Genomic DNA, 57,671 nt, shown 5'->3' with positions numbered 1-57,671 from the left:
CGGCGTGCCGCGCATCAGCTCGATGAAAACGATCGCCAGCGTGCGCAGGCCGCCCATCCGGGAGCGCCGCGCAAGCGCCAGCAGGATCGCCAGCGGCGTCGCCAGGCCGAAGCAGACCGACCAGACGAACAGCGTCACCGCCAGCCCGCCCCACTGGTTCGATGGCACCGCCGGAGGCGTCAGTGTTCCGGACATCAGCATCCAGCTGGCGGCGATGACGACAAGCCAGGCGAGGAGCAATCTCTTGCGCCAGAATCGCGGCTGCGCGGTGATGACGAGCAGTGCCAGCAAGATAAACATGACCAGCAAAGGACGCCATTGCAGCGCCGGCGGGTAGAAGGCGAACAGGATGAAGCGGAATTTTGCACCCACGAACGCCCAGCATGCGCCGGGGGCCGCGGCGCAATCGGCCGACGTTCCCGTCCATGTCGCGTCGAGGATGCCCCAGCGCAGCAGCGGCGGTATGATCCAGGCGAGCAGTGCCACCGTGGCCACGGTGATGGCCGAATTGAGCGGCGTGCTGAAAAGCCCGATCTTCAGCGTCCGCAGCGTTGCCGACGATCGCCATGTCCGCACGTCAAGAGCCTCGGCAATGGTCATATCCGGGCAGTTCCCCTGAGCGCAACGCGCCGGTTGTAGAGGTTCATGGCCGCCGAGACCGACAGGTTGATCGCCAGATAGATGGCTATCAGCAGCGTCAGCGCTTCCAGCGATTGTCCGGTCGTGTTGGCCGTGGTGTTGATGATGCTGACAAGGTCGGGATAACCAATGGCGACGGCAAGGCTGGAATCCTTGGTCAGGTCCAGATAGCTGGAGGTCGTCAGTGGCGTGATGACGCGCAACGCCTGCGGCAACACGACGAGGCGCATGATCTGGCCGTTATGCAGGCCGAGCGCCCGCGATGCCTCCCACTGACCGCGATCGACCGACTGAATGCCGGCCCGCACGATCTCGGCGATTGCCGCCGAGAACTTGACCACCAGTCCAGTCAGGAGGGCGGCGAATTCCGGCGTCAGATTGTAGCCGCCACGGATGTTGAAGCCGGCCAGCACCGGTATCTCCCATGTCGCGCCGGCACCGGTCAGCGGAAAGGCAAGCACAGCGCCGCCAAGCAGGACGACGGTTGCCAGGCCCAGCCGCCTGGCAGGCAAGCCGCCATGGCGCCGCGCCCAGACAAGGAAAGCCAGATAGGCAATGGCGAGGCCGCCAAGCAGCCAGAGTGTCGGCGCCGACACATTGTGGAAGCCGAGTCCCGGAACGAACACGCCCCGGTTGGTGAGGAAGAAACTGTCGAAGGCCGAGAGCGCCTGCCGTGGCGACGGAAAGGATTTCGCCAGCGAGATCCAGAAGAACAGCTGCAGCAGAAGCGGCGTGTTACGAACGATCTCGACATACCAGCGCACCAGCCCCGCCAGCAGCAGATTGCCGGAGAGGCTGGCAACGCCAAGCGCGACGCCGAGGATAGTGGCCAGCACGCAGCCAAGTGCTGCCGCCTTCAGCGTATTCAGCAGACCTGCGAGAATGGCAAGCGCATAGGGATCCCCCGCCTTGAAGGCGATCGGCGCCTCGCCGATCTCGAAATTCGCGGGACGGCCGAGGAAGTCGAAGCCCGGCGTGATGCCGATGCGCGCCATCGTCTCGGCCGTGTTGTGGCCGAGCAGCCAGAACAGCGCGATGACCGCCGCGATCACGGCGACCTGCGTCAGCGCCCAACCGCCCCACCACTGGGCGATTTTGCCGAACATGCCGGGTCCGCCTGGACCCGGCATGGCTTCAACCGTCGAGGACATCGGTTCTCAGCGGAACGGCGGCGAGTAGAGCAGACCGCCATTCGTCCACAAATTGTTGTAGCCGCGCTCCCAGCCGAGCGGCTTCAAGTTGCGGTCGTAGATCTCACCGTAATTGCCCACCGTCTTGATGATGTTGTAGGCGAATTTCGGATCGAGGCCGATGGCTTGGCCAAGCGAAGGGTCGACGCCGAGAAAGCGCTGGATGGCCGGGTCTGGCGACTTGAGGAACTCGTCGACATTCTTGCTGGTGATGCCCCATTCCTCGGCCTGGATGGTTGCGTTGACCGTCCAGTTGACGATTTCCAGCCAGCGGTCGTCGCCGCCGGCGATCGCCGGTGCGAGCGGTTCCTTCGACAGCCGCTCGGGCAGGATGATGTAGTCGTCGGGCTTCTTCAGCTGGGTGCGCTTGCCGACGAGATCGGACGAATCCTGCGTGATAGCATCGACGCGCGACGTTTCCAGCGCGTTGGTGAATTCGCCGGTGTCCTCGATCGTGACCGGGGTGAATTTCTTGCCGGTCTTGCGGAAGAAGTCGGCGATGTTCAATTCGCCGGTGGTGCCGCTTTGAACGCCGATCGTGGCGCCGTCGAGGTCGGCCGCCTTGGTCACGCCGAGATCCTTGCGCACCAGGATGCCCTGCCCGTCATAGAAAACCGTTGGGCCGAAATGGAAGCCGAGCTGGAAGGCGCGCGTGATCGTCACCGTCACGCCCGACAGCAGCACGTCGAATTCGCCGGCCTGGAGCGCGGGCAGGCGCTGCTGCGGCGAGGAATTGGTGAACTCGACCTTGTCCGGATCGCCGAAGACGGTGATCGACAGCGCGCGACCGTAGTCGACGAAGAAACCCTGCCAGCGACCGTTGCTGTCCGGCGCGAAGAAGCCTGGGGTCGTGCCGACGCCGACCTTGATGGAGCCGCGCTGCTTGATCTTATCGAGCGTCGGGCCGGCCTGGGTCGCGGTCGTAAACAATCCAGCCGCCACCACCAGCGTTGTCGCCAGCGCCGCCTTCCAGCGGGCCGCGGGCCGCGTTGTTGTCGTCATGTCAGTCACTCCTGGGATTGGTTGTTGTCAGCCGAGTTGCAGCAGGTCCCCCGCCTTGTTCGACTGCCTCGAAGTTAACTCTATAATTTTTGTAGACTAAGGAACGGCAATCCAATTTTCAGCCAGGACTGAAAGCGGATTGCCTCGAAAACGAGCATCGTTGGAGAATGTGGACCGCCCTGTCTCACGGACTGGTTGGCCCGGGCGCGGCGCGAAAGGCGACGGGTAAAAAAATGGCCGGGCTCGAATGCGGCCCGGCCAAAAGAAGGTTCAAACCTTCAGAGGGGAACACCGTCCGGTGGAATGGGAGGAGACCACCGAACGATTTTACCTTTGTGAGCTCATTTGCGCGCTTTGGCGACGAATTCCATTCCAAAGATCGGCCAAGATGGCGAAATTCATGCTCAGCTTTGTCGCAATGCGCTCAGGAGCCCACCGCTCCGGCCTCCAGCAGGTCCGCATAGTGGCGGCGCGCCACGTCGGGATGTGAACGCAGGCGGCTCTTGAGAACGTTGGTCCCGACGTCGCGGAACAACGGATTGTCCGGATCGCTTGCCGGTCCGCGTGCCTCGGCCGCCAATTCCTCAGGCAGGTTCAGTAGCGGGATGGTCGCGTCCAGCCGCGCGCTGAAGAAGAAGGGAACGGAAATCCGCTCGACGCCGGCGGGCGGCGTCACAACGCGATGAACGGTGGCGCGCAGATAGCCGTTCGAGGCCAGTTCGAGCAGTTCGCCGATGTTGACGACCAACGTTCCGGGGATCGGGTCGACGCTCACCCAGCTGCCGTCATATTCGACCTGCAGCCCCTTGTTGTCGTCCTGCAGCAGGAGCGTGAGGAAACCACCGTCCTTGTGCGCGCCGACGCCCTGATCGCCGCCCGTCGCGTCACGGCCGGGATAGCGCACGATCTTCATGCGATGGTTGGGCGAGTCGCGGTAGATCGTGTCGAATGCATCCTCGGGCTGGTCGAGCGACAGCGCGAAGGCTTTCAGCAGACGGATCGCCACCGCCGTCGCCTTGGCCTGCCATGCGAGCAGCGCCGGCTTGAGGTCCGGCAATGCCGCCGGCCACTGGTTCGGCCCTTGCAGCCGTGTCCACGGCGCCACGCCCGGCCCTTGCGGTATGGGCTGGCGCTCGACGCCGATGTCGAGCTGCTCGCGCCAGTCAGCCGCGCCCTTGGTCAGTTCGCCACCGGCACGGGTGTAGCCGCGAAACTGCTGGGATCTGACCATTTCGATCGCCAGCTTGTCGGCCTCCGGCAAGGCGAAGAAGCGACGCGAGGCATCGAGGACTTCGGCGATCTCCGAGGCGGATATTCCGTGGCCGCTGAGGTAGAAGAAGCCGACGTCCCGGGCCGCCGTGCGCAGGTCCAGCAGAAAGGTGCGATGCTCGGAGGCACCTTGTTCGAGACGGCTGAGGTCGAGCACCGGCACAATTCTGGGCATGGTCAGGTTCCTTCTTTTCTCTGCCTCGGATTTTGCATGAAGCTTCCCAGGAGAAACGCAAGACTGGAGACAATTGCGCCCGTCCACAACAGTTCCGGCGAATAGCGCTTGATGCCGAGGAAATGCCAGTTCTTGCACAGCGACATGGCGAGCGAGCAGCGGTCGGAGGTGTTGAGCAGGCAAGGCAAAGTGCGCTCGATTGGAAATCCGGTATTCGACATGACCTGTGCGTAGACGATCGCCCACCAGACGAGGGCGACGAGTGTCAGTGCAATCCCCATCGCTTCCAGCCAGCGCAGAGAAAGCAGTTTTCGCACTGTGGTGCGCGCGGTCATGCTGCGAACCCAAGAATTTCGAGGATGTGCTGGCGCTGGGCGACGATGCGCGGATCGTCGCGCCGTCGTGGGCACGGCAGGTCGACCACAACCTCCGCCTTGATGCGCGCCGGGCGCTCGCTGAGCACGATGATACGCTCGGACAGGAGCAGGGCTTCCTCGACATCGTGCGTGACGAGAATGACCGTGTATCCGGCCTGCCGCCACAGCGACAGGAGTTCTTCCTGCATGGTCAGCCGCGTCAGCGAGTCCAGCCGTCCCAGCGGCTCGTCGAGCAGCAGCAGGCGCGGGTCGTTGACCAGCGCGCGTGCAAGCGCCGCACGCTGCGCCATGCCGCCGGACAATTGGTGCGGAAAGGCGGAGGCGAACGCGTCGAGCTTGACCAGGCGAAGCGCATCGTCGATCCGCTTCTGGCTGCTGGCCAGCACGCCACGTGCCTCCGGCCCGATGGCGACATTGTCGCGAACGCTACGCCAAGGAAAAAGCGTCGGATCCTGGAACACCAGCACGCGCGACGGATCCGGCTTGGCGACGATTGCTCCGTCCGCCAGCACATCGCCGCTGGTCGGCTGTTCCAACCCTGCGGCCAGCCGCAACAAGGTCGACTTGCCGCAGCCGGAGGGCCCGAGCAGCGCCACGAACTCACCTGGCGCCACGGTCAGATCGATCTGCCGCAAGACCGCCAAGGGTTGGCCGTCGAGATCGTACTGATGCGAGACGCCCTGGAAATCGATGGCAAGGCCGGTGGTGTTTGCGGATGCGACGCGAACGGCGGCAGCGGCTACCATTGCACGACCCCCTTCTGCCAGCCGAGCAAACGGTCGCGCACGACGAACAGCAGCTTGACCAGACCCGAGCAGAGCAGAGCCATGATGATCAGCATGGCGTAGACATTGGCGTAAGCCGAATAGGCGGTCTGGAACTGCAGGTACCAGCCAAGGCCGTATTTGGCGCCGAGCATTTCGGCGACCACCAGGACGGCGAACGAATAGTATAGCCCCATGAACAGGCCGACGAAGACATGCGGCAAAGCGGCGGGTATCGCCACGCGCAGAACCAGATACCGGCTGTTGGCGCCAAGCGTGCGCGCCACGTCGTAGAAGGAGCGGTTGACCGAGTTGACGCCCGACGCGGTGAGGATCGCAACGGGGATGCCCGACGCCAGCGCGACCAGAAACAGGCTCGCCTCGAACGTCGTCGGGAACAGGAAGAACGTCGCCGGAATCCAGGCGCTCGCCGGCACCGGGCCGATCAGCTTCAGAATGGGCATGCCCCAATAAGCGAAGGTCTTCGACCAGCCGAGCGCCACGCCGCCGATGAAGCCGACGATGATGCCGCTGAAGAAGCCGATCGTCCAAAGCCGCGCCGTGTAGGCGATGCAGATGAGGATGCGCTGCCAGTCGACGATGTAGACATGCAGCAGGCCGTGCGGTGGCGAGAAGAACGGTTTCGGCATCCAGCCGAGTTTGGCCGTGATCAACTCCCACAGGGCGAACCAGAGACCAAGCGCGATCAGCCAGGGACCGTAGTGGATGACACCGCGACCCAAGCCGCCAAGTTTTTCGATGCTGAAGGCTAGGCCCGCGAGTGCCACCGCGCCGATGACCAGCAATCCGACAAAGACATCGCGGCTGCCCCACGGCACGACATCGGGAAACGCCACCGTCACGATGGCAGCGAGCAACCAGGCGGCGGCCGCGTAAAGCCCGTGCTTCCACACGGGACCGGCAAAAGCAGTGGAAATACTTTTGCCGGCTGTCTCCTTGTCGACCGCTGCACTCATGACCCAGGTCCCGTCAGGCGAGAATGTCGACTGTCACGCGGCTTGCGAGCTCCGCTGGATCGGTTGTGGGATCGAGCACCTTGATCAGCGACAGATCGGCGGCGGCATGCTTGACCTGATCCTGCAGGTCCTTGCCGACCGGATGGTTGTGCAGCACCCATGAGGAAATCTGGTCGCGAATATCCTCGAAGGGGAAGCCGGGATTGAGATTGTCGACGAACCACTTGGCAACCTCATCGGGATGCGCCGATGCGTATTCGTGAATCTCGATATCGGCTTCGGCCAGCCGCCGGATGGCGTCCTTGTTGGCGTCGAGGAAGGCGGAATTGACTCCAAGCACACAACAGACCGCACCCTCGAAGGAGCCGGTTTGCGTGTTCGCGACCTCCACCAGGTCGAACTTCTTCTTGTGCGCGTAGGCCCATGGATCGAGATGCGCCAGCGCATCGGCCTGGCCCTTGCCAACCGTCTCGCCCACGAGATCGAAAGGCACGTTGGTCCAGTTGACGTCGTTGTTGGGATCGAGGCCGGCCTTGGCCAGCGCGACCTGGAAGGAGTGCTTGGGCGGACTGGCGACATCGTAGGAGACGATGGTCTTGCCCTTCAGGCCCTCGAGCGTGGTGACGCCGGAGGCCTTGGATGCCAAGAGCCGCGTGCAGCCGCCATGCGAGCCGACGAACAGCTTGACGTCCAGCCCCTGCTCGAGCGGCTTGACCCAGTCGTACAGGAGGCCCGCACCGGCATCCGTCTTGTTGGTGGCGATCGACTGGATCAGTGTCTGGCCACTGGCGCCCTGGTAGTAGAGATCGATATCGAGGTCATGCTTGGCATAGATGCCCTTCGAAAGCGCGAAGGCGATCGGCGAATGGCAGGCCGCGAATTCGGTCCACGACAGCCGCACCTTGGTGGCGTTGCCGGCGATCGCGTAGCTGGTCGGCCTGGCGAGCAAGCCGGCCGCCGCGGCGCCCACGCCGAGTGCGCCGGCGGCGCGCAGCACACCGCGCCGCGAGATCTTCGATAGTGCATTGGTCTTGTTGCTTGAAGTCATAATCCCCTCCAGTGATCGGACGATGTGAACCAGCAATTCTGTTTGCCGGCAAAATTCCTACGCGGCCTTCAACTCGCGGTCGCCGGCGACCTGATCGAGCGCCTGTTCGAGATCGCGGATGATGTCGTCGGGATGCTCGATGCCGATGGAGAGCCTGACGTAACCGGGCGTGACCCCGGTCGCGAGCTGCTCTTCAGGCGACAGCTGCGAATGCGTCGTGGTTGACGGATGGATGGCCAGTGAGCGCGCGTCGCCGATGTTGGCGACGTGGTAGAGCAGTTTCAGTCCGTTGATGAAGGAACGCCCCGCCTCGCGGCCATCCTTCAGTTCGAAGCCGACGAGCGCGCCATAGCTGCCCGACCGGAAATAAGCTTCAGCCCGGCGCTTGCTCTCGCCGGTCTGGTAGCGCGGGAAGATGACATTGCCGATCTTGGGATGATCGCGCAGATACTCCGCCACCTTGATCGCATTCTCGCTGTGCTGGCGGATGCGCAATGGCAGCGTCTCCAGGCCCTGCAGCAACTGGAAGGCATTGAACGGGCTGATCGCCGCGCCGACATCGCGCAGAAGCACGGTCCGGATGCGCAGTACATAGGCCACGGGACCAAGCGGCTTGGCAGCCTCGACCCAGACCTTACCGTGATAGCTTGGATCGGGCTGGTTCAGTGTCGGGAAACGCCCGGCATGGTCTTCCCATGGAAAATTGCCGCCATCGATGACGATGCCGCCGATCGATGTGCCGTGGCCGCCGATGTATTTCGTCGCCGAATAGACCACCACCGCGGCGCCGTGGTCGAACGGCCTGATGATCAGCGGCGCCGCGGTGTTGTCGATGATCAGCGGCACGCCGAGTGAACGGCCGATGTCGGCGACTTCCTTGATCGGGAACACCTGCAGCTTCGGATTGGGCAGCGATTCCGCATAGTATGCGCGTGTCCGCTCGTCGGTGGCGCGGCGAAAGTTCTCGGGATCGGACGGATCGACGAACCGCACTTCCACGCCCAGATGCTTGAGCGTGGCGGCAAACAACGCCCAGGTGCCTCCATAGAGATCGGTGGCGGAGACGATGTTGTCGCCGGCACCGGCAAGGTTCAGCACCGAATAGGCTGAAGCCGCCTGGCCGGAGGAGAGAAGAAGGGCAGCCGCGCCCCCTTCCAGCGCCGCTATGCGGGTCTCCAGCGCGTCCTGCGTCGGGTTCGACACGCGCGTGTAGATATGGCCGATCTCATCCAACGCGAACAGCCGGTCGGCATGGGCGGTGTCCTGGAACTGGTAGGACGTGGTCTGGTAGATCGGCACGGCAACCGCACCGTTGCTGGGATCGGCGCGCCAGGAGCCGCCGTGCAGGGCCAGGGTCTCGGGCGACAGGTTTTCGAGGGTCATCGGTTGTTCCTTCCTGAAGGGTTGCAGCGGTCAGGCAACGGGTACGGCTTCGGTTCTGGCCTGGGTGGCCAGCAGATCGACGTGATGGCGACGCGCGACATCGGGATGCGAGCGCAGGCGGCTCTTGAGCGCGTTCTGCCCGGAGTTGCGGTAGAGCGGATTTTGGGGATCGCGGGTGACGCCATTCGCCTGCGCTTTCAGGTGCGGCGCCAGGTCAAGCAGCGGAATCTCGGCATCGAAAGGCGCGCCGAGGAAGAAGGCGACCGACAGCCGGTCGGTGCCGGCCGGCGGTGTCACGACCCGGTGCATAGTGGCCTTCAAATAGCCATCGGTCGCCATTTCCAGCAGTTCGCCGATATTGACGACAAAGGTGCCGGCGCGCGGCTCGGCGTCGATCCAGTCGCCGTCGGCGGCCTCGACCTGCAGCCCCTTCTGCCTTTCCTGCAGCAGAAGCGTCAGGAAGCCGCTGTCCTTGTGTGCGCCGACGCCCTGCTCGCTCTTGGTCGAGTCCCGGCCGGGATAGCGAATGATCTTGATGAGATGGTTGGGCGTGCCGGCATAGATGGTTTCGAAAGCGTTCTCGTCCTGCTCCAGGACAATTGCGAAGGCCTTCAGCAGGCGCGTCGAAAGGTCGGTCAGGCGATCCTGCCACTCCAGCAGAAGCGGCTTCAGTTCCGGCAAGGCTGACGGCCATTGGTTCGGCCCCTGCAAACGCGTCCACGCCGGCAGGTTCGCATTGCGCGGCAGCGCCGGCGCTTCCGAGCCGATGTCGACCTGCTCGCGCCAGTCCTTCTGGCCCTTCGTCAGTTCCTGGCCGACCCGGTTGTAGCCGCGAAAATGCGGCGAGTTGACCATTTCGATCTGGAGCTTGTCCTTGTCGGCCAAGGCAAAGAAACGTCGCGACGCGCCAAGCACATCGTCGATCAGAGACTGCGCGATGCCATGTCCAGTCAGGTAGAAGAAGCCGACATCGCGTGACGCACGCCTGAGCCCCTCGAGAAATTCCCTGCGGGAAGCCGGATCGGCTTCGTAGCGAGAAAAATCCAGCACCGGAATTGTTCTCTTGTCGGCAGTACTGCTCATTTCGACCCTCTCGTTTGGTGAGCGAAGGGTCGCACCGCGGACGATGGAAACAAAGAAAACGCCGTTCGTTTCGGCGGCGGCCTGGGAAATTCACGTATCGCCCAAGGGCGTTCGGCAGCGATTATTTGTTAAATCTATAAAGTTAGTAGATTTTGATTTGTGATCGGTATCAGGGCGATGGTCTATTCTGCGGGGCCGCCGGATTGGATCTGATTGCTCAGTGGGCGGTGCCGCCGGATTTGATGCCGATCGCGGTCTGGCTTGACGGTGAGCGATCCGGTTCTTGATCAAGGCCGTTTGGCAATCGTGTGTTTATGCCCGGCCAGCCGTTTTACCTGTATGCCCGTTCAACGACATTGCACGGATATTCGGATTTCTGTCGTTGCGAGACCCCGGCGTCCAGATCGACAACCGCCAGCGTTCCATCGCTTGACGTGTCTGCCAGAAGCGTGCCGTCGGGCGCGAAGGCAAGGCCACGGCCGCCGAACCGGGGGCTGTTGGCCGAGGCTCCGCTCCGGTTCGAACTGACCACATAGCAGCCGGACACGATGGCGCCCATTGCGCCCGCGACCGCCCATTTCTCCTGGCTTGTCGAGGTGGCCCTCGGAACCACGATCAAATCGCCGCCGGCGCGTCCGTAGCCGCGCGCATGCTCGTTGAACATCAGCTCGGTACAAAGCAGAACGCCGACTTTCAAGCCAGCGATGTCGTGCACGGCAAACCCGCTGTTGTCTCCCCGGAACCAGCTCGCTTCGTACCAGCCAGGCTCCTCAGGAAAGAGCTGCTTGCGGTGGAGCACGCTGATATCCCCGGCTTCGAGCACGAATGCTTCATTGGCCAGACGTTCGCTCTGCCAGACCGGCCTGGACGAAATCACCGCCGGCACGCCCAGCCCGCGCAATGCTTCGAGCCCGTGTTCGTGGAGCGTGACGCCGCGAGCCGCAGCGTCCGCGTCGAACGGTCGTTCGCTTGCCAGCCAGGGACCAAAGGGCATCTCGTTGGTGACGAGAATGTCCGGACGTGCCGCCGCGACCTGTTGGCGCAAGGCCTCCCATAGGAGGCCGCGGGGCTCCAGTCCTTCCGGCCATTCCACGAATGCACAGGTCGTCATTGCAATCTCCGTGCAGGTCGAGGGATCAGGCCAACGTGGGATAGTCGGTGTAGCCTTTGGCGCCGCCACCATAGAAGGTGGATTTGTCCGGCGCGTTGAGATCTGCGCCTTCTCTCAGTCTGCGGACGAGATCAGGATTGGCAAGGAAGAGCTTGCCAAAGGCCACCAGGTCGGCTCGCCCTTCCGAGATTGCGGCCTCCGCAAGCTTCGCGTCATAGCCATTGTTGACCAGCCAGGCGCCCTTGCCGCCGGCGTTGCGGTAGGCGGCCTTGAAGGAGGCGTAGTCGAACGGCCGGTCGCCCTGCTGAAAATCCCGCGCTCCGCCGGTCGCGCCCTCTATGACGTGGATATAGGCAAGCCCACGGGCGGCAAGTTCGCGCACGACATGGTCGAACAATGGCTGCGGATCAGGATCCGACGCATCATTGGCGGGTGTGACCGGCGAAAGGCGGATACCGGTCCTGCCCGCACCAACCTCCGCGACAACCGCGTCAACCACCTCCAGGGCCAGCCGCGTGCGGTTCTCGATGGAGCCGCCATATTCGTCGGAGCGGTGGTTGCTGCCGGCGCGCAGGAACTGGTCGAGCAGATAGCCATTGGCGCCGTGGACCTCGACACCGTCGAAGCCGGCGCCTTCAACCGCCGCTTTCGCGGCGCGCCGGAAATCCTCGACGATGCCCGGCAATTCGTCCCGTTCGAGCGCGCGCGGCTCGGATGTTTCGGCAAAGACGCCGCTGCCTTCCGGATCGATCAGATAGGTCTTGGATTTGGCTGGGATCGCCGACGGCGCGACCGGCTTGCCGCCGCCGGGCTGCAGCGAGTTGTGGGAGATCCGGCCGACATGCCAGAGCTGCACCACGATCTTTCCGCCTGCCACATGGACGGCGTCGGTTACCTTGCGCCAGCCTGCAAGCTGCTCGGGCGCGTAGAGGCCGGGCACATCGGCGTAGCCCTGCCCCTGATGCGTGATCGCGGTGGCCTCGGTGATCAGCAGACCTGCATCGGCGCGCTGTGTGTAGTAGGTGACCGCTAGGTCCCGCGGCACCGCCTTGGGCGAACGGTTGCGCGTCAGTGGCGCAAGCACGATGCGATTGGCAAGGTCGAGATCTCCGACCTTGATGGGGTGGAACAGCGTGGCCATGGATTACCTTTCATCAGGATGGTGGGTACGGCTCTTGTCCCTACCCGTCGTGTGTTGCAAAGCGCCAGTTGGTCTTCCGGATCCTCTCGATCTGTTGAGCGACTGGCCCTTCAAATTCTGTCACGACGCGCTCGCCGGATCGCGCCACCTGGTCACGATATCGACGACGAAGGTGCAGATGACAAAGGAACTGGCGGCGAAGATCGTGGTTCCGATGACGACAGGAAAATCGCCTTCGAGCGCCGAATTGATTGCCAGCCGGCCGACGCCATCCAGGCCGAAGATCGTCTCGGTGACGATCGCCCCGCCCATGATGACGGCAAGCTCCAGGCCGCCGAGCGTGATCACCGGATTGAGGGCCGCCTTCAAGGCGTGGTCGTAGTAGATTCGCCATTCCGGCAGACCCTTGGCGCGGGCGGTCCTTATGTAGTCCTCGCCCAGGACCTCGAGCATGCTGGCGCGAACCAGCTGCTGGAATATGCCGATCTCGGCGAGCGCCAGCGTCAGCCACGGCAAGGCCAAGTGGCGGGCCCATTCGAACGGATTTTGCGTCAGAGGCACATAGCCACTGCTCGGAAACCAGAAGATTCCCTGGTTGGAGAGCTGGAAGAAGAGGAAGTAGGAGATCAGGATGCCGGAGAGGAACGTCGGCACCGACAGGCTCGCATAGGCGAAGCCAGATATCAGCCTGTCCAGCCATGAGCCCTGCCGGCGCGCGGCAATCACGCCAAGCAGAATCGAAAGCGTCATCCAGATGACCACCGCGCCAAGCGCCAGCGACAGCGTCACCGGCACCTTGGACAGGATGAGATCGGTCACGGGGGTCTGCTTGCGGAAGGAATAGCCCAATGCCGGCGGCCAGTGGGCAAGCCCCATCGGCGCGCCCTGGATGTCGGGGCCGCGATAGAGATAGTACCACAGCTGGAGATACCATGGTTCGTTGAGGCGCAGCGCAAGCGCGATCCCATCGATGGCCTGCTGGCTGGCGTTGCGGGGCGCCAGCATTGCGGCCGGATTGCGATAGGCGATGCGGGTGATGAAGAAGGCGATCACCAGCACGATGAGGAGCGTCGAAAGCGCCCGCAAGATCAGCCCGCCTGTGTGCCGGATCATTGGGTCACCCGATACGACGATGGGGATCGAGGACGTTGCGCAGGCCGGCGCTCAGCGTGTTGAAACCCGCCACGGTCAGGAACAGGGCTATGCCGGGGCCGAGCAGGAACCAGGGCTGCAACTGGTAGAGCGAGGAGCGCTGCGCCTCGGCGATCATGTTGCCCCAGCTTGGCTGCGGCGCCTGCACGCCGACGCCGAGGAAGGACAGCGTCGCCTCGGCTATGATGTTCGTCGGCAGTTGCACCGCCCAGTAGACCAGGATCACCGATGCGATGTTGGGCAGGATCTCGCGCAGGATGATCCTGCTCTTCGAGGCGCCGATCGTCTGTGCGGCCTCCACCAGCGGACTGCGGCGCAGCACGAGCACCAGGCCCCGCGTCAGCCGGGCGAAGTATGTCCAGGAGAACAAGGTAATGATCAGCACGACCACCAGCGAGGGCGCGACCAGCGGCTTGCCGTCGCCACCCCGGTTCAGCGACAGCAGGCTGAGCGCGGTGACGATGAACGGAAAGGACAGGGCGACGTCGACCGCCTGCGAGATCATACGATCGACACGGCCGCCAAGGAATCCGCTGACGAGGCCGATCGAGGTGCCGATGATCATGGCGAGCGTGGTGGCGGGGATGGCGATGGCCAGCGACACGCGCGCGCCGTAGAGCGTGCGCACCAGCACGTCGCGGCCATTGCCGTCGGCGCCAAGCGGAAATTCGAGTGTCGGGCCGGTCGGCAGGCCCATCTCGGTCAGCGCCGTGTCGCGGAACTGCTCGGTCACCCCATGGCCCAGCAGCCAAGCCACGACCGGCGCCAGCAGCGCGCCGGCGGCGACGAGGCCTATGATCAGCGCGCCGGTGCGAAACGACCGTTCGCCGAGCAGCGCATGGAGAAGCAGCAACCTGTAGGATTTCACGATCTCGCGATGTCCCAGCAGGACATCGTCCTGGACGGACGCCAGGGCACGGATTTCAGCCATGCGCGGCGATCCGTTCAGGAACCGGGTTGGGCTGCAGCGCCTTCCCGGGAATCGCATCTATCAGCCGGCGTGTATACGGATGCTGGGGAGATCCGAAGACGCGGGCGGTGTCGCCGGCTTCCACGATGACGCCCTTTTCCAGCACGATCACGCGGTCGCACAGTTCGGACACCACGCCCAGATCATGCGAGATGAACAGGAGCGACAGGTTTCTTTGCCGGCGAATGGTCCGCAGCAAGCCGATGATCTTCGCCTGCGTCGTAACATCCAGCGCCGACACCGGCTCGTCGGCGACGATCAGCGAAGGTTCGAGCGCTATGGCGCGCGCGATGGCGACGCGCTGCCGCTGGCCGCCGGAAAGCTGCGCCGGAAAACGGTCGAGCACATCCTCGGGAAGTTCCACGTCGCGCACCAGTTCCTCCACGCGCCGGCGTATCTTCGCCGCGTCGAACTGGGTGCCGATGATGAGGGGTTCCGCCAGGATGGACCGGATGCGCCGCCGCGGGTTGAGGCTCGCATAGGGATCCTGAAAAATCACCTGTATGTCCGACCGCAATTTGCTGTCGATGGCGAGGCCGCCGGGGCCCGGACGCGAATAGACGAGGTCGCGAATGGAGAGGCTGCCCTCGTCCGGCTGGTCAAGGCCGGCGATGAGCCGGCCGATCGTCGACTTGCCGGAGCCGGACTCGCCGACGAGGCCGACGATCTCGTTCTCGCGCACGGTGAACGAAATGTCCTGGAGCACCGGCCTGATCAGGGGGCCGCCCTTGCGGGCGCGACCCGCGAACGAACGCGAGACCGCCGAGACGGACAGGAGATTGGGCGCGGCAGGCAGCGACGGTCGCGCCGCGCGGGTCACCAGGCCGCCAAGCCGTGCCGCGCCAAGCAGCGCCTTGGTGTAGGCCTGGCGCGGTCCCCTGTAGATCAGCTCGGCCGGCGCCTGCTCGACCACATGCCCCGCGCGCATCACCAGGACGTCGTCGGCGATGTCCGAGACAACGGCCAGATCGTGGCTGACGAAGATCATGGCCGTACCGTGGGCCTGCTGGATGCGCTTGAGCAGATCGAGGATCGATGCCTGCACGGTCACGTCCAGCGCGGTCGTCGGCTCGTCGGCGATGATCAGGCCGGGATTGAGCGCGATCGCCGCGGCGATCATGACGCGCTGGCGCATGCCGCCTGAGAACTGCCTGGGATGGTCGTTCACGCGCGACGCGGGATCGGCAATGCCGACATCGGCCAGCAGATCGAGAACGCGCTCGCGCAGCTCCCGGCGTCCCACCCTGCGGTGCGCGGTGATCGCTTCCGCGATCTGCTGGCCGATCGTCTTCAGCGGATGAAGGTTGCTGAGCGGATCCTGGAAGATGAATCCGATGTCGGCACCCCGCCGCCGGCGAAGATCGCCGGCGGCAAGCCCCAGTATTTCATCGCCCTTGTGCCGCACGCTGCCGCTGACCGAAGCCGTCGGCGGCAGAAGCCCGGTGGCGCCAAGCAGCGACACGCTCTTGCCGGAGCCGGATTCGCCGACGATGGCGAGCGTCTTGCCGGGCTCGACGGCGAAGGAGACGCCGCCTACCACCTCCGTGGCACCGAATGTGACGCGCAGATCGGCGACGGAGAAGATGGACACGCGTGCCTCCTTTGCCAGTCCGGCCGGCTACTGCTTGAGCGCTATGTTGGTGATGTCGGCATTCACGGCGAGCGACGACCACACCCAGTTGGCGAGACGATCGGAGGTGACGACGACCTTGCGCTTCTCGAACAGCGGGATCCAGGGCAGGTCCGCTGAGACGAGCTTGTCGGCTTTCGTCCAGATCGGTCCCGGATCGTCGGACGGATAGGCCTGTGCCGCCAGCTTGTTGAGCTCGGGATTGCTGTAGCAGATGGCGTGCACGTTTCCGGTGCCGCAGGGGGCCGCGTCCGAATTCAGCCAGCCGCCGAGCAGCATGCGCGTGCTCGGTCCCTGCCAGTCCGGGGAGAAAGTGCCGCCCAGCGATATATCCCAGTGGCTCTTCGGGTCCTGGATGAAGGCGTACCACTGCGTGACCGGTATAGACGTGAGGTTGAGCGTGATGCCCGATGCTTCAAGGTCTTCCTTCAGCGTCACGGCGATCGCTTCGAACTGCGCGTTGCCCCGATAGATGGCGTCGAACGCGATGCCGTTCGGATATCCAGCCTCCGCCAGCAATTCCCTGGCCTTGGCCGGGTCCCCCCTGTAGCTTTCGGTCGGATACGGATCGAACGTTTCGTAGCCGAGGATTGTCGAGGTGATGATCTGGGTCAGCGGCACGGCGCCGATCGAGCCGGCCTGAGTCTGCGCCAGATGTTCGCGGTTCACCGCATAGGTCAGCGCCTGTCGAACCTTTAGCTTGCGCAGCGCCTCGGCCCCTTCACTCTTGACCTCCGGCCGCTGGTTGAAGGTGATGAAGTTCGCCGATCCGCTGTTGGTCACATGGATGTCGGGGCTCTTCTGCGACAGGAAGCGCTGGATCGTCGGGATGGGCGGGATGTCGAGGTAAAGCGACAGGTCCGCCTCGCCGGCGATGATCTTCTGGACGACGCTGTCCTCGCTGTTGGCCGTGAAGTCGATGTCGATCTCATCGACATAGGCCTTGCGCGCCTCATCGGACTCCGGCTTGAAATTCTTCGCCTTCTTCAGGACCAGCTTCTGGCCCTGCTCGTAGGTGTCGACATAATAGGGACCGCTGGACGGCAGGTTCTTGCGCGACTCCAGCGAGTCCGGGAAGTATTTGGACGCGATTTCCGGCGCCACCGGCGACACGAAGTTCATCGAGAGGATGTTGAGGAAGTCGTAGTTCTTGGTGTCCGACTTGATGACCAGCGTGCGCTCGTCCGGCGCCGAGACGCCTGAAATTTCATGCGTGTCGATGAAAGCCTTGGTCGCCGCGAGATCGCCTGTCGGCACTTTCGAGAAGGCCTTGCAATAGTCGACGAAGCCGGAGATCACGAGGTTGAAATAGTTGATGGCGGCAACCTGCTTGTTGGGGTCGCAGAAGCGCTTGATGCCGTAGACGAAGTCGCCGGCGACGATCTTGCGGTCGGTCGAGCCGGAGAAGAAAACGTCGTCCTTCAGATGGAAGGTGTAGACCTTGCCGTCATCGCTGATGTCCCAGGACTTGGCGAGGTCCGGCACCAGCGTGGTGTCTTCCTTGAGGCCGGCGGGCGAGCCGGGATAGGTCACCAACTGGCGTGTCGTTGCGCGCAGGATTTCCCAGGAATCGATGCTGTAGCCGGTGAGCGGATCGAAAGCGTCGAGATCGGACTGGATCGAGGCAATGCGCAGGGTTCCGCCGGGTTTCAGATCCTCCGCCGATGAGGCTCCAGAAATAATGGAAAGCGTCAAAGCAGTTCCAGCAATGCAAGAAATTAGTCTACGCGTAACGCGGGCGGGCATAAAATTTCTCCGTGTTCATGAATATTCATCAGTTTTATTATTGCATTGGTAATCTATGATTTTGAGACAAAACTATCCATTTTTGAAACCTGCTTTCAAATTCCATTTTACATTAGGATAGGCTGTCAAAACATTGTTCCGGAATGAGGAAGGGTTGGCGCTGTGAACAGCGTGTCTAGCGTTGCGACGGCGGCCCGGTCGAAGGCACCGAGGCGGCCCGTCTCGGCCAGTTGCCACCACTTCACGCCGCCGAGATAGGCGGCGGAAACAGCAGAAACGTCGGCCACGACGGTGGCGGACATGTTGGTGCGCTCGGCGCCCTCGCGGGAGAGGCGCAACCTCGTCGCGTTCTCGGGTAGGACGGGATCGGAGACTTCCAGCACCACGCTGTCCTGCCCGGCATAGGTTCGAGCCGTCAGCGCCTTCTCGATGTCCAGGAGCCGCAGCCAGGTTTCGTCGCGAACAGCCGACACGCGAACGCTGCGAAAATCCTCGAACAGCCATGGCAGCAGATCGTCGGCGGGACGGCTCCAGAAGACGATGCGATGCGGCAGGTCGACCGCCAGCAGATGCGCGACCAGCGCGACATAGACGTCCGGGCTGTAGGCTACGATATCGTCGACGACGATTGTGCGTTCCGGGCTGGTGAACCAGCTGTCGAGACCGATGGGGTGATAGCGCACGAAACCGGTTTCCGAGCCTTTCTCGCCGTGAACCGCGACATAGGCCGGCGCGCCGCTGTTGGCCTGGCGCAGTGCCTGGAAGTCCCACCAATACGGCGAGCGCGCGATGACCCCCGCGCGGGGGGCTGGCTGGCCTGCACAGATACGCGTCTGTATCGCCCAGGCTTCGCTTATGTCGACCAGCCGGATCTGTTCCCTGGACGCCGGTGCCGTCCTCAGGCGCGCGCGTTGGGTGTTTACCTCGAAGCTGACCGAGGTGTTGGCGATCGCATAGCCGAAGTTGCCGTAGATCCGCGCGTCGGATGCCCGCAAGCTCGCCGCCGCCTCGCCCTGTTCGCGTGCGGCACGCAGCTGCGCCTCGAACAGGGCGGTTGCCGCGCCGCGCCGCGTATGGGTGGGCAGCACGCCGACATGGGTGACTGCGGCCTGCGGCAGCCAGGCGCCGCCTGGAACCGCGATGCGTCCCGAATAGGAGTCGGTGGTGCCGACGAGCGTCCCGCCGTCGAAGGCGCCCCACGTACGGTCCGGCTCGAACAGCCTGTCGACAAGCGCGTCGTCGATCGGGCCGATCGGCGGCAGGCCGACCATCGCGGTGCGGAAGGTGCGGGCGGCCTGTGCGAGCTCTGCCCTGCCGCTCAGCAGGCGCACATCGAGTGTCATGACGCTTTCCGCGTGGGCAGGGCTTCCAGCCCCTGCCCTTCCTGCTTTGGCGGCTGCGAGTAGCTGCGCGGCCGGGGCGGCGTTTCGGCCAGCAGATGCGTGCCGACCTCGCGCGCCCGGTAGGAGACCGGATCGTGGACGGTATGGGTGCGCGCATTGCGCCAATAGATGTCGAGGCCATATTTGTTGGCCGTCGAGCGAGCACCCGTCGCCTCAAAAATGCGCGTCGTCACGTCGAGCACGACGTCGTTGGCGATGATCTTGCCCTGGTCGATAAGCGTTGCCAGATCGCCCCATTGCTGCTCGGTGAGGGACGGGCCGGCATGCAACGCGTCCTCATAAAGCGCAGCCGCCTTGTCGGCGAGCGCTATACCCGCCGCGATCCCGGCGGAGAGCCGGCCGAACAGCACCAGATGGTAGGGATCGTCTATCGCCCGCTCCAGCCCGGACTCCGGCCAGGCCCGGCCGAAACGGCGGACATGATCGGCGGCGGCGGCCAGGGCTCCCTCGGCGATGCCGAGATAGAAATTGATGAAGATGAGCTGGCTGAAGAGGACGCGCAGGCCGTCACGCTGTTCGACATCACCCGCATAGTGGTTGAGGCCGCTGAGCAGGTCGTCCTCGAACACTTCAACGCGGTCGAAGGTGACGCTGCCGCTCGCCGTCAGCCTCTGGCCGAGATTGTCCCAGTCGCCGCCGAAGCTGATGCCCTTGCGCGACGGTGGGATCTGATAGTGGACGCGTCTGCCATTGTCCCACAGGCTGACGGTTATCAGCTGCGCCACCGATGCGCCGGTGGCGAAGGTGCGCTTGCCGTTCAGGAACCGGCGGCCGCCGACATGCTCGATCTCGTTCCACTGGTCGCGCGGATTGCTGACGCCGCCCTGGAACCAGCCTTCGCCGCCGACGCCACGCGCCGCCTTTTCCCACTGCCTGGCCGTGCCGAGAATGTAGGTCCAGACGCCATTGGAATAGTGGTAGGCAATCAGCTGGCCGATCGAGCCATCGGCGGCGGCGATGATCCGGCTGATCTTGAGCGCCTGAACGAGATTTGCGCCGGCGCCGCCGAATTCACGGGGTGCGGCCAGCCCAAGCAGACCGCTGTCGCGCAGCAGTGCCAGCTCCTCCACCGGGTCCTTGTTCGCCCTGTCGCGATCGAGCGCCGTTGCCGCGAGTTGCCTCGCCACGTCGCGGGCTGTCTCGGCCCATGTCTCGAATTCGGCGTCGCTGAGGCCTGGATAGATCTGAATTTCCGACATTGTCTTCTCGTCATGCTCCGTTGCGATGGCCCACCAGGGCCACGTGTATTTCAGGCCGCAAGCAGCCCCTTCGATCTCAGGATCACCAGCGCGCCTTCGGCGAAATGGTAGGATTGCGGCTGACCCGACGGGATGGATTGATCGAAGCCGACGGCGTGGGATGCTGCCTCATTCGGCCGCCTCGGCGGTCGTGCCCCAGCTCGAGCGGTCGCGTGCGGTTGCCCCTGGATGGTCGTCGCGCAGCAGGCGCTGGCCTGCGCCTTGAAAGCGCTCGCGGATCGTGGTGCCCGGCGCGCCGCGTTCGCGGATGCGGCCGCGCCGCCGCAGTTCCGGCACCACGAACTCGATGAAATCCTCGAATGTGCCTGGGCTTACGACATAGGCCAGGTTGAAGCCGTCGACACCCGATTCATCGGCGATGCGCTCAAGCTCGTCGGCGACCTTCCGCGGTGAGCCGACCAGCTTGGGATGGATGCCGCCGAGGCCGATGTATTCGGCGATGCCGGCCACGGTCCAACGCCGGTCGGCGTCGATCCGTGTCAGATTGGCGAGTGCGGAGCGGCCCGCATTGGTCTCGATATATTCGAGCGGATGGTCGAGCGGATATTGCGACCAGTCGACGCCGGTCCATGCCGAAAACAGCGCAAGCGCGGCTTCGACACTGGTGTAGGACAGATAGTCCTTGTGCTTGGCCTCGGCTTCCTCGTCCGTGGCTGATGTGATGACGGTCACCGCCGTGATGAACTTGATCGCGTCCGGCGCGCGACCGAGTTCGACGGCACGCGCCCGGATGGCGTCGATCGAGCGGCGGATGGACGCCGTGCTGGTGCCGCCGAGGAACACCACCTCGCCATTGCGGGCGGCGAATTCCCGTCCACGCGGCGAGGTTCCCGCCTGGAACAGAAGCGGCGTGCGCTGCGGGCTGGGCTGCGAAAGATGCGCGCCGGGCACGGAAAAATATCTGCCGTGATGGCCGATCGGATAGATCTTGGCGGGATCGGTGTAGAGCCCCGTCTCCCGGTCATGCACGACCGCGCCGTCCTCCCAGGATCCTTCCCAGAGCTTGTAGGTGACGTCCAGGAATTCCTGCGCGAGGTCGTAGCGCTCGTCATGGTCGATCTGGCGTTCCAGGCCGAGATTCCTGGCCGCCGATTCCAGAACCGAGGTGACGACATTCCAGGCGATGCGGCCCTTGGTCAGATGATCGAGCGTGGTGAACTTGCGGGCCAGGAGATAGGGCTGCTCGTAGGTGGTCGACACGGTGATGCCGAAGCCGAGATGCGTCGTGGCTGCGGCCATCGCCGACACGAGCAGCAGCGGGTCGTTCACCGGCGATTGGGCTGCGGTGCGCAACGACGCATCCGGCGTGCCCCGGAACACATCGAGGTGGCCAAGCGCGTCGGCCAGGAACAGCGCATCGAAGCCGCCATCGTCGAGCAGCTTCGCCAGCGACGTCCAATATTCGAGGCTGGTGTACTTGTGGGCGCGGTCGCTGGGATGACGCCAGAGGCCCGCCGATACGTGACCGACCACGGTCATGCCGAAGCCGTTCAGGATGAGAGGCTTGACCGCCTTTGCAGGGGAATCTGTCATGGTTCGGCTCACGAATAATAGGTTGGCGGCGGCACGCGGCCGTTGAGCGCGAAATCGCCGACTTCCAGCACCTTGTAGTGGACGGGATCATGCAGGCTGTGCGTACGCACGTTGCGCCAGTAGCGGTCGAAGCCGAACGAACGCGCCGTTGAGCGGGCACCGGTCAGTTCGAAGATCCGCGACGTCACTTCCAGCGCGACCTCGGTCGAATGCACCTTCGACTGGTAGGCTATTGCCGCGGCCTTGCCGCGTTCTTCGGCGGTGAGGTCCTTGCCGCGCTCGAAGGCGCGCTGCACCGCCGCGCCGGCGGCGTCCGCGAGCGCTTCGGCTGATGCCAACGCGATCGAAAGCCGGCCGAAGCGCTCGACGATGAGCGTGTCCTCCGAAGCTTTATTAGCCGGCGAAGACAGCCACGGTCGGCCGCGCTGGTTGATGTAATCCCTTGCGTCTTCGAGAGCGGCAAGCGCGGTGCCAAGGTAGAGTTCGCCGAAGGCCGCGTGGACGATCGGCACATGCAGCGTGACATACGGAGGCTGAACCGTGTCTTCCGGCCAATGGCCGACCAGGTCGCCGGCGGATGCGGCGACATTTTCGAGCGTCGCACTGCCGCTGACGGTCAGCCGCTGGCCGATACTGTCCCAGTCATTGCCGAAGCCAAGACCCGGCGTGGGATTGGCGACGATGAACTGCCCGATGTGGCGGCTGGCGTCGGTGCCATCGATCCGCGTGCCCGGCGCGAAGCGCACCCAGACCTGCAGCGTATCGGCCACCGCCGCGCCACTGGTGAAAGGCTTGGCGCCGTTGAGCACGAAGCCGTCCTCCACTTGCCTGGCTTCGATCAGCGGCTCATAGGCCGCCTGCGCAATGCCGGCGTGGAACCAGCCCTTGTTGAGGAAGCCGTCCAGCCGTTTGTCAATGAAGGCCTTGTTGTTGCCATCGAGCCCGATCGCCGTGCCGAACAGATGATAGATGGCGATCTGGGCAATCGAGGTGTCGCCCTTGGCCAGGATACGGATGATCTTGAGCACCTCGGCCGGTGTCGCACCGCCGCCGCCAAACCGCTTCGGGATATAGATCGTCAGCAGACCGGCCAGGCGCAGCAGATCGATCTCGGCATGGGGTGCCGCTCCGGCCAGATCGCGCGCCACGGCGGTCCGCTTGAGCTCGCGCACCACCTCTTCGGCCTTCTCGGCCCAGCCCTGAAAATCACTGCGCTGCTCGCGCTGAACGGCGGCGTGGATGGTCATGATGCCAAGGCCTCCGGCGGGCGGGCTTGAGAGAAGTCGTGTCGGGCCCCGGGATGGTCTGCGGGCAGACGGCTGTCGCGCCCGAAGAGCCGGGACCGCAGCGAGGGAGCCTCAATTTCGCGAATGCGACCGCGCCGCCGCAGTTCGGGAACGACGTGGGCGGAGAAGTCGATGAAGCTGCCGGGACTGACCACATGCGTCAGGTTGATGCCGTCGGTATCCGTGACCTCCAGCCATTGCTCCAGCTCATCGGCGACGGTCTTCGGCCCGCCGACAAAGGACTTGCCGCGCCCGAAACCGCCCTCCGGCGAAAAGGCCTGGCGCAAGGTCCACTGGCGGCCCGAGGACGGGTCGTCGAACATGCGCAGCAGCGAACGGTTGGAGTCGGTCTCCGTATAGCGGATGGGCTGGTCGAGGTCGTGCTTGGAAAAGTCGATGCCCGTCGTCGCCGAATAGTGCACCAGGGCGCCTTCGACATCGTAATGCGATCGATAGTCCGCGAGCTTGGCGGCCGCGGCCGCATCGGTTTCGTCGGTGATCACCGAGACGGCGGATATGAACTTGATGCTGCCGGGAGCCCTGCCTTCGTCGCGAGCAAGCCGCTTCACCTCAGCGACATTGCGCCGGATACCGTCGACGTCGGCACCGGCAATGAAGACCACCTCTGCGTGGCGGGCGGCAAAGCGCTGGCCACGCGGCGAGCCGCCCGCCTGGAACAGCACCGGCACCCTTTGCGGGCTGGGCTCCGAGAGATGCGGACCCGGAACTTTGAAATAACGCCCGGAATGACCGATTGGATGTACCTTTGACGGGTCGGTGTAGAGCCCGTCCGGATTGGCGGCGCTGCCGCGATCGCGCACCAGGGCGCCGTCTTCCCAGGAGCCCTGCCAGAGCTTGTAGGCGACCTCCAGGAATTCGTCGGCGATCTCGTAGCGCTCGTCATGCGCGACCTGCTTGTCGAGGCCGAGATTGCGCGCAGCACTGTCGAGCTGCGAGGTGACGACGTTCCAGGCGATCCTTCCCTTGGTCAGATGGTCGAGCGTGGTGAATTTGCGTGCGAGAAGATAGGGCTTTTCATAAGTCGTCGACACGGTGACGCCGAACCCCAGCCGGCTTGTGGCACCCGCAAGCGCGCCGACCAGCAAAAGTGGATCGTTGACCGGAGACTGGACGCCCTTCGCCAGCGAGGCAGCGTATCCGCCGCCATGGACGTCGAGGAGACCCAGCGCGTCGGCAATGAACAGGCAGTCGAAGCCGCCATCCTCCAACGCCCTGGCGAGCTCGATCCAATAGTCGAGTTCTGCATGCCGGTAGGCCTGATCATCCGGATGGCGCCACAGCCCATAGGCGACATGGGAGACGGCGTTCATGGTGAAGCCGTTGAGAATGATCGGAGATTTTGCCATATGACGACCAGACAAGCCTAAGCCAAATAAATTTATCTAGTCTATGGAATTAGTGTAATTAAGACCGGCTCGCGTGGAGATTTTTCCTAAAGTTCGTGGCGTTTGTGACAATCCGTTGCGGGTCAGCACGAGGGCAAGCGATTGTCCGTCGTGTCATGATCCACGCATGGCGCGATGGATCGCCACATTGCGCGATCTGTTTGCCGGTCTCGACGATGTGACCTGCTGGAAGATCTCGGCTCGCCCTACTGGGCCCATCCCATCGACATAGCGGCGGGTGAGCAGTTCGCGCCCGATTTCGCCGCGATCAGCCCGTCCGGCAAGATTCCACTCGTCGGCCCGGCGCTTTGCGATGTAATGTTGTCGTATCAGGATTGTAGCAGCCACCTGCTACCGGCAATCTGAATTTTGGTGCTATATAACAGGAAGGCGAGCTCCACGGAGGCGGGTGCAAGTTCGCCGCAAAAGAAGAATAAGAATCAGCCGTGCCATGGCGCGGTAACCGAATCTGGGAGGATTCATGGTCGAGATCATCTCCAAGCGGGACGGCCCGCGACGCGAGGATGTTCAGGTCAAAAGACTGATCGAGGAGAACCGCTCGACCATCGTCCGCCTTGCCGACCAGATCAGCGGCGGCGGTTATTCGGCTTCCAGGAAAGCACGCCAGCAGCCCAAGGCTGAAGGCCTGATCATACATGTCGGCGGCAGTGCCGCAACCGTGGCCGAAGCGAGCCCCTCCATCCGCGTTACCATGAACGGCCGTGTGATCTCCAAGGATCAGAACACCGGTCGCCAGCTTCATCATATTGGCGACGTCCGCAACCGGGATGGGGAACAGGTCTTCGTCCTGGCAACGAAGCAAAATGGCTTTTTCTCGCCGGTCGACGAAACCATATCCGAGGCGCTTGCCGGGCTGGATGGATCCCGGTTGACCGCGACTTATACCGAAGACCAGCTTGCCGCCGACATCGGCGCGAAACTCGGCATCGACTGACGGCAGGCTGCTGGGCATCCCTCCCGGTCCGACAGCAGGCGAACGCGACAGCATACAGAAATAGCATACCTCAAAAGGTACTGTGATGACTGAATGAAACACGCGAGCGGCCCCAATCCGATGAAGACCGATGCTCTTGCGACGCATGCGTCGATGGCCACCGGACAGTTGGTTCTGGACAAGATCGACTATGATGAGCGCGCCACCATGCGTGCATGGGAGAGTTTTCTTTCCGACGAACCGACATCCATTCGCGACCCGGTCCATGTCCGCTCGCTGATCCACGATTCCTGGTATCGCAGCGCCACCGGCGGCATCAACGCGCAGGGCATCGAAGCGCCGCTGAGCAGCGACCGAAACGAGATCGAATACCTGACCCGCGCCAATGCCGAGCTGCTTTCGGCGGCGCGACGATCGTTTGCGTCCCTTGGCCAGCTGCTGGAGGGCACGGGGGCGATGCTGGTGCTGGCCGACAGTGACGGCGTGCTGATCGACGCCATCGGCGACAAGAAGACCCTGCATGACGGCATGGACATCCATCTGGGCATCGGCGGCAAATGGAATGAGGATGCTGTTGGAACCAACGGCATCGGTACGGCGCTGTGGACTGGCGAGCCGATTTTCGTCCACGCGGCCGAGCACTTCTGCGCCGGCATAAAATCCTGGACCTGCGCGGGCGCGCCGATCCGCGATCCCCTGGACGGCAAGATCATCGGTGTTGTCGACCTGTCGGGCTATTCGCCGATCTTCCGTCCCCACAACACGGCGCTCGTCGCGGCCACGGCCAGGCAGATCGAAAAGGCGCTTGCCGAACAGCAGCAGGAGCAACGCACCCGTCTGCTCGAGGCCTTCATTTCCTCGGCACCCAGCTATCGCCGCAAGGATGGGTTGGTGATCGTCGATCATCGTGGCCGCGCGATCTTCTGCAACAACGTGCCCAATGGCGACACGACCGAGATGATGGACGGCCCGATGGAACCGGGCCGCGGCCGCTGGCTGATGAACCTGCCGGCCTCCGGCTCTGATACCGATCTCGTCAACGCGCTGCCGGCTCATCTGCGTTCCTGCCATGTCACGCCGCTGAAACTCGATGGCGACCTTCGTGGCGCGGCCCTGGTTTTTCCCTCGGTGCCGGCCGTCTCCAGCATGACGGTGATACACCGGGAGGTGAACAAACACCTTCAGATAGCGGCGGCGATGATCGTCGGCGAAAGCGAGAAATTGCTGGCTGCCGTCGAGGTCGCCTCTCGGGTGGCCGGGTCGAACGGTGTCACCTCGTTGTTGATAGAAGGCGAAACCGGTGTCGGAAAAGAGCTGTTTGCGCGGCTTGTCCATGCCGGCAGCCGGCGCACAGAAAACGACCCGTTCATCGCCATGAACTGTGGCGCCATCACCAAGGAACTGTTCGGCAGCGAACTGTTCGGCCACGTCGCCGGCGCCTTTACCGGAGCCTCGCGTGACGGCAAGCCGGGCATCTTCGAACTCGCCAATGGAGGCGTGCTCAGCCTTGACGAAATCGGCGAGTTGCCGCTCGAAATCCAGCCCTTCCTGTTGCGTGTCCTGGAAGAGCGCGTGGTCCACCGCATCGGCGACCCCAGGGCTCGGCCGGTGGACGTGCGACTGGTCGCCTCGACCAATCGCGACCTCAAGAAGGAGGTCGCGGCCGGCCGTTTCCGCAGCGATCTCTACTACCGCATCGGTGCGGTCTCGATCCATGTCCCGCCGCTGCGCGAACGCGGCGATGACGTGCTGCTGCTGATCGAGCATTTCAACCGGCGAATCGCGAAGCTGGCCGGCAATGATCCGCTGGAGTTTTCAAACGAAGCACGCGACGCGCTGTTGGCCTATCGCTGGCCGGGCAATGTGCGCGAACTGAAGAACCTCGTGGAGCGCCTGCATATACTGGCGCGCGGTGGCGCGATCGAATTGCAGGATCTTCCCGGGGAAATCGCCATGATCGATCGCAACACTACGGAGGTGCATAGCGACCATCCTACGGCGATGCTCGAAGCACCGGTATGCACATTCGAGGATGCTGAACGCCAGGCGATCAAGAACGCGCTTGCCGCGGAGAGCGGCAATCTCAGCAAGGTCGCGCTGAGGCTGGGTATTTCACGGCCGACGCTCTATCGCAAACTCGGCCAATACGGCATCCGGCGCGGCTTCCTCTGATACGCGGCACAGAGAAAACCCATGGCATTCGCGCCATGGGGTTGGGGAGTTGTGGCCGGTGGATCGGATTCCCCTGGGAGTCCAGACCGGATTATTCAGGGAACGATGACGCCACGGCCGGTGAACCGGCGGTTCTTGAAATCGTCGAGCGCGGTGTTGATGCTGGCGAGGTTGTACTCGGTGTAGTGCATCTTCACCTTGCCGTCGGCGTTGAGCTCCATCAGTTCGACAAGCTCGGTGAAATTGCCGACCAGGCTGCCGCCGATGTTGATCTCCTCGATGACGAGATGCGCGGTCGGCACATTGATGTTGCCGCCATAGCCGACGACGAACAATTGTCCGCCCTTGCGCACCATCTTCCAGCAGATGTTCTCGACACCGAGTTCGCCGACAAAGTCGATCACCACATGCGCGCCTCCGCCGGTGATCTGGCTGACCTCCTCGATGACGTTCGGTCCGCCATCGAGGACGAAGTCTGCGCCCAGGTCCTTGGCCAGCACCCGTGCCGCCGGCTCGCGATCAACGGCGATGATGCGGCAACCCGAAATCGCGTGCAGCGATTGCAGCGCGATATGGCCGAGGCCGCCTATGCCGAGCAGCACGCAATAGCTGCCTGGCCGCAGAAGCTTGGCGGCGCGCTTGGCGGCGCGGTAAGCGGTGATGCCGGCATCGGCCAACGGCGCCACTTCGATCGGCGTGATGTTGGCATTCAGCTTGATCAGCGAGCGCTCGCTGGTGATGAAATACTCGGCGAAACCGCCATTCATGCCAAGGCCAGGGAACTGGCCGTTGTCGCAATACATGTCTTCGCCATGGCGGCAATTGAGGCAGATGCCGCATGAGCGGAAGGGATGGCAGATGACCGCGTCGCCGCGCTTGACGGACTTGACGCCGCTGCCGACCTCCTCGACCCAGCCGGCATTCTCGTGGCCCATGATGTAAGGCAAGAGCGTGCCCTCGGGGTCCATGGTCGGTTTCCACACACCCTCGATGATGTGCAGGTCGGTGCGGCAGAGGCCGGCAGCACCGACCCGCACGATCACCTCGTCGGGTGCTGTGATCGTCGGCGCCTTGACCTCCTCGATCCTGAGCTGGACGTTCATTTTCGGATCGTATTCGTACAGTCTGGCAGCTTTCATCGTCGTGTCCTTTCAAACTCGAAATCGTTCCGTGGAATTGTCGCTTCAGGCGCGGCCGAGCCTTTCGGAGCCGCCGCCACGCGCCGGTCCGGCCGTCGGATCCTCGTCCTCGGCGAGATCTCCAATCAGCGTTTCGGTGGTCAGGATCAGCGTCGCCACGGAAGCCGCGTTGGCAAGCGCGGTGTAGGTGACGCGAACGGGATCGATGATCCCCGCTTCGAACATGTTCTGATACGCGCCGGTCGAGGCGTTGTAGCCGTAGCCGCCGTTGATGCGGGTGACCTCGGTCACCACCGCTTCGGGATCGGCGCCGGCATTGGCGGCGATGCGCCATAGCGGCCGCGACAGAACCGAGCGCACCAGGCGCACGCCTTCGGCGACATCGCCGTCGACGCCGGCGGCCACCTTGTCGAGCAGCGGCGCGATCTGAGCGAGTGCCGAGCCGCCGCCGGCGACCACGCCTTCTTCGGATGCGGCGCGCACCGCATTCAGCGAATCCTCGATAAGCTGGATGGTCCGCTTCTGCTCGACCGGCGTGACGCCGCCGGCATAGAGGATCGCTGTGCCGCCGGAGAGCTTGGCCAGGCGTTCGCGCAGCTTGTCCTGGTCGATGTTGGGCGGCGAGGCCTCGTACTGCCGCTGCACCTGGGCACGGCGCGAGGCAATTGTCGCATGGTCGCCGCCGCCGCGAATGATCGAGGTGTAGGACGAACTGGTCTTCACTCGGTCGGCCGTACCGAGATCTTCCGCCGTGACATCCTCCAGCCGGCCGCCAAGATCGCGCGCGATCACCTTGCCGCCGGTGATGATGGCCAGATCCTCCATCATCGCCTTGCGCCAATGGCCATATTCCGGCGGGTGGACGACGAGGTATCTTCCAGGCCCCTGCTTGCCGAGCAGCGTCACCACCACTTCCGGCGACATCTCCTCGGACACGATCAGCAGCGGCCGGCCATCCTCGTCGGCAATGCGGCGAACCGCATCGAGCTGCTCGGGCTCCTTGATCTTGAGATCGGTCATCAGGATGTAGGGCCGATCGAGAACCGCCTCCATCTTCTCCTGGTCTGTCACCATGTGATGCGAGAGATAGCCGCGTTCGAAGGACATGCCCTCGACGACATCGAGCGTGGTCTCGGTGGTGACGCTGAAGTCGGTGGTGATGACGCCTTCAGCGCCGACCCGTTGATGCGCTTCCGCCACCAGTGCGCCAAGCCTGGTGTTGGTCGCCGCGATGTTGGCGACCGAGGCGAGGATGCCGTTGCCCTTGGCCGGCTTGGCCGAAGCCTTGAGCGCGGCCACCACCGCCGCCACCGCAAGGTCGATGCCCTTGCAGAGGTCGACGGATTTCGCACCACGCTCATTCGCCTCGACGCCGCCCTGGATGAGCGCGTTGGCGAGCACGATGGCCGTCGTGGTGCCGTCGCCGGCAACCTCGTTGGTCTGCATCGACACCTCGCGCACCACTTGCGCGCCCATGTTCTCGAAACGGTCGTGCAGCTCGATCTCGGAGGCGATGCTGACACCGTCGCGGGTCACCATCGGCGTGCCGATCGGCCGGTCGATCATGGCGTTCATGCCTTTGGGGCCGAGCGTCGGTTCGACGGCCGCAGCCAGCCGGAAGACGCCACGGGCAAGCGCACGGCGCGCCTCGGAATTGTGAAGCATTATCTTGGGCATGATTCCTCCTTCCGCCTTACGGGCGGGTTGTTGGTTAGGGGCCTCGTGCTGGGGAGGCCGTTGTGTCGGCTCTGCTTCAAGCGGTCGGCGCGGTTCGTGCCGGCACGCGATCCATGATGAAATCGACCAGCGTCGGTTCGCCGTCGACAACATCCAGTTCCTTGTATCTGGTCTGCTTGAGCCCACGGCAGAGCGCGCCGTTGAACTCCATATTGATGCGCACGCCGCGCAGCTCCGCGAGATGGGCGCTGAGTGCGCCAGGCGCTATGCGCTGCCCTTCCCAGGTCACGAAGACGGGATCGTCCGGCCGGCGGTCGGGAAAGCGCTCCAGCAGAGCCGCCCGGTATCTCGGCTTCTGTTTGGCCGCCTCGCCCGGCTCGAACCGCGCGACGTCATATGCCGGCAGGTCCATGCCGAGGATTTCGCGATCCGTCAGGCCGTGCGCCTTGAGGCCGCGCAGGACTGCCTCCTGCCGCCGCTTGAACGCCTTCACCCTGAAAGTTTCACGCAGGGCGCCGAGATCCTGATCCTCGGCAAGCACGGCGAAGATGTCGCCGAAAGTCTTGCCCTCTGCCATGCCGCGATTCACCTCTTCCGCGAACATGTGGTCGTGCAGCTTGACGCGATAGTCCGGTGCCCAGGAGAGCTGGTCGAGCGCCTTACGAACGCCGTCCAGCATCAGGAACGCAAAGTTGGGCGAGCACCAATATGTCGGCAGGCGGAAATCGACATCCACACTGCCATCGACCATTACCTCAGCCCGCTCGACGAAGCCCATCTCGGTGACGGGTTCGTCGAGTTCCGGGTCGTTGACCTCGCCAAGGCGCCGCCAGAGCTCCTTCTCGCGGCTACCGGAAACACTGGCGGTTGCCATGGCTCCTACTCCGCCGCGATGCTGAATGGCGAACTGGCGAGCGCCTTCTTCTTGGCTTCGACGTCGATGTTGTAGAGACGCGCGGCGTTGAGGCCGAGGATCTTCTCCTTGATCTCGTCGGTCAGCTGAACGCCCCGTTCGGCGGCGATGTCCTCGGGTATCTGGTAGGCCCAGAATTTCTCGACCAGCCAGCGCGGCGTCCAGATCGCGTAGTCGGAACCGAACAGGATCTTCTCCGGCCCGAGCCAGAACAACAGCTCGGCGATGACCTCGCCGAAATAGCGCGGTCGCGCGTGGATGAAGGGCAGCGCCACCGCCAAACCGCCATAGACATTGGTTTCCTGCGTCGCGATCCAGCAGAAATCGTCGAGACGCGGCAGGCCGCAATGCTCGATGATCCAGTTGAGGTTCTGGAAGTCCGTCGCCGCGTGATCGACGTCATGGACGTCGAACGCATCCTTGCTCAGCGGCAGGATGGTCGGGCCCTTGTGGACGTGGATGTTCTTGATGCCGAGCTTATCGCAGAGTTCGAAGCATTTGTAGGCATCGGGATCAGTCAGCTTCCAGCCCTTGGAAGCACCGTTCCACTCGGCCGTGTACATCTTCACGCCCTTGACGTTGTAGGTCTCCTTGAGGAAGTGGATGTATTCCAGCGCCTTCTCGCCGTCGCGCGGATCGAAGGCGCCGTTGACGATGAAACGCTCGGGATAGCGCTTGGCCACCTCGGCGTTGCGCTCGATCGTGTTGAAGCCATTCTTGTAGAAATCCTTGAGATAGGTCGACTGGACGATCGCCACATCGTCGGGGCCGTCGATGAACAGGTCGCGATAGAGATCGTCGGCGCTGTATTTCTCGAACTTGCTCTTCTCCCACAACTGTTCCTTGGGGCTCAGCCCGGTGTGATAGGCATAGAAGCATTCGATGAACTGCTTGCCGTGGATGTTCTTCTGGTTCTCGGGGCTGCCGTCCCAGAAATGAGTGTGGCCGTCGACCACGAAAATGTCCTTGCCTTCCGGTGTTCTGTACATTTTTTCCTCCACGCGAATGGGTTGCTTTGAATGGCTGCAGGTCAGGTGGTGATTGCGACCTTGAGGACGCCGTCGCGCTGGTTTGCGAACAGCTCATAAGCGTCCTCGATCTGGTCGAGTTTGAAACGGTGCGTGACCAGGCCGCCGAGATCGACCCGGCCTGCCGAGATGACTCCCAGCATTCTGCGCATCCGCTCCTTGCCTCCGGGGCAAAGGGACGTTCGAATGGATTTGTCGCCCAGGCCTGCGGCAAATGCATCGAGCGGAATCTTGAGATCGGAGGAGTAGACGCCGAGGCTGGACAGCACGCCACCCGGACGCAAGACCCGCAGAGCGGCCTCGAACGTTGCCTGAGTGCCCAATGCCTCGATCGCGACGTCGACACCGCGCCCGTCCGTCAACTTCATGATGGCGTCGACGGGGTTCTCCTTCTTGAAGTCGACGACGATATCAGCCCCCATCCGGCGGGCCATCTCCAGACGGGCCGGCACAGTATCGACGGCTATGATCGTCGTTGCGCCCATGAGTTTTGCGCCGGCGGTCGCGCAGAGACCGATCGGTCCTTGGGCAAATACCGCAACGGTGTCGCCAATCCGGATGCCCCCGGTTTCGGCGCCCGCGAAACCAGTCGACATGATATCCGGGCACATCAGCACCTGCTCGTCGGTGACACCGTCGTCAACCGGCGCCAGATTGGCCATTGCGTCCGGCACGCGGACATATTCGGCCTGGCAGCCGTCTATGGTATTGCCGAACTTCCAGCCGCCAATTGCCTGCCAACCATGCTTGGTGCCGGCACCATCCTGAGAACCGCATCCGCACAGGCAGGCATGGCTCCAGCCGGAAGGGGTGATTGCGCCGGCGATGACACGCTGGCCCTCCTTGAAGCCGCTGACACTTGATCCGAGCTTCTCGATGATGCCAACCGGCTCGTGACCAATTGTCAGGCCTTTGACGACCGGATATTCGCCCTTGAGGATATGGACGTCGGTTCCGCAAATGGTCGTGGTGGTTACGCGAACAAGCGCATCTTGAGGCCCGATATCGGGAATTGGCTTGTCCTCAAGGACAATGCGCCCTTTCTCGACAAACACCGCAGCTTTCATTTTCGAAGACATCCGTATTTCCTCTGTAGTCCGGCAGTTTTCAGTCGCATTGCGTAGGTCGGTGCCGAAAAAACACCTGCCTTTCCGGCACTAGGTTTCCTGGCGGCTATTCGATGTATTCGAACATCTCATCCATGTTGCCGAACAGGATCACGGTGTTGTCGTCGACGCGCACCATGCGGCCGTAATGGGTGGAGGTGTTGACCTCGAAGGTCTCAGCCGAAATCTCGCGGCCGAGATATTCGCCGATCGCGTCCATCTTGAAGATCAGCTTGCCGTCACCGTCGATGCGGATCAGCGCCGGCTGGTAGGTGATGGTCACCCCCGGCTTCTGGCCCATGAATTCGGCGATGGCGCGAGCCTCGACCGAGTCGTTCATGGTGACGCCGCACTGGTGCGAAATCGTCTGTTCGAAGGTGATGTCCTTCATCGCCTTGAAGATGTTGGAATGCGTAGCGTCGCGTGCTGCTAGTGACATGACGATTTCTCCTGTTTCAGCGCTTGAGGCCGAGTTCGCCGAGGATCTGGCCAATCCGTTCTTCGGATTTGGCGCGGACATCCGCGAACGCGACCGGCTTGGAATGTGGCATCGACCAGATCGGCTGCAGGCCGATGGCTGCCTTGTCGGCGAGCGCGCCGTGTTTCTTGACCCAGCCCTGGAAGAGCTTCTTGTTGGCCGCGCCGTATTTCTCGTCGTTGGCGAGGATGTGCATGAGGTCGATCGTGTTGGCGAGGTTGCGCTCGTAGTCGGCCTCGGCGGCCGAGATCACCGCCGGCGTGATGAAGTCATGGTTGGCGGCGGCGATCTGCATCAGGAATCCGGAGCGGAACACCTCGCCCACCAGCGGCTCGAAGATGATGTTGATGGCGAAATACTGCTCGAGATAGTCAGTCGCGCCCATGATGGTTTCGACCGCTTCGCGCGTACCCTGCCAGTTCTTGTCCTCGAGCCAGGCCTTCTTGCCGAGTTCGTCGTCCCAGCCGGGCAGGTCCATGCCGATCTCGGCAAGGTAGAGCGTGATGTCCTGGGCAAGCCGCAGCTTGTAGGACGAGTTGGTCAGCGTCGCGTTGTTGATCATCTGGGTGTAGCCGTAGCGCTGCGCCTGCATCAGCGAGGTGCCGAGCCCGAATTCGGCATGTTTCCAGGCGCCGAGCTGCGTCTGCAGGATCTTGACCCAGGCCTTGTCGAAGGTCTTCGGGGTGCCTGATTTGCGCGCATTGTTGATGACGCTCTGCACCATCGTCTCGATCTTCGACTGGCGCTGGTAGTGCGTGCGCTCCCATTCCTGGTCGGGGGCGCGGAAGGCATGCCAGTTGGTGCTCTGCGCGGCGGTGTTCTGCTTGACATAGGCGCCGTTGCCGTCGGCGAAGGAGATGATCCAGTCCTGGATCAGGTAGCGTTCCGGGTCAGGCTGCACATCGACCGTCATGTCTTCGTAATGGGTGGCGCGCTGGCCCTTCGGGTCGAAATACCGGTACTTGCGGCTGTCGGAATCGGCGAAGATCGCCGCGCCGGCGGCTCCGGAACCGACTGAACTCGAGGTGGCTGGCATAGTCTCTCTCCCTTGTTGCGGTTGTGATTACAGGTGCGCGATCGCCCTCAGTGGGCCGACGTTGCACCCGCCGATGTGGTGAACTTGTCGAAGAAGATCCGCTCGGTCTCGAACCCGTTCATGAACAGGACCGGCTGCAGCGCATCGATCATCGGCGGCGGGCCACAGGCATGGACATCGCCCTGCCCGTCGACCGCCAGTTGCTTGAGCTTGGCGTCGACACTCTGGTGCACGAAGCCGCGCTCGCCTTGCCATTCGGCGTCGTCATTGGCGTGCGACAGCACGGGAATGAAGGTGACGTCGGAATGATTGCCGACCAGCTCGGCGATCCTGTCGAGATAAAACAGGTCGTTGCGGGTGCGGGCGCCGTAGAAGAAATAGACCGGACGTTTTTCGCCGCTCCTCAGGTGATCGTTGAGGATCGACCAGATCGGCGACATGCCAGAGCCGGCGCCGACCAGGATCAGGGGTCCTTGCCGTTCGTCGCGGCGGAAGCAGGTTCCGTAGGGTCCGACGACGGTGACTTCGGCTCCGGCCTCGATTCCTCCGGAATCGAGTTCTCCCGAGAACTTTCCCTCAGGGTATTTTTTGATGATGAAGGAGAGTTTTTGGGTTTGGTCCGGCGTATTTGCCATGGAGAACGAGCGCGTAATCGTCTCCCCTTTTTGCGTGGTAACCGTGATGTCGACATATTGCCCCGCCCAAAACTTCATTGGGGAGCCGAGTTCGATTTCGATGCCGCGAATGTCGTGGGTCAGGTGCTCGATCCGAGCAATCCGGCCCTTGTACGTTTTCACCGCGATCGCTTTCGCCAAAATCTCCTCGTCATAGTTGAGGAGCTCGACTTCCAGGTCGGAGTAGGCAATGCAGCGGCACAACAGGACGTGCCCGCTTTCCTTCTCCATGTCGTTCAGCGCGAAGGTTGAGTATTTCAGCATGTCGACTTCGCCATCGAGCAACACGCTTTTGCAGGCCGAGCATTGCCCTTCCTTGCAGCCATGCGGCAGGGCGATGCCCTGGCGGAAGGCGGCGTTGAGCACCGTTTCGCCATGCTCGACGTCAAATTCGACGCCGACCGGACTGAGCCTGACCGTGTGGGTTTCCGACATACGGACCTCCAGTGAAAAGAGAGGGCGGGGCGAACCCGCCCCCTCGGCCTGATCAGTTGCAGGGATTGATGGTGAAGCCGGCGCGATATTCCGCCAGGTGCTTCTCACGGTCGGCGGGCGACATGGCACGCAGCGCGTTGAGCGGCGATCCGAGCGTGTTGCCGCGCACATCGTCGAGCGTCCACATCTCCTTGTCGTCGAAGCGCAGATGCGGCTGCGGAACCAGCGTCTTGCCGTCGGAACGAACGAAGTTCAGGTCCTTGATCGCATCGGCCAGGTCCCAGCCATCATAGAGCGTCTCCCACTCGCGCTTGCCGCTGAAGCGGCCCATCGCGGGCGTCGGGCGGCCCTGATACTCGTCGGCGAAGGCGACCGTTGCGGTCCACTTGTCGAGTTCGTGGGCGAAGGTGTGGAGCTGACCATCGATCTCGCCGACCACCATGTCCTCGCGGATCAGGCACGGAACGAGGCACGACCAGCAGCGGTGCGGGTAGACGTAGCCGACATCGCTGTTGAACAGCAGCACCTTCTCGCCCTTGTGGCTGAGCTTGGCATACCATTTCCAGAAGTCGCCGAACTCGGCGTACCAGCCTGGATATTTGTGCTCGAACCACTCGAAGTCCTTGTCGGTCTGGGCTTCGATGCGCCAGAAATTGACCGGCCAGCCGACCGCGAAGAACTGTCCGACCTTGTGGACATAGTTCTTCTTGGTGATGCGTTCCCAGGCCGCCTGGACGTCGTCGTGATGGACCTTGATGCCGTATTTCTCGAGCGGCAGCATGTAGGTGCGGTAGTAGTCCTCATAGATCCAGCGGTGCCACATCTCCGCGTAGGACTCCTTGTTCTTGTCGCGGTTGGTGGTGCCGTATTCGATGAAGGTGCCGATGGCGGCATCGACGATGGCGTGGTTCTGCCAGAAGGCGTAACGGAGGTCGCGCTCGAGCAGGAGATGGTTCTCCGGCTCCTTGAGCGCCGCCATCAGCAACGAGTGGCCGTTGCCGATATGCCGGCTCTCGTCGGACTGCACCGACAGGAAGACGGTCGGCAGGGCGTAGTCACCGTTGCGGGCAGCTTCCGAAGGCATGGCAACGAACAGCGTGTTGGTGAAGGCGGTCTCGGCCACCACGGTCAGGTACATGCAGGCGGCGGTCATCGTGTCGCCGGTGATGAAGCCTTCCGCGAACTGCCGGCCGATGGTCGTGGCGTAGCATTTTCCGAAGGCTTCCTCGGTGATGTCGAAGCCGGCCGGATCGATGTAGTTCTCCATGTACCATTTCTTCAAATTCATCTGGATCGTCGAGTGACGGAACTCGTCGATCATCTGCATGGTGAAGCCGGTTCTGAGTTCCTCGCCGGGTGCGATGCGGGCAACCATCGCCATCGAGCGTGCGGCCGAGATTTCCGGGAAGGGAATGATGGCAAGGAAGAGCTTCATCCACTCGACCCAGCGTGGTTCAACATTGCGGAACATGTCGCCGCGCAATGCCGCGTCGAGCGCGCCATAGACGCGGTTGTCCTTCTCTTCCTGCATCGGAAAATAGGACCGCAGAACCTGCTTCATCGGGTCGCGCGGCGTCTTGTTGATCTTGTAGTCGGTCGGAAACGTCATCGCTTCCTGGACGTAGGAAGGATTCCAGCCGAGATCGGCAATCTTCTTGGTCGCCTCGCCGACGGAAATTCCGCGTTGCGAGGTAATCTTGTTGAGCGTCAGAGACGTCATGGTCATAAGCCTCCACCAGGTTTGAGCCGCAGGTCCCTTGACCCCGGCATGAAGCGGCGCACAGCGCCGCCAGTGAGAGTGCGAACGGCACGACAAAGGGTTGCGCATCGAGGCGCGACTCATGGTCCGGCCGGTCAAGTGGATCGCGGCAAAGGTTTACGAGGCGTTTTGCAGGAGATCCGCGGCGCCGACCGCAATTGCGATGGGCGTATCGAAGCGGACGATGTCCCTGCTCCCTCCGTTCCTTCGTTCTTTTGGCACCGCGTCAAACGCGATGGGCTTCTTGTGAAAATGAACAATGCAAGCGCCGTGCCAGTTTCGAAATAGCACCCATGGCCGGGTGTCCAAAACAAAATCGTCATTCTTTTGATAGGCTGGCAGGCAACCGATTGTAACGTTCTTTTACAGTTGTAAATTACGCCTGTAATATTTGATAATTATTCGCTGGTGCAATATTTCTTGTTAGCTACCGCAGCATGATCAAAACTTTTATCATCTATTCAACTCCTGATCTTTCTCTATTATTTGAAGACAAAAGCCCTTGGGCGGGCATAGCGTCAGAGAGAGATCATGCCGAACGACAAAGACGGGCGGGAACCATCGGTGCCAATGTCCAGTCAGGCGGACGGCGTCACCGGCGATCTTGTCAGGCTGATGCCGCGCGACCTGGTGTTTGTCATGCGCTTCATGGGTGAGAGCCAATACCGCCTCCAAAGCCACTTCCAGGACTTCATTCGGGCGGAACTCACTGCCGGCGGCGTCACCACGGAAACGCATCCGATGATCCATCTGTTCATCGAGAACCACGCAATCCTGCTGCGTGACTTCGTGTTTTCCGGCGTTTCGCTGACGCGCCAGTTCCGCGTCGAAGAGATCGAGCGCCTGACCGGGGACACGACATCGATGATCCGCGTCGACATCTGGGACCAGCTCAAGAGCCACATCGAGACGGCCGAAAAACAGTTCCAGTCACAGGCCGGCACTTTGCCGAAATTGCTGTCGGCCTTCGAGAAACCGCCGGGATCCTTGGAGAGCGAAAAATGACCGCAGGACCTGAAGCTGCCAGGCGTGATGCGCTGCTTGCTCGCCGTCTCGATCTCGTCGCCAATGTTTCCACGCTCACCGCGGAGGCATTGCGGCTCAATCAGAAACGCGCCGGCATCGAAATGGACCTGCTGCGCCTGGAGCTGGAGATCGGCCGAAGCGGCGCCAGCGAGCAACTGGTGCGGGACTTGCATGAGGCTGAAGAGCGCGCCGCGGCAATCATGGACGCTTGCGCAGCGTGCGAGGACCGCATCGTCGCGGCGGAAGGCGATGTCGAGGACGTCGACTGCAGCCTGGCAGCGGGGGATGAAAACTGACGGAGGGAATGGCCATGAACCAGCACGCGCTACAGAACCTGACCTTGTTCGATCTGCTGGCGCGAAGCTGGCGTCGCCCGTCGGCGATCGCGGATCTGCGTTTCAGCACTGACGGTACGTCCGTCGCCTTCACTTCAGTGGATGGAACCGTCGCCATTGCCGCGGTCGCCGATCAGGAACCACCGGAGTCGCGGATCAGGGTGAGCAATGATCTCGGCCAGACGACGATCCGGCCAAGGGAGAAGCCGCCAGTGCCCTTGATCGCCACGGCCGAGTTCGGAGATGGCGATGTCCCGCTCGCCTCCCATGGACATTCCGGCTTTGTGGTCGGCGCGGCCAGCGGCGAGTTGCTGCATCTGGCTGCCGACGGTGAAGTCGCGTCCGCCTTGGTCACCGTCGACGGGCCAATCGTCGCCATCGACCATAGCGCCCGGGCGGACACGACGGCCGTCAGCAATGGGCATGACGTCCTCCTGTCGCGCGGCCAAAACGGCGCGGTGCAACTGGGGCGCGGAGGGACATCCTCGACGGACGCACTTGCCTTCTCGCCAGGCGGAAGGCGCCTTGCCTGTGGCCATGGTGAAGGATTGTCGATCTGGACGGTCGAAGGCGACGCTGCCTTGATGCGCGAGGTGTCTCTTTCAGCGCGATCGGTGTCGATCCGCTGGAGTGGCGACGGCGCATGGCTGGCCTGCGGGCTCGAAACCGGAGGCTTTGCGCTGGTCGGCCTGGCTGATGGTCGCACCAGCATCATCGCGGGGTTTCCGTCGCCGGTTCGGACCGTCTGCTGGAGTGAGCCGGCGAATGCGCTGTTCGCGTCGGGCGCGTTTCGGATCGCCGGCTGGTCGATGACCGCCCCACCACTCGACGGCGAAACCTCTGGCGCGCTGGAGACAGGCCGCGCCGGGCTGGTTCTGGTCGAGGCGGTGGCCGCACACCCGGAAAAAGAACTGATAGCGGCTGGCTACGCCAATGGCCGTATCACCATGGCCCGGATCGGCGCGCGCGACGAGCTGCTCGTCAGGCAGTTGGGCAGCGCGGTCACCGCGCTTGCCTGGTCCGGCGACGGGCGGCATCTGGCGGTGGGCGCCGTCGATGGCACCGCCGCGATCGTCACCTTTCCCGCCCGGATGTTCAAATAGCGGACGCAGTCCGCACGAAACAGGAGGATCAAATGCAGACCGCACTTACAGCCGAAGAGGTTAGCAAGGACGAATTTTTCGAACGGCTGGCCAAGCTGTCGGAAGAGATGGTGGCCAAGCATGGCAAGGATTTCAGCATGGGTGCGCTGGTGCTCGCCGCGCGCTGGATCGCCGAAAACCGCGTTGGCCAGTTGAAGACCAACTAGGCTGACCTGCCTAGTTGAAGCTGGCGATGGGCAGGAATTTCACCGCGGAGCCGGTGAAGCGGCGGTGGTCGGACGGCTCTCTGTCGGAGCGAAATCCGTCGACATAAACCTGCTCCGGCACCGCTAGGATCAACCTTGCTGCGATCTTCGGCTCCGCCGCCGACGCGATGGCGCCGGTGATGCCGCGATCACTCCTGGACGGCTGGTAGCTCGCCTGCATGACGACGGCGGGTGCGTCTGGCCGGAGACGGTCGGCTTTCGGGCTCGTCATCACGCGATCCTTCGCTTCGGGTACGGGGGCCGCAATCGGCTTGGCCGCCAGGCGATCCGCGCGCTCGTCGGAGCGGTTCGTGGCCAGCAAGGCGGCGACAGCGTCGCCAGACCTGGTCGCTTCCGGCTGGCGCGCTGGACTTGGCTGATTTTCCGGCCGCCAGTTGGGCACGGGAATGTTGAGCGCGACGATCTCCGGAGCGGCGTTCGCGGGAGCGACCTGCGCCTTGCCGACGGCAGTATCGGTTGCCACCGGTTTGGCGGCGGCGACCTCGGGCCGCGCCGCGGCAACGTCCGCCATCGCGAACGGCACGATTTCAGGAGTGGGGATATGCGCTGCAGGCTCGCGGCGCTGCGCGAAGGCCGGCAACGGCACCGCCTGCGGCGCCAGCGCCGCGATGATAGCAGCGGGCGTTTCCTGCTTCCGCTCGGCCAGCGGTTCTTCGGTCGGTGTCCCGGGAGCCGCCTGGATGTTGGCGCGCTGCGCGTCCTGCGGCGCCACGATGGCGATCTCCTGCCGGACCTGCGTCGGCTCAACCGATTTGGCCGGCTTGCGCGGCGCCGGCACGGCGCTCGCGATATCGCTTGTCTCGTCCTTGTCTCGTCCGCCCAGGAGCGACGCCAGCAGACCACGCGGCTTGCGTTGGCTGTCGCCGGCACTTGCCAGCTCTATGTTCGGCGTCCCGGCGTCCCTGCGCGATTTGTAGGCGGCAAGCGCCTGGTCATAGCCCGGCAGCGGCTTGCCGTCGCTCGGCACATGCAGTGTCTTCCCGTTTGGGAAGACCCTGGCGAGTTCCTGCCGGCTGATGCCCGGCCAGTGCCGCACATTGCCTACATCCATATGGATGAAGGGCGAGCCGGAAGTCGGGTAATAGCCCACACCGCCGCCCTGCATCTTGAGGCCGATGTCGCGCAACTTCTTCAGCGGCACATCCGGCAGGAAGAAGTCCATCGCCCGGCCGACCATGTGCTGGCTTTCACGGGCCACGCCCTTCGAGCGGCTGCGCAGCATCGCGTTCGTCGTCGGCGAGCGATAGCCGCTGACCACGTTGATGTAGCCTGTCGAGCCGCTGGCGCGATAAGCTTGCCAGACAAGGTCGAGCAGGCGCGGATCCATCCTGGTCGGCTCGTTGCGGCGCCAGTCGCGCAGCATGATGTTGATCTTCTTCAGTCCCGCCTGATCGTAGCGGCCACTGCGCTTGAAGACGATCTCGGCCTTCTCGCCTGTATGGAGATGTTGAATTTTCAGACTGCGCGTCTCGGCAAGCGCGCTTGTGGCGCACATGCAAAGCAACGCGACCATGATGGCCGGCAACCGTGTCCAACGATGGAATGCGCCGGGCGCTTTTTGTTTGCTTTCAATCACGTTCATGGCTTGCACATCTGTTGTCTGTTTTGGGCGATTTCACGTCCGTGCCCAGATGACAAGCCCATGTTCCATGCGTGGCCCACTTGGACGTGCCGTCAATTGTCCAATGTCGTGGCAAGGCACGACATTCATCCGAGTGGAGCGCGCCGCCGCACTCACCCGATACACCGATGAATAGCATCTTGGTTAAGAAATCCTAACCATGTCAGGAGTGTGTCCGCCTTGCCGCGTCCCGATCGCGATAGGTGCGTCACAACAGCATGTTCACATCGACAGCCAACGGGCTGGTCAGGAAGCAACTGTTAACCACTCGCTCCCTATTGCTCGGGGGACGGTTCACAGGTGAGTCTTGAGAATGGAATCCACGCGTTTTCCTCGGGCCAATTCATTGAAGACGGCCTCGCCCGATGACGCCGAGGCAGATCGTTTCAACAGCACGGGCGACAGGGACGGCAAGCGCCCCGCTTCAGTCACGGCAGACTACAATCGCCCCCAGAGAATGGCCGGCCGGCAGCCCGACGAACCCAAGGCGGGCTATTCCGGGAGGGTCGTCAATCTCTACGGCAACAGCCAGTCCTATATGGAGCCAAAGGACAAGTCCCCGGCGGGTAGCGCCTTTCCGAAACTCGGCGCCATCGAAGGCCCCGCCTGGCAGGATTATTTCTTCCTGGCGCCCAATGTGCGTTTCACGCGCACGCCAGACTATGAAGCCAAGAAGCATGGCCCGCAGCAGGACCACGATGCCGTCGAGCAAGTAGAATCAAGGGCACCCTCAACGCAGCAAGCAATCGAGCGACCCGTCGCGGACGCGGCATCCTCGTCGGCGCAGAAAAGCCGCAACGCCTCTGTGGAAGCAAACCGGCCGCCGGCCGGCAACAGGGCCGTCATGCATGACAGGCCGCCGCAACTGGCTGCGGCGTCCGTTCCACCAGTGCGCCCCAGCCAAATGGCGCGGGCTCTTCCGGCCCCCGCGACGGTCGCAACGGCGCGGCCATCCGTGCGAACACCTGCCGTCCGGGGTGCGGGCGCGCCGACCGAGGCGGTCAGCAGCGAAAAACTGCGCTGGCCCTATTTGTCGGACCACGCTTTCTTCGAAGTCATGGCGCCCTATCTGGTCGACGCTCCGTCGCCGGTTCGGCGGGCCGATCCAGCCCCGCGCGCAGGCGTTGCCGCGCCGCTCGCGGCGGCGCCCGTTGCCGCCGCGCGCATCGACATTCGCCCGGTGCCCGCGACCGATGTCACCGCGTCGTTCCGTGTCATCGAATGCCTTCCAGGCCAAGCCTCCTCCGCCTTGCCGGACGTCTTGCCCGCGAACTCGAACGAGGTCACCCAAGCTGAGGTGCCAGTGAGCAAAGCGCCGCGGCGAACTGCCCAGGCGGCCGCAAACCCCGCCACGGCGAGCGCCACCGTTCCCGCGCGGGTCGTGCCAAGCGCGGATGTCGCCGTGCCGGTTTCGGCCGCGCGTCCCGCTTCGCTCCTGCCTTTGGCGGGAAAAATCGTGCCGTCCACGATGGGCGACGCCTATCAGCTTCCCTCGGAAGAGCTGCTGCAGCAGCCACCCGAGGGTCAGGGCTTCTATATGTCGCAGGAGCGGCTCGAACAGAATGCCGATCTTCTGGAAAGCGTGCTGGAAGATTTCGGCGTGCGCGGCGAGATCATCCATGTTCGCCCCGGTCCGGTCGTCACGCTCTATGAATTCGAGCCGGCGCCCGGCGTCAAATCCTCTCGCGTCATCGGTCTTGCCGATGATATCGCCCGCTCCATGTCGGCGGTCTCGGCGCGCGTCGCGGTCGTGCCCGGCCGTAACGTCATCGGCATCGAGCTTCCCAACGAGACGCGCGAGACCGTCTATTTCCGCGAGCTGATCGAATCGGAAGGTTTTCGCAAGACCAGCTGCAAGCTGGCGCTTTGCCTCGGCAAGACGATCGGTGGCGAGCCGGTCATCGCCGAGCTGGCGAAGATGCCGCATTTGCTCGTCGCCGGCACCACCGGCTCCGGCAAGTCGGTGGCAATCAACACCATGATCCTGTCGCTGCTCTACCGGCTGAAGCCGGAGGAATGCCGGTTGATCATGGTCGATCCCAAGATGCTCGAGCTCTCCATCTATGACGGCATCCCGCATCTTTTGACCCCCGTCGTCACGGATCCCAAAAAGGCGGTCACCGCGCTCAAATGGGCGGTGCGCGAGATGGAGGACCGGTATCGCAAGATGGCGCGGCTCGGCGTGCGCAACATCGACGGCTACAACGAGCGCGCCGCCGCTGCCCGCGAGAAGGGCGAGACGGTCGTCATGACTGTGCAGACCGGCTTTGAAAAGGGCACTGGCGAGCCACTCTTCGAGCAGCAGGAAATCGATCTTGCGCCGATGCCGTTCATCGTCATCATCGTCGACGAAATGGCCGACCTGATGATGGTGGCCGGCAAGGAGATCGAAGGCGCGATCCAGCGCCTGGCGCAGATGGCGCGCGCCGCCGGCATTCACCTGATCATGGCAACGCAGCGTCCCTCGGTCGATGTCATCACCGGCACGATCAAGGCCAATTTCCCGACCCGTATCTCCTTCCAGGTGACGTCCAAGATCGACAGCCGAACCATTCTGGGCGAACAGGGTGCCGAACAGCTGCTCGGCCAGGGCGACATGTTGCACATGGTGGGCGGTGGGCGCATTGCACGCGTGCATGGTCCCTTCGTTTCCGACGTGGAGGTCGAGCATGTCGTGGCGCATCTGAAGGCGCAAGGGCGCCCCGAATATCTGGAAACCGTGACCGCCGACGAGGACGAGGAAGACGACGAAGCGGACCAGGGGGCGGTCTTCGACAAGGGTGCTGTCGCGGCCGAGGACAGCGATTCCATCTATGACGAGGCGGTCAAGGTGGTGTTGCGCGACAAGAAGTGTTCGACGTCCTACATCCAGCGCCGCCTCGGCGTTGGCTATAACCGCGCCGCTTCATTGGTCGAGCGCATGGAAAAGGAAGGCCTGGTCGGCGCCCCCAACCATGTCGGCAAGCGTGAGATCATGATGGGCCGGCGACCGCCGGCGAACGGGCCAGACGATGACGGCAGCGATTGATCGGCAGGCTCATTGCGCGGTGCGAACCCGCGGCTGGCCGGATGGAGGTATCCGGCTTTGATCCAACCGTAAGCCGGCTTGAGCATGCTCGTTTGGGCCGGCGCCGCCGCAAGCCGCGCCAGGTGGCCTGCTGGGATCACGTATCCGGGCCGCAACCTGACTGCACGTCCCATCTTGATGACTGAACGTCCCAATATGCGCGGCAACTCCGTTCGGGGTGGTGACAGCACCATCGGCATCGCTGCAGATGTTTCTTCGGGTTTGACCTGAAGCCTTCTGGCCGTTCGACCATGTGCCGGCAAGGACATGTTTTCAGCAAGACCGAGCGATGGGGCGGGCAACGGAAAGGGCACGGATATGCCAGGCGACGCAACTCAGATGCAGCAGGCTGTGGACATGTTCGTAGCGCACCCCGCTCACCCACGGACATCATATCTGGGCCGGGTCCTGAGCAAGGCAAGGGCACTTGTCATGCCGGCCAGGCGACGCCCGCGTCACGACCAACAGCCGGACGGTATGGAAGCGTTCGACATGCTCGGCGGCTGGAAAGGCCTCGACGACAGACGGCGCAACATCGGATAGCCAGCGCGTCGTTGATCAAATTCATTCGCGCTCGGATAACTGGCTCGCGGCACCCTTCGCGGATGCCCTCGACCAGCATTCCCGCATCATGACTATACGTCTCATCTTGGTGACCGAGCGTCCCAATATGGTGTTCGGGCGGTGACAGCAAGGCTTGGCCATGCGAGAGCGCCCCGTGGGCGGTTCAGCGAAAAGTTCCGCCGGGTGGCCGCGGCGCGCTTTATTGCGTTGCGCCGGTTTTTTGCTAATTACAGCGTGGTGGTGGGGACATGCCGAATATTTCCAAAATGTATTTCATGACTGCGATTTGCTTTCTGATCGCGGGAATTCTGGTCGGCCTGAAGATGTCGATTGCTCACGACTATGCCGCGGTCGGTGCGCACGCGCATATCAATCTTCTCGGTTGGGTGACGATGTCGATATTCGGCGCATTTCACGCGCTTAACCCACGGGGGGCCGAGACGCGCCTGGCGAAGGTGCAGTACTATGTCTACACAGGCGGTGTGCTGGTGATGACGCCGGCCCTCTATCTGCTTCTGACCGGCAACCCTTCATTGGAGCCGGTTGTCGCGGTGTCGTCCCTGATCGTATTCGCCGGCGTCCTGATGTTCGCCGCGATTATTTTTCGGGCTCGCACAGCCTGATTGCAGCTTCCGAGGACAGGCGCCGCAACGCTGCCATGTTTGCTGTTGACGCAACGTCCGCCTCCGAACACCGTGACTGCCCGTCTCATCTTCCGGGGGGACTCATAGGCACCGACGAAAGGTGGTCGGTCGGCCACCGGTCGTCGCCATGACATCGATTTGAGCCGATCAAACGGTTGACTTCGCGACTGATGGCCACAACATGCCGCTCACGCCGGGCATGGCCGCCACGGCGGAAATCACGACCGACAGGCCGATGGTCAAAGACATGAAGAACACACTTCGCGTTCTGATGGTGATATTGTGCGCCTTGCTTGCACCCGCCAGCATCGGCTTGGCGGCGACGGTCAATTCCAAGACCCTGTCGGCGAGTGTCGGCGGGGTGACGATCCCGATCTATCTCTACAAGCCCGATGGCAAGGGACCATTCCCCCTGGTCATACTTTCCCATGGAAGCCCCCGCCTGCCCGGCGGTCGGCTTTCCTACGGTCCAAGGACCCTCAGGGAGCAAGCGCTTGCCCTTGTCGCCAGCGGCGCCGCCGTCGCCGTAGTCATTCGGCGTGGCTATGGCGGCAATGGCAAATGGGTGGAGGGATATAAATCCGACTGCTCCCGGCCCAACTACCATGATGCCGGCCTTGTCAGTGCCCAGGATATCGACGCGGCGCTCGAAATTCTCGCCAGGGAACCTGACATAGATCGTGCGCGCGTGGTGCTGGTGGGGCATTCGGCCGGCGCCTTTGCCTCTGTCGCGGCCGCGACAAGGGAAAAGATACTGGGCGTCGTCAGCTTTGCCGCGGGCCGTGGGTCGCTCGAACCGGACAAGGTCGCTTGCGAGGACAAGCTCGTCGAAGCCATGCAGGACTATGGGCGCGCCACACGCGTTCCTGAACTGTGGATCTACAGCCAGAACGACCATTTTTTTGGCCCGCGCCTCGCCAATGAGCTTCGGGACGCCTTTGTGAAAGCAGGCGGCAAGGCAACACTGATAAGCGCCCCGCCCTACAAGGCCGAGGGCCACGGGTACATTTTCAACATCGCGGGCTGGAAGCCGGACGTTGACGCATTTCTCAAGCGGATCGGCTTTTTTCCTTAGCCGATCCGAGAATGCGGGCCTGCCAGGACGCCAGCTCGGTCCGACAATCAGCCCAACATAGCATCCATGGACGGTCGCGATCCGTTGGCGCAAAGATTCCAGATCACTGAAGCGGAACCAGACGCATGGATCATATCGGGCACGTGGGAATAATCGGCGGGGCTGGATGGCTTGGGACAGCGATAGCCAGGGCACTTCTTGGTTCAGGCATTGTCACAGGCCATCAGCTGACCTGTTCCTATCGCAGCAGGAAGCCGGATAACGCCGTGGAGTGCATCTGGACAGCGGACAACAGGCGGTTGGTGGAACAATCGGATGTCATCATCCTGTCCGTGCGGCCGGGCGACTGGGAAGAAATCGAGATCAATGCCGCCGGCAAGCTCGTCATATCGGTCATGGCCGGAGTAACCGTGGAAAGCATCGCCAGGAGAACAGGCTCCAGCCGTGTGGCCCGCGCCTTGCCGAACGCGGCCGCCGAGATTGGATATTCCTACACGCCATTTTTCGTCGCATCGTCCCAACCACGGGACGGCGATGTCGTCTCGGCGATATTTCGCGGTTGCGGCGTGGTTGATGCCGTGAACAGCGAGGAACACATCGACTATTTCACGGCAATGTCAGGCTCCGGGGCGGCTTTCCCCGCGCTGCTGGCCAGTGCGATGATGAACGACGCGATAAAGCATGGTGTGCCGTCCGAAATCGCCCGTCGCGCCGCGCAGCAGGTCATCGTGGGAGCGGGACGCCTCCAGGAATGGAACGGCGCCTCTCCTTGCGAGACGGTCAGGTCGTTCGTGGAATATAACGGGACGACGGCGGCTGGTATCATCACCATGCGCGAAAACGGCTTTGACACCGTGATCGAGGCGGGACTGGAAGCCGCGTTCCAGAAGGCGCGGGCGCTGTCGGATACATAGGCGGAGGTTGAGCAGACATGAAAGCAGCCAATGAAGCCCCGGGGACCGGCCGCTTGAAGATCGGCTTTGTGCTGGCTCGCTCCTTCACGCTTTCCGCTTTTGCCCTGTTCGTGGATACGCTGAGATTGGCGAGCGACGAGACCGACAAGTCCGGCAGGGTTTTGGCCGATTGGCAGCTCCTGGCGAGCAGCCGAAACCTGATCACCTCCAGTTGCGGGGTCCAGGTCGCGCCGACATCGGATTTCGTGGATCCGCGCGAGTTCAACTACATTGTTGTCGTGGGCGGTCTCTTGAACAGCGAGTTCCCGGTCGACGCCGAGACGGTCAGCTATCTCAAGCGCGCCGCCGACAGGAAGGTTCCCTTGATCGGGGTCTGCACGGGAACGTTCATCCTGGCCGATGCCGGCCTGATGAAGCACCATCTCACCTGCGTCAGCTGGCTGCATTTTCAGGCTTTTCGCGAACGCTTTCCGGATCACGAGGTCAGGGCGGACCGTATTTTCAACCTCGATCGCAGCAGGGGATCATGTGCGGGAGGCAGTGCCGCGGCCGACATGGCGGCGTCAATCGTGCGGCTCCACATCAGCCGGGACGCCGAGAGAAATGCACTCGAAGTCCTGCAGATCGAGAAGGCGCGCCCGGCATCCGATATCCAGCCACGAAGGCCGCTTGCCATCGGAACCGACGATCCGCGGTTGAAGGCAGCGCTCATCATCATGGAGAGCCACATCGAGAAGACGATCTCCATCCCCAGATTGGCGGCCCTGGTCGGCGTCTCGCGAAGGCAGCTCGAACGCCTCTTCATGGAGAAGACCAGGAGCTCTCCGGCGCTGGTCTATAAAATGCTGCGCCTGGAGCGCGCGAAGCACCTCCTGACGCAGACCAAGGCTCCGATGATCGAGATCGCCATCGAGGTCGGATTTGAAAACGCCTCGCATTTCGCAAGGCTCTTCCACAAGGCCTATGGCCAACCGCCCAGCAAGTTCAGGTCGGCGGTTTCAAACTGAGCTGCGGTCAAGCAGACGCTGGCACGGCTTTCCTGTTGCGGATCCAGGGCAGCAGGATCGATTCATGTGCGGGTGCCAGATCTTCATCCCGTTGCCGGGACATTGCCCAACGGCGCCGTGCTTCACTCCATCATGCCGCGCAAGACCTGCCATTTCCGGATCTCGATGCTGCGCAGGCTGATCAGCCGGATGGCTCCCTTCTCCTTCAGCTTGGAAAAGACCCGCGACACAGTCTCGATGGTCAGGCCGAGATAGTCGGCGATATCGGTGCGCGACATCGGCAATTCCAGGCGGTCCAGCCCGCCCTGGCGCTCGGCCATGTCCAGCAGAAAGGCGGCAACGCGCTCGACGGCGCTTTGCCGGCCGAGCACCAGGAGGTGCTCCTGCGCGCGAACCAGCCCCTGCAGGGCCAGCGGCAATATTTGCGACGACATGTCTATGCCTTGTGCGGGCAGCAGGGTGCGCACGCCCACCGCGCCGATGGCCTCGGCGAAGAAATGATGGAGCGGGTGCGCCTCGAAGCCGAAGGTCTCGCCGCTCAGGTGAAAGGCGGAAATCTGCCGCCGCCCATCCGCCAGCATCCTGTAGACCCGCACGCAGCCGAATTCGACCTGATAGAGGTTCCCCGCCTTCTCGCCCTGCGCGTAGATCTCGCTGCCCGCGGGATAGACGGAAATGGGTTGCAACGACGCAAGAGCCCGCCCGGCCGGGGCCGGAAAACCCGTCCTTGCCGGGATGAAAAAGTCGTTGGTCGCATGAAGCGTCATGTCGCTCTCCGATCGCTGGCGTCGGCAAAGCAATCGCGCGATTCCGGCGGGCGCGACATTCGGTTATGTCCGTACGGGAAACTACTTAGGCCAGGTCAGGCTGGGGGGAGACCCCCCTCTGCTCCTCTTGGAGCTGATCCCTCACCAGGTCATGGCTCCCGGCTTGGCTGAGAGAACCGCCTGCGTTCTGGTTCGAACATTTCGCCTCCTGGTCGGCTTCGATGAAAACTTACTAGTAGTACTAAGTAGAAAAAAATGATACGGCAGATAATAATATCAATCAATTCTGCCTTTTTATTTGTCTTTAGTTTAACGTTTGGCTCTGGGTCGCAAACTGTCATCCGGCACCTTCAGGTCGAACGGCTCGCCCCGAACTCACAAGGTGGGGGCTGGGCAGCTAGCCCACGCTCAACCCGTCAGCATCCATGCAGAGGTACCTAGTGCGGCACGTGCAGGGCGCGCCTTTCCAGTTGCAGGACCACTGCATCGACCAGGCTGCGCCCCAGCAACGGCTTCAACAGCGTGACATCGACCCACTCCGGGCGCGCGTCGGGAACGGTATCGGCCAGGAGGACCACCGGCATGGCAAGGTTTGGCGGGCCGCCATATCCGCTGGAGATCCGAAGCGCCATGTCGTCGACGACCATGCAGTCGGCACGGGCCAGCCTGGGCAATGACAGGATATCCTCGAGCCCGGCGCAGGTGACCACGTCGAGGCCTTCGGCTTCGAGCGCAAAGACGATCGACCGCCGCAAATCTTCCTCAGGAACCACGATCAGGATCTTGCGGGGCCTCACTTGTCGTCTCCGGACGGATAGCCGACAAACGGTTATCGCGCCCGCCATGAGACAAGGCCCGTGGGCCGGCCACCTTGAGGCAGATCAAAACAGGTCGCTATTTCGGGCCGAATCCCGCCGCCATCGCCATGCGGACAAGCTCCGGCAGGCTACGCGCGTCCATCTTGGCCATCACATTGGCGCGGTGCACCTCCACCGTGCGCGGGCTGATGTCGAGGTCGAAGGCGATGGTCTTGTTGGCAAGGCCGGCGACCACGCCCGACAGCACCTCCCTCTCCCGCTCGCTGAGCGAGGCGAACCGGGCGGTGATCGAGGCGATATCCTTGCCCTGCGCGGTCCTGGCGATCTCATCGGCAGCGCGCTTGATCGCCTGGATCAGCGTTTCGTCCTCGAACGGCTTCTCGATGAAATCGAGCGCCCCGGCCTTCATCGCCTCGACGGCCATCGGCACATCGCCATGGCCGGTAATGACGATGGCGGGAATGCGTGTCGGCAGGTGACGCAGCCTCTGCAGCAGTTCGACGCCGCTCATGTCCGGCATCCTCAGATCGGTGATGAGGCAGCCGTTTCGAATAGACTCTGCTGTCGCAAGGAAGGCGGTGGCGGACTCATGCAGCCGGACGGTGAATCCAGACACCGTCAGCAGGAAGGCCAGCGATTTCCTGACCGGCTCCTCGTCATCGACGATATGAACTGTGTAGTCGCCGATCTCCATCAGTCATCCCTGTAGGCTGGCACGGTGAACCTGAACGTGGTTCCACCATGCGCATTCTTCCGCACCTCTATCACGCCCCCGTGCGACTCGACGATTCGCTTCGAAATCGAAAGCCCGATCCCCATGCCGCCGGCTTTTGTCGTCACGAACGGCTTGAACAGTTGCGGCGCTATCTCCTCCGATATTCCCGGCCCGGTATCGGAGACCTCCACCGAAACCTGATCCTTGTCGGCCGGTGCGGTGCGAATGGTGAGAAGCCGTATCTCGCTGTCGCGCATCGCCTCGATGGCGTTGCGCATGAGGTTTATCAGCACCTGCTGGATCTGCACGCCATCAGCCATGACCAGTTCCGCGCCCGGAGCGAAATCGAAGACCGAGCGGACGCCGCGCTCGCGCGAGCCGACGAGTGCCAGCGCGCCCGCTTCCTCGACGAGCTTGCGGATGTCCTCGGGAGCTTTTTCCGTGTCGCCGCGCGTGACGAATTCGCGCAGGTGCCGGATGATCTGGCCCGCACGCAGCGATTGCCGTGAAATCTCCTCCAGCGCCTCGCGCACCCGTTGCGATGCGGCGTCCGGAAGATCGCGGATCAACCGGGTGCAGCCTTGCGCGTAGTTGGCGATCGCCGCCAGCGGCTGGTTCAGTTCATGCGCAAGCGTAGAGGCCATCTCGCCGAGCTCGTTGAGCCTCGCCAGGCGCGCCAGTTCGCCCTGGATTTCCTCAAGCCGCGCTGCCGATTCTTCGCGCTCGGTCAGGTCGCGGATAAAGCCGGTGAAATACGTCCTGTCTCCCGACTTCATCTCGCCGACGGCGAGTTTCATGGGGAATGTCGAGCCGTCCTTGCGCCGGCCGACGACCACGCGGTCGACGCCGATGATGCGTTTTTCTCCCGTTTCGATATAGCGATGGATATAGCCGTCATGGCCGGCCCTGTAGGGCTCCGGCATCAGGATACGGACGTTCTGGCCGATGACTTCCTTCTCCTGGTAGCCGAACTGGCGCACCGCCGCGGAATTGAACGAGACGATCGTCCCGTCCTTTTCGATGACGACGGTGGCGTCGAGCACCGTGTCGAGGATCGAACGCAGATGGGCCTCGCGTTCGTTGAGGATGCGTGCCGTCTCGCCGATCGCGCGCCACGAGCGATGCAGCAATTCGCCGATCGCGACAATTCCGATCGCGACCAGCGCGAACACAAGCAGTTCGAGCGTGTTCGAGACGCTGCTCGGCTGGTGGACCCGAAAGTACCAGACCGCCGGAACGGTCAGGACCAGCGACACGACACCCGGCCCAAGCCCGCCGGCGAACGCGCTGATCAGGATCGCCAGGACGAAGGGAGGAATGATCGCCCCACCGTCGAAGGCCCCGTCGAGGAGGAAAAGCACGGCACAGGCCGTGGCCACGGCAAGCACCGCCAGCCCATACCCCGCCTTCCCCTCATAGCGATTGGACGATACGGCTCTGAACAAGCTCCCAATAAAACCGGTCGTCATTGAGCTCATTCAGGACACATGCGCTGGTGGAATGTCTGCCGCTCCACCCTAGCAGGCAGCGTCTTTCCTGCAACAGCGGCGCCGGTGTTCAGACATGATTGTCGAACCGGAGCGGTAGCGCGAGGGAGATGTCACGTCGTGCCGTCTGCTCCCTCTTCCCTCGCCTCGCGGCCAGACACGCGCTCGATCGAGATACGAAAGAACACGTGCGGGGAATGGTCCGATAGTGGCTGCGGCACGGGCTTTAGAGCGCCGGGCTCCCACCAGTCGGTGTGTTTGCTCAGCAGCGACCATGCGTGCTCGCGCTCCAGCTTGGAACCGATGCGATCAGGAAGTTCCTGGTAGAGACCGTCAACGATGACGCTCTTCCACTGCCTGCCCTGGCCGTGATCCTCTACCACGACCGCGACCTTCGGATTGGCGCGCATCAGGTCGATCTTCTTGCCGGGCATGGAGAAGGCATAGAGATAGTTGGCCGAATGGGCAAAATAGATCGGGACGACGTAAGGCCGGTCACCCTCCACGCAGGCCAGCCGGCACAGGCGATGGACATCGAGCAGCTTGACGCATTCAAACGTGGTCATGGTCCTGATCAACATGGCCGGTATCCTTCCTGAAGCGGTGCTGCCCAGCGTGGCGAGGATGGGGCAATCGTCGTTCCTGGCGATCATTAGAGCACCAGCCAGGGCGCATCGCCTTGATGAGGGTCAAATCGCCACGATGTCTATGACGGACCACCCATTTGGTGTTTCTTCGACAGGACGTTGATCGGAATTGCCGATGCCTTTGCCGAAGTGAGTGGCGTCGGCGCTGCGAAGCCCGCCAACCAAGTGGGAAGGAGGCGATCAACGCGGCTCCGAAAATGCCGGTGGTCTGGCCATCATCGATTTTTGCGAACGGTGCACACGATAGGCCAGGCGACCAGCCCGAGCGCGAAAGCTTACCAAATTGTATGGCCGAAGAGATTCACCGGAAAGGGGCGGCGCACCATATCTAGGCTTCACGCAAGGCGGATAACCGATACCTATCGAAGGATTTTCAGATGCCTAAGTCACGGCTGATCCAAGTAGCGTCGATATTGTTGATACTGTCGGCGGCACTTGGGAGCGTATCGCTCAACTCGGCGGAAGCACGCAGCGGCGGCAGTTTCGGCAGTCGCGGCAGCCGGACTTTCCAGGCACCAGCTCCCACGACCACCGCACCCTATACCGCGCCGGTAAAGCGCTCGATGACGCCGAACACTGCGCAGCCGGTGTCACCGTCGCCGCCGTCGCTTGCTCAGCCGCGTCCAAGTTTTTGGAGCGGCTTCGGTGGAGGGCTGGTTGGCGGATTGGTCGGAGGGCTGGTCTTCAATGGCATTTTTGGCATGATGTTCGGCCACGGATTCGGCGGCATCGGTGGCGGCCTCAGCTTCATAATCCAGCTGTTGCTGATCGGCGGCGTCGCCATGTTGGCAATGCGGTTCTTCAACCGAAGCAATACGGCTCCGGCCGATGCGAGAAGTCCCGGCTTTCCGTTTGGCCAACAGGATTTTGGAGCCAGCCCGCAAGCTTACAACCCGCTTGTCGCCACCGGCACTGGGGCAGGTGGCGCGGACGAAATCGGGACTACCGACGCCGATCGTTCTGCGTTCGAACGCATTCTCGCGGACCTGCAGGCCGCATTCACCCGCGAGGACCACCAGGGGCTACGCCGGCTGACAACACCGGAGATGGTTTCCTACCTTTCCGAGGAATTGGCGGACAACGCCACCAAGGGCCTGAAGAATGAAGTATCAAATCTTCGGTTCTTGAATGGTGAGGTTGCCGAAGCGTGGCGTGAGGGCATGCGCGATTATGCGACGGTCGCGATGCGCTGGTCTGCCATCGATGTGATGCGCAACCGTCAAACGGGTGCCATCGAAAGGGGCGATCCCAACAGTCCTGTCGAAACAACAGAGCTGTGGACCTTCACGCGTGAGACTGGGCAACCGTGGCTGCTTTCTGCGATCCAGGAAACGGCAGGTTGAAGGCGGCAAAGCCACCTGGGGTTGGCCATTGCGGACGTCGACCACTCTGGCGCGCGTTGCGGCGTGATGGTGTTGTCATGACGCTGTTGTTTTCAGCACGTAGTGAAGTTCCCTCCACTCCCAGGAGGCTCTCCCATGCGTCATCCAGTTTCGTTCCTGCGCCTTTCCAGGATTGCTTTGAGCCTTGCAGGTGCTGCGGCTCTTGTCGCCGCTGGCAGTCTCGTCGCGCGTGCCGACGGGGCTCCAGGCGTGTCGCCAGGTTTCACCCTCTCAACCTTCGCCACGCCACCTGCCGGCTCGTCAAGGCCTGACTCGCTGGCATGATCGACGGCAATGTCTGGATCGGCTATGCGAATGGCGGCAAGCCCGATGGTTCCGATGGCGGCATGAGCCAGATCGTCCAATACTCACTCGACGGCAAGGTGTTGAGGACCCTGACGGTCAAGGGCCACAATGACGGCTTGAAGTTCAATCCAGCGACAAAGAAGATCTGGGCCCTGCAAAACGAGGACGGCGATGCCAACCTAGTCGTCATCGATCCGGTGAGCGCAGCGGTGGAAAATTACTCTTTCGAGCCCGGCAAGCATGGTGGTGGCTATGACGATATCGCGTTCAAAAATGGCGAGGCCTTTGTTTCAGCCTCCGCCCCACAGGTCGATGGCGGCAAGACCAATCCCGGCCCCTCCATTGTCACTGCCAAGTTGACCGCGGACCACAAGGTCGCAGTTGTGACCGCCTTTGCAGGCGCGCCGAAAGTCACGGACATCGTTACGGGCGACAAGGAAACCCTCAACCTCACGGATCCAGACTCGCTTACGATTGCCCCCTCCGGCGATTTGGTGATGACTAGCCAGGACGATAGCGAGTTGCTTTTTGTCCACAAGACCTCAGTGAGCGGCGGCGAGGGCAAGGTTCTCCATCTCATGGGAGGCGTCAAGGTCGACGACACCACCTTTGTCAGCGCCAAGCACGGTTTTCTGCTGGTGGCCGATACGCCCGCCAATATCGTCTACAAGATCGAAGCGGCGAATTGGGGGGTAGGCACAGCCTATTCAGCGATGAGCGGTGTCGATGCGACGAAAACCGACCCGGCGATCCCCGGCTATGTCGGCCTTCTCGACGTCAACAGCGGCGCCCTCCTGCCAGTCACCACCAACATGCAGGCGCCTCACGGCATGATTTTCGTTTCTGGAAAATAAGCCGATCGGATCGTCGGAACTAAAAGCGCGTCGCGTTTGAACGGGTTCATGCGACGCGCTTGTGTTCACCAATGCAGTGTTGCACCTCGTGCCGATCGGCCTTGTGCTCCTGCGAGCCAACGATCGCCTGCGACTTATTGCATGGCCAGCGGGTGCATCTCCGTGTTGGCCTGCTCCAGCCAAAATCGCATGTTCATCTCACGATACATTGTGGTCGCGACGATGAGCTGCTCGCGGGCTCGATCTGGCTGGCTTGCGCGCAGGTACAGCTTTGCGAGCCCATGATGACAATGCGCGGCAAGCGGGCGCATTTCGAGTTCCATCGCAAGCGCGAGCGCTTCGCGGTAGTGGCCTTCGGCATGTTCCGTGGAGCCGTCGCGGAGCGAGGCTTCGCCAAGCAGGTGAAGGGCGCTTGCCTCGCCGCTTCGTTGGCTGCTTTCGCGCGCCAGGGTCAACGCTTGCCCGGCAAGCTCAAGAGCGTCCGCCGGCCGGCCGGCGCGCATATAGGTCGCGCCCAGGGAGACCAGGAAAAGCGACTGGGCAAGTCGATGCCCCATCTTTTCGAAGACACCCAGCGCCTGTTGCAGCAGCGGAAGGCCATCCGCGGCTCGTCCCAGCAGCGTGTAGGCGTGGCCGAGGCTCCCGGAGTTGCCCGCGACGAGGAAGGGCAAGTTCCACTCGCGAGCCACCGCGAGCCCGCGCTCCAGCAAACCGACGGCGCGGCTCAGGTCTCCCCTGCTGGCAAGGAGATCGGCGAGACACCAGCTGGCGATGGCCAGGCTGTAGGGGTGGTCGACCACTTCCGCCAGGCGGATGCCTTCCTCGCCATGAGCGATCCCATGTTCGAACTTGCCCTGGTCGGCATAGATGCGCGTGAGAAAAGCGCGGGCACTGACCGCGGGAAATCCCGCAAGGAAGAATTGTTCGAGGCTCAGCTCCTCGCCAAGCATCTCCAGAACGTCCAGGAAATGCCGCTCGGCCTGTCGGTAGTCCAGTGTCGAGAAGCAGGCCAGCCCGAGAAAGAGCGCCGCCGCCACTTGCAGCGGAACATCCTTGAAAGACTGGGCAAGAACCTGTGCATCCCTGCCGAATGCGACCGCGTCCTTTGGGTTTCCGCTCAAGTTGAGCGTTTGGCACATATGAACGTAAAACAGGCA

General features: G+C 62.8%; 50 protein-coding genes (2 of these 50 cut by a window edge). 13 read left to right on the top strand and 37 right to left on the bottom strand.

Annotated elements, in window-relative coordinates; translation table 11 throughout:
• The 21 genes from ABVQ20_RS31890 to ABVQ20_RS31790 all read right to left on the bottom strand — a co-directional run.
• Positions 1–600, bottom strand: partial view of an amino acid ABC transporter permease gene (locus ABVQ20_RS31890; protein ID WP_354463667.1) — the 5' portion only. 483 nt of this gene lie to the left of the window's left edge; 600 of the gene's 1,083 nt are visible here — the first part of the coding sequence; its start codon is at positions 598–600; its stop codon lies beyond the left edge, outside the window.
• Positions 597–1,745, bottom strand: coding sequence for an amino acid ABC transporter permease (locus ABVQ20_RS31885; RefSeq protein WP_354463666.1), 1,149 nt, complete (start codon positions 1,743–1,745; stop codon positions 597–599). The genes ABVQ20_RS31890 and ABVQ20_RS31885 overlap by 4 nt, the downstream gene beginning before the upstream one ends.
• Positions 1,746–1,796: 51 nt before the next feature.
• Positions 1,797–2,831 carry an amino acid ABC transporter substrate-binding protein gene (locus ABVQ20_RS31880; RefSeq protein ID WP_354463665.1) on the bottom strand — a complete coding sequence of 345 codons (1,035 nt, stop codon included), beginning with the start codon at positions 2,829–2,831 and terminating at the stop codon, positions 1,797–1,799.
• Between the two features lie 424 nt (positions 2,832–3,255).
• The gene (locus ABVQ20_RS31875; RefSeq protein ID WP_354463664.1) at positions 3,256–4,275 is read right to left on the bottom strand and encodes an isopenicillin N synthase family dioxygenase; all 1,020 of its coding nucleotides are present in this window, start codon (positions 4,273–4,275) and stop codon (positions 3,256–3,258) included.
• 2 nt (positions 4,276–4,277) lie between these two features.
• Positions 4,278–4,610, bottom strand: a complete 333-nt coding sequence (locus ABVQ20_RS31870; RefSeq protein WP_354463663.1) for a hypothetical protein — start codon at positions 4,608–4,610, stop codon at positions 4,278–4,280.
• Positions 4,607–5,398, bottom strand: a complete 792-nt coding sequence (locus ABVQ20_RS31865; protein ID WP_354463662.1) for an ABC transporter ATP-binding protein — start codon at positions 5,396–5,398, stop codon at positions 4,607–4,609. Before ABVQ20_RS31865 ends, ABVQ20_RS31870 begins: the two co-directional genes overlap by 4 nt.
• On the bottom strand, positions 5,392–6,393 hold the full coding sequence (locus ABVQ20_RS31860) for an ABC transporter permease (protein ID WP_354463661.1): 1,002 nt from the start codon (positions 6,391–6,393) through the stop codon (positions 5,392–5,394). Before ABVQ20_RS31860 ends, ABVQ20_RS31865 begins: the two co-directional genes overlap by 7 nt.
• Positions 6,394–6,406: 13 nt before the next feature.
• Complete coding sequence (locus ABVQ20_RS31855; RefSeq protein WP_354463660.1) at positions 6,407–7,441, bottom strand: ABC transporter substrate-binding protein; 1,035 nt, start codon at positions 7,439–7,441, stop codon at positions 6,407–6,409.
• 57 nt (positions 7,442–7,498) lie between these two features.
• Positions 7,499–8,824 carry an O-acetylhomoserine aminocarboxypropyltransferase/cysteine synthase family protein gene (locus ABVQ20_RS31850; protein ID WP_354463659.1) on the bottom strand — a complete coding sequence of 442 codons (1,326 nt, stop codon included), beginning with the start codon at positions 8,822–8,824 and terminating at the stop codon, positions 7,499–7,501.
• Between the two features lie 30 nt (positions 8,825–8,854).
• Positions 8,855–9,907, bottom strand: coding sequence for an isopenicillin N synthase family dioxygenase (locus ABVQ20_RS31845; RefSeq protein ID WP_354463658.1), 1,053 nt, complete (start codon positions 9,905–9,907; stop codon positions 8,855–8,857).
• A gap of 331 nt (positions 9,908–10,238) precedes the next feature.
• On the bottom strand, positions 10,239–11,018 hold the full coding sequence (locus tag ABVQ20_RS31840; protein ID WP_354463657.1) for a carbon-nitrogen hydrolase family protein: 780 nt from the start codon (positions 11,016–11,018) through the stop codon (positions 10,239–10,241).
• Between the two features lie 25 nt (positions 11,019–11,043).
• On the bottom strand, positions 11,044–12,159 hold the full coding sequence (locus ABVQ20_RS31835; RefSeq protein ID WP_354463656.1) for an alkene reductase: 1,116 nt from the start codon (positions 12,157–12,159) through the stop codon (positions 11,044–11,046).
• 120 nt (positions 12,160–12,279) lie between these two features.
• Positions 12,280–13,272, bottom strand: a complete 993-nt coding sequence (locus ABVQ20_RS31830) for an ABC transporter permease (protein WP_354463655.1) — start codon at positions 13,270–13,272, stop codon at positions 12,280–12,282.
• A 4-nt stretch (positions 13,273–13,276) separates the two neighbouring features.
• Positions 13,277–14,242, bottom strand: coding sequence for an ABC transporter permease (locus ABVQ20_RS31825; RefSeq protein WP_354463654.1), 966 nt, complete (start codon positions 14,240–14,242; stop codon positions 13,277–13,279).
• Positions 14,235–15,872, bottom strand: coding sequence for a dipeptide ABC transporter ATP-binding protein (locus ABVQ20_RS31820; protein WP_354463653.1), 1,638 nt, complete (start codon positions 15,870–15,872; stop codon positions 14,235–14,237). The genes ABVQ20_RS31825 and ABVQ20_RS31820 overlap by 8 nt, the downstream gene beginning before the upstream one ends.
• 27 nt (positions 15,873–15,899) lie before the next feature.
• The gene (locus tag ABVQ20_RS31815; RefSeq protein ID WP_354463652.1) at positions 15,900–17,606 is read right to left on the bottom strand and encodes an ABC transporter substrate-binding protein; all 1,707 of its coding nucleotides are present in this window, start codon (positions 17,604–17,606) and stop codon (positions 15,900–15,902) included.
• Between the two features lie 176 nt (positions 17,607–17,782).
• A complete protein-coding gene (locus ABVQ20_RS31810) occupies positions 17,783–19,000 on the bottom strand; it encodes a GNAT family N-acetyltransferase (protein WP_354463651.1) in 1,218 nt (405 codons plus the stop codon).
• Positions 18,997–20,259, bottom strand: coding sequence for an acyl-CoA dehydrogenase family protein (locus ABVQ20_RS31805; protein WP_354463650.1), 1,263 nt, complete (start codon positions 20,257–20,259; stop codon positions 18,997–18,999). The genes ABVQ20_RS31810 and ABVQ20_RS31805 overlap by 4 nt, the downstream gene beginning before the upstream one ends.
• A 168-nt stretch (positions 20,260–20,427) precedes the next feature.
• Positions 20,428–21,852 (bottom strand): LLM class flavin-dependent oxidoreductase, encoded by a 1,425-nt coding sequence (locus ABVQ20_RS31800; protein ID WP_354463649.1) that lies wholly within the window; start codon positions 21,850–21,852, stop codon positions 20,428–20,430.
• An 8-nt stretch (positions 21,853–21,860) separates the two neighbouring features.
• Positions 21,861–23,099 (bottom strand): acyl-CoA dehydrogenase family protein, encoded by a 1,239-nt coding sequence (locus tag ABVQ20_RS31795; RefSeq protein ID WP_354463648.1) that lies wholly within the window; start codon positions 23,097–23,099, stop codon positions 21,861–21,863.
• A complete protein-coding gene (locus ABVQ20_RS31790) occupies positions 23,096–24,505 on the bottom strand; it encodes an LLM class flavin-dependent oxidoreductase (RefSeq protein WP_354463647.1) in 1,410 nt (469 codons plus the stop codon). The genes ABVQ20_RS31795 and ABVQ20_RS31790 overlap by 4 nt, the downstream gene beginning before the upstream one ends.
• Positions 24,506–25,025: 520 nt before the next feature.
• On the opposite strand from ABVQ20_RS31790, the gene ABVQ20_RS31785 reads away from it, so the two are divergent.
• Complete coding sequence (locus ABVQ20_RS31785) at positions 25,026–25,499, top strand: hypothetical protein (RefSeq protein WP_354463646.1); 474 nt, start codon at positions 25,026–25,028, stop codon at positions 25,497–25,499.
• Positions 25,500–25,592: 93 nt separating this feature from the next.
• Positions 25,593–27,671 (top strand): sigma-54-dependent Fis family transcriptional regulator, encoded by a 2,079-nt coding sequence (locus ABVQ20_RS31780; protein WP_354463645.1) that lies wholly within the window; start codon positions 25,593–25,595, stop codon positions 27,669–27,671.
• A 95-nt stretch (positions 27,672–27,766) separates the two neighbouring features.
• On the opposite strand, the gene ABVQ20_RS31775 is transcribed toward ABVQ20_RS31780, so the two are convergent.
• The 9 genes from ABVQ20_RS31775 to ABVQ20_RS31735 form a co-directional block, all read right to left on the bottom strand.
• Complete coding sequence (locus ABVQ20_RS31775; protein WP_354463644.1) at positions 27,767–28,810, bottom strand: NAD(P)-dependent alcohol dehydrogenase; 1,044 nt, start codon at positions 28,808–28,810, stop codon at positions 27,767–27,769.
• Positions 28,811–28,855: 45 nt separating this feature from the next.
• Complete coding sequence (locus tag ABVQ20_RS31770) at positions 28,856–30,487, bottom strand: molecular chaperone GroEL (RefSeq protein ID WP_354463643.1); 1,632 nt, start codon at positions 30,485–30,487, stop codon at positions 28,856–28,858.
• Positions 30,488–30,563: 76 nt separating this feature from the next.
• Complete coding sequence (locus tag ABVQ20_RS31765; RefSeq protein ID WP_354463642.1) at positions 30,564–31,361, bottom strand: iron-sulfur cluster assembly protein; 798 nt, start codon at positions 31,359–31,361, stop codon at positions 30,564–30,566.
• A gap of 5 nt (positions 31,362–31,366) precedes the next feature.
• Positions 31,367–32,389, bottom strand: a complete 1,023-nt coding sequence (locus ABVQ20_RS31760; RefSeq protein ID WP_354463641.1) for an amidohydrolase family protein — start codon at positions 32,387–32,389, stop codon at positions 31,367–31,369.
• A 41-nt stretch (positions 32,390–32,430) separates the two neighbouring features.
• Positions 32,431–33,507, bottom strand: a complete 1,077-nt coding sequence (locus tag ABVQ20_RS31755; protein WP_354463640.1) for an NAD(P)-dependent alcohol dehydrogenase — start codon at positions 33,505–33,507, stop codon at positions 32,431–32,433.
• Between the two features lie 94 nt (positions 33,508–33,601).
• Positions 33,602–33,973: an MmoB/DmpM family protein gene (locus tag ABVQ20_RS31750; protein WP_096455128.1), complete on the bottom strand. Its 372-nt coding sequence runs from the start codon at positions 33,971–33,973 to the stop codon at positions 33,602–33,604.
• 16 nt (positions 33,974–33,989) lie between these two features.
• Positions 33,990–35,048 (bottom strand): aromatic/alkene monooxygenase hydroxylase subunit beta, encoded by a 1,059-nt coding sequence (locus ABVQ20_RS31745; RefSeq protein ID WP_354463639.1) that lies wholly within the window; start codon positions 35,046–35,048, stop codon positions 33,990–33,992.
• Between the two features lie 47 nt (positions 35,049–35,095).
• Positions 35,096–36,157: an NADH:ubiquinone reductase (Na(+)-transporting) subunit F gene (locus ABVQ20_RS31740; RefSeq protein WP_354463638.1), complete on the bottom strand. Its 1,062-nt coding sequence runs from the start codon at positions 36,155–36,157 to the stop codon at positions 35,096–35,098.
• A gap of 52 nt (positions 36,158–36,209) precedes the next feature.
• Positions 36,210–37,883, bottom strand: a complete 1,674-nt coding sequence (locus ABVQ20_RS31735) for an aromatic/alkene/methane monooxygenase hydroxylase/oxygenase subunit alpha (protein WP_197033322.1) — start codon at positions 37,881–37,883, stop codon at positions 36,210–36,212.
• A 603-nt stretch (positions 37,884–38,486) separates the two neighbouring features.
• On the opposite strand from ABVQ20_RS31735, the gene ABVQ20_RS31730 reads away from it, so the two are divergent.
• The 4 genes from ABVQ20_RS31730 to ABVQ20_RS31715 are packed head-to-tail and all read left to right on the top strand — an operon-like array spanning position 38,487 to position 40,586.
• Positions 38,487–38,921, top strand: coding sequence for a hypothetical protein (locus tag ABVQ20_RS31730; RefSeq protein ID WP_354463637.1), 435 nt, complete (start codon positions 38,487–38,489; stop codon positions 38,919–38,921).
• Positions 38,918–39,238, top strand: coding sequence for a hypothetical protein (locus ABVQ20_RS31725; protein ID WP_354463636.1), 321 nt, complete (start codon positions 38,918–38,920; stop codon positions 39,236–39,238). The genes ABVQ20_RS31730 and ABVQ20_RS31725 overlap by 4 nt, the downstream gene beginning before the upstream one ends.
• 14 nt (positions 39,239–39,252) lie before the next feature.
• A complete protein-coding gene (locus ABVQ20_RS31720) occupies positions 39,253–40,380 on the top strand; it encodes a WD40 repeat domain-containing protein (RefSeq protein ID WP_354463635.1) in 1,128 nt (375 codons plus the stop codon).
• Positions 40,381–40,412: 32 nt separating this feature from the next.
• The gene (locus ABVQ20_RS31715) at positions 40,413–40,586 is read left to right on the top strand and encodes a hypothetical protein (RefSeq protein WP_354463634.1); all 174 of its coding nucleotides are present in this window, start codon (positions 40,413–40,415) and stop codon (positions 40,584–40,586) included.
• Between the two features lie 10 nt (positions 40,587–40,596).
• Here the strand turns inward: ABVQ20_RS31715 and ABVQ20_RS31710 are convergent, their stop codons facing one another.
• A complete protein-coding gene (locus ABVQ20_RS31710; protein ID WP_354463633.1) occupies positions 40,597–42,141 on the bottom strand; it encodes a peptidoglycan L,D-endopeptidase MepK in 1,545 nt (514 codons plus the stop codon).
• A 439-nt stretch (positions 42,142–42,580) separates the two neighbouring features.
• Between ABVQ20_RS31710 and ABVQ20_RS31705 the strand changes: the two genes are divergently transcribed.
• From ABVQ20_RS31705 to ABVQ20_RS31685, 5 genes are all read left to right on the top strand, one after another.
• The gene (locus tag ABVQ20_RS31705) at positions 42,581–45,295 is read left to right on the top strand and encodes a DNA translocase FtsK (protein WP_354463632.1); all 2,715 of its coding nucleotides are present in this window, start codon (positions 42,581–42,583) and stop codon (positions 45,293–45,295) included.
• Positions 45,296–46,146: 851 nt separating this feature from the next.
• Positions 46,147–46,521 carry a heme-copper oxidase family protein gene (locus tag ABVQ20_RS31700; protein ID WP_354463631.1) on the top strand — a complete coding sequence of 125 codons (375 nt, stop codon included), beginning with the start codon at positions 46,147–46,149 and terminating at the stop codon, positions 46,519–46,521.
• 202 nt (positions 46,522–46,723) lie between these two features.
• A complete protein-coding gene (locus ABVQ20_RS31695) occupies positions 46,724–47,617 on the top strand; it encodes an alpha/beta hydrolase family protein (protein ID WP_354463630.1) in 894 nt (297 codons plus the stop codon).
• A gap of 125 nt (positions 47,618–47,742) precedes the next feature.
• Positions 47,743–48,531, top strand: coding sequence for a pyrroline-5-carboxylate reductase family protein (locus ABVQ20_RS31690; protein WP_354463629.1), 789 nt, complete (start codon positions 47,743–47,745; stop codon positions 48,529–48,531).
• 17 nt (positions 48,532–48,548) lie between these two features.
• On the top strand, positions 48,549–49,538 hold the full coding sequence (locus tag ABVQ20_RS31685) for a GlxA family transcriptional regulator (protein ID WP_354463628.1): 990 nt from the start codon (positions 48,549–48,551) through the stop codon (positions 49,536–49,538).
• A gap of 122 nt (positions 49,539–49,660) precedes the next feature.
• Here ABVQ20_RS31685 and ABVQ20_RS31680 read toward each other — a convergent pair whose 3' ends face one another.
• The 5 genes from ABVQ20_RS31680 to ABVQ20_RS31660 all read right to left on the bottom strand — a co-directional run bounded on the left by ABVQ20_RS31680 (position 49,661) and on the right by ABVQ20_RS31660 (position 53,906).
• On the bottom strand, positions 49,661–50,305 hold the full coding sequence (locus ABVQ20_RS31680) for a helix-turn-helix domain-containing protein (RefSeq protein ID WP_354463627.1): 645 nt from the start codon (positions 50,303–50,305) through the stop codon (positions 49,661–49,663).
• A 437-nt stretch (positions 50,306–50,742) separates the two neighbouring features.
• Positions 50,743–51,102, bottom strand: coding sequence for an ANTAR domain-containing protein (locus tag ABVQ20_RS31675; protein WP_354463626.1), 360 nt, complete (start codon positions 51,100–51,102; stop codon positions 50,743–50,745).
• A gap of 97 nt (positions 51,103–51,199) precedes the next feature.
• A complete protein-coding gene (fixJ, locus tag ABVQ20_RS31670) occupies positions 51,200–51,811 on the bottom strand; it encodes a response regulator FixJ (RefSeq protein ID WP_354463732.1) in 612 nt (203 codons plus the stop codon).
• A gap of 5 nt (positions 51,812–51,816) precedes the next feature.
• Complete coding sequence (locus ABVQ20_RS31665; RefSeq protein ID WP_435528463.1) at positions 51,817–53,307, bottom strand: PAS domain S-box protein; 1,491 nt, start codon at positions 53,305–53,307, stop codon at positions 51,817–51,819.
• A 131-nt stretch (positions 53,308–53,438) separates the two neighbouring features.
• Complete coding sequence (locus tag ABVQ20_RS31660) at positions 53,439–53,906, bottom strand: pyridoxamine 5'-phosphate oxidase family protein (RefSeq protein ID WP_354463624.1); 468 nt, start codon at positions 53,904–53,906, stop codon at positions 53,439–53,441.
• Between the two features lie 443 nt (positions 53,907–54,349).
• Between ABVQ20_RS31660 and ABVQ20_RS31655 the strand changes: the two genes are divergently transcribed.
• Positions 54,350–55,315 (top strand): Tim44 domain-containing protein, encoded by a 966-nt coding sequence (locus ABVQ20_RS31655; protein WP_354463623.1) that lies wholly within the window; start codon positions 54,350–54,352, stop codon positions 55,313–55,315.
• 386 nt (positions 55,316–55,701) lie between these two features.
• Entirely contained in the window at positions 55,702–56,514 is an 813-nt protein-coding gene (locus tag ABVQ20_RS31650) for a hypothetical protein (protein WP_354463622.1), read from the top strand.
• A gap of 134 nt (positions 56,515–56,648) precedes the next feature.
• Here ABVQ20_RS31650 and ABVQ20_RS31645 read toward each other — a convergent pair whose 3' ends face one another.
• A protein-coding gene (locus ABVQ20_RS31645) for an ATP-binding protein (protein WP_354463621.1) crosses the window boundary here: on the bottom strand, positions 56,649–57,671 show its end. The gene runs 2,946 nt beyond the window's last position; 1,023 of the gene's 3,969 nt are visible here — the last part of the coding sequence; its start codon lies off the right edge, out of view; its stop codon occupies positions 56,649–56,651.

It is taken from the genome of Mesorhizobium shangrilense (assembly GCF_040537815.1).
Taxonomy (GTDB): Bacteria; Pseudomonadota; Alphaproteobacteria; order Rhizobiales; family Rhizobiaceae; genus Mesorhizobium; species Mesorhizobium shangrilense.
Note: the sequence above shows the minus strand (reverse complement) of the source record. Positions and strands in the feature narration are given on the sequence as shown.

Coding starts and splice junctions, on each gene's coding strand:
- ABVQ20_RS31795 (WP_354463648.1), bottom strand. CDS start 23,099: ATGACCATCCACGCCGCCGTTCAGCGCGAGCAGCGCAGTGATTTTCAG.
- ABVQ20_RS31765 (WP_354463642.1), bottom strand. CDS start 31,361: ATGGCAACCGCCAGTGTTTCCGGTAGCCGCGAGAAGGAGCTCTGGCGG.
- ABVQ20_RS31775 (WP_354463644.1), bottom strand. CDS start 28,810: ATGAAAGCTGCCAGACTGTACGAATACGATCCGAAAATGAACGTCCAG.
- ABVQ20_RS31665 (WP_435528463.1), bottom strand. CDS start 53,307: ATGACGACCGGTTTTATTGGGAGCTTGTTCAGAGCCGTATCGTCCAAT.
- ABVQ20_RS31650 (WP_354463622.1), top strand. CDS start 55,702: ATGAGCCAGATCGTCCAATACTCACTCGACGGCAAGGTGTTGAGGACC.
- ABVQ20_RS31805 (WP_354463650.1), bottom strand. CDS start 20,259: ATGTCGGAAATTCAGATCTATCCAGGCCTCAGCGACGCCGAATTCGAG.
- ABVQ20_RS31850 (WP_354463659.1), bottom strand. CDS start 8,824: ATGACCCTCGAAAACCTGTCGCCCGAGACCCTGGCCCTGCACGGCGGC.
- ABVQ20_RS31790 (WP_354463647.1), bottom strand. CDS start 24,505: ATGGCAAAATCTCCGATCATTCTCAACGGCTTCACCATGAACGCCGTC.
- ABVQ20_RS31700 (WP_354463631.1), top strand. CDS start 46,147: ATGCCGAATATTTCCAAAATGTATTTCATGACTGCGATTTGCTTTCTG.
- ABVQ20_RS31680 (WP_354463627.1), bottom strand. CDS start 50,305: ATGACGCTTCATGCGACCAACGACTTTTTCATCCCGGCAAGGACGGGT.
- ABVQ20_RS31875 (WP_354463664.1), bottom strand. CDS start 4,275: ATGCCCAGAATTGTGCCGGTGCTCGACCTCAGCCGTCTCGAACAAGGT.
- ABVQ20_RS31745 (WP_354463639.1), bottom strand. CDS start 35,048: ATGCCAGCCACCTCGAGTTCAGTCGGTTCCGGAGCCGCCGGCGCGGCG.
- ABVQ20_RS31690 (WP_354463629.1), top strand. CDS start 47,743: ATGGATCATATCGGGCACGTGGGAATAATCGGCGGGGCTGGATGGCTT.
- ABVQ20_RS31835 (WP_354463656.1), bottom strand. CDS start 12,159: ATGGCCACGCTGTTCCACCCCATCAAGGTCGGAGATCTCGACCTTGCC.
- ABVQ20_RS31780 (WP_354463645.1), top strand. CDS start 25,593: ATGAAACACGCGAGCGGCCCCAATCCGATGAAGACCGATGCTCTTGCG.
- ABVQ20_RS31880 (WP_354463665.1), bottom strand. CDS start 2,831: ATGACGACAACAACGCGGCCCGCGGCCCGCTGGAAGGCGGCGCTGGCG.
- ABVQ20_RS31770 (WP_354463643.1), bottom strand. CDS start 30,487: ATGCCCAAGATAATGCTTCACAATTCCGAGGCGCGCCGTGCGCTTGCC.
- ABVQ20_RS31800 (WP_354463649.1), bottom strand. CDS start 21,852: ATGACAGATTCCCCTGCAAAGGCGGTCAAGCCTCTCATCCTGAACGGC.
- ABVQ20_RS31655 (WP_354463623.1), top strand. CDS start 54,350: ATGCCTAAGTCACGGCTGATCCAAGTAGCGTCGATATTGTTGATACTG.
- ABVQ20_RS31885 (WP_354463666.1), bottom strand. CDS start 1,745: ATGTTCGGCAAAATCGCCCAGTGGTGGGGCGGTTGGGCGCTGACGCAG.
- ABVQ20_RS31830 (WP_354463655.1), bottom strand. CDS start 13,272: ATGATCCGGCACACAGGCGGGCTGATCTTGCGGGCGCTTTCGACGCTC.
- ABVQ20_RS31750 (WP_096455128.1), bottom strand. CDS start 33,973: ATGTCACTAGCAGCACGCGACGCTACGCATTCCAACATCTTCAAGGCG.
- ABVQ20_RS31720 (WP_354463635.1), top strand. CDS start 39,253: ATGAACCAGCACGCGCTACAGAACCTGACCTTGTTCGATCTGCTGGCG.
- ABVQ20_RS31810 (WP_354463651.1), bottom strand. CDS start 19,000: ATGACACTCGATGTGCGCCTGCTGAGCGGCAGGGCAGAGCTCGCACAG.
- ABVQ20_RS31845 (WP_354463658.1), bottom strand. CDS start 9,907: ATGAGCAGTACTGCCGACAAGAGAACAATTCCGGTGCTGGATTTTTCT.
- ABVQ20_RS31705 (WP_354463632.1), top strand. CDS start 42,581: ATGGAATCCACGCGTTTTCCTCGGGCCAATTCATTGAAGACGGCCTCG.
- ABVQ20_RS31735 (WP_197033322.1), bottom strand. CDS start 37,883: ATGACCATGACGTCTCTGACGCTCAACAAGATTACCTCGCAACGCGGA.
- ABVQ20_RS31660 (WP_354463624.1), bottom strand. CDS start 53,906: ATGTTGATCAGGACCATGACCACGTTTGAATGCGTCAAGCTGCTCGAT.
- ABVQ20_RS31715 (WP_354463634.1), top strand. CDS start 40,413: ATGCAGACCGCACTTACAGCCGAAGAGGTTAGCAAGGACGAATTTTTC.
- ABVQ20_RS31855 (WP_354463660.1), bottom strand. CDS start 7,441: ATGACTTCAAGCAACAAGACCAATGCACTATCGAAGATCTCGCGGCGC.
- ABVQ20_RS31825 (WP_354463654.1), bottom strand. CDS start 14,242: ATGGCTGAAATCCGTGCCCTGGCGTCCGTCCAGGACGATGTCCTGCTG.
- ABVQ20_RS31870 (WP_354463663.1), bottom strand. CDS start 4,610: ATGACCGCGCGCACCACAGTGCGAAAACTGCTTTCTCTGCGCTGGCTG.
- ABVQ20_RS31760 (WP_354463641.1), bottom strand. CDS start 32,389: ATGTACAGAACACCGGAAGGCAAGGACATTTTCGTGGTCGACGGCCAC.
- ABVQ20_RS31710 (WP_354463633.1), bottom strand. CDS start 42,141: ATGTGCGCCACAAGCGCGCTTGCCGAGACGCGCAGTCTGAAAATTCAA.
- ABVQ20_RS31865 (WP_354463662.1), bottom strand. CDS start 5,398: ATGGTAGCCGCTGCCGCCGTTCGCGTCGCATCCGCAAACACCACCGGC.
- ABVQ20_RS31730 (WP_354463637.1), top strand. CDS start 38,487: ATGTCCAGTCAGGCGGACGGCGTCACCGGCGATCTTGTCAGGCTGATG.
- ABVQ20_RS31695 (WP_354463630.1), top strand. CDS start 46,724: ATGCCGCTCACGCCGGGCATGGCCGCCACGGCGGAAATCACGACCGAC.
- ABVQ20_RS31740 (WP_354463638.1), bottom strand. CDS start 36,157: ATGTCGGAAACCCACACGGTCAGGCTCAGTCCGGTCGGCGTCGAATTT.
- ABVQ20_RS31840 (WP_354463657.1), bottom strand. CDS start 11,018: ATGACGACCTGTGCATTCGTGGAATGGCCGGAAGGACTGGAGCCCCGC.
- ABVQ20_RS31755 (WP_354463640.1), bottom strand. CDS start 33,507: ATGTCTTCGAAAATGAAAGCTGCGGTGTTTGTCGAGAAAGGGCGCATT.
- ABVQ20_RS31725 (WP_354463636.1), top strand. CDS start 38,918: ATGACCGCAGGACCTGAAGCTGCCAGGCGTGATGCGCTGCTTGCTCGC.
- ABVQ20_RS31685 (WP_354463628.1), top strand. CDS start 48,549: ATGAAAGCAGCCAATGAAGCCCCGGGGACCGGCCGCTTGAAGATCGGC.
- ABVQ20_RS31860 (WP_354463661.1), bottom strand. CDS start 6,393: ATGAGTGCAGCGGTCGACAAGGAGACAGCCGGCAAAAGTATTTCCACT.
- ABVQ20_RS31785 (WP_354463646.1), top strand. CDS start 25,026: ATGGTCGAGATCATCTCCAAGCGGGACGGCCCGCGACGCGAGGATGTT.